General features: G+C 74.2%; 49 protein-coding genes (2 of these 49 cut by a window edge). 12 read left to right on the forward strand and 37 right to left on the reverse strand.

Annotation, left to right across the window (positions count from 1 at the left end; genetic code table 11):
• Together RF644_RS06700 and leuS are read right to left on the reverse strand one after the other, a co-directional pair.
• Positions 1 to 324: the start of a helix-hairpin-helix domain-containing protein gene (locus RF644_RS06700; RefSeq protein ID WP_368795931.1), read on the reverse strand. It extends 504 nt beyond the left edge of the window; 324 of the gene's 828 nt are visible here — the first part of the coding sequence; it begins with the start codon at positions 322 to 324; the stop codon falls past the left edge of the window.
• A 461-nt stretch (positions 325 to 785) separates the two neighbouring features.
• Positions 786 to 3278 carry a leucine--tRNA ligase gene (gene leuS / locus RF644_RS06705; RefSeq protein ID WP_368795932.1) on the reverse strand — a complete coding sequence of 831 codons (2493 nt, stop codon included), beginning with the start codon at positions 3276 to 3278 and terminating at the stop codon, positions 786 to 788.
• A gap of 221 nt (positions 3279 to 3499) precedes the next feature.
• Here leuS and RF644_RS06710 point away from each other — a divergent pair, with 221 nt between their 5' ends.
• The 4 genes from RF644_RS06710 to betT all read left to right on the forward strand — a co-directional run bounded on the left by RF644_RS06710 (position 3500) and on the right by betT (position 9490).
• Positions 3500 to 4669: an alpha/beta fold hydrolase gene (locus tag RF644_RS06710; protein ID WP_368795933.1), complete on the forward strand. Its 1170-nt coding sequence runs from the start codon at positions 3500 to 3502 to the stop codon at positions 4667 to 4669.
• Positions 4666 to 5787 (forward strand): glycosyltransferase family 4 protein, encoded by a 1122-nt coding sequence (locus RF644_RS06715; protein WP_368795934.1) that lies wholly within the window; start codon positions 4666 to 4668, stop codon positions 5785 to 5787. The genes RF644_RS06710 and RF644_RS06715 overlap by 4 nt, the downstream gene beginning before the upstream one ends.
• A gap of 65 nt (positions 5788 to 5852) precedes the next feature.
• A complete protein-coding gene (locus tag RF644_RS06720; protein ID WP_368795935.1) occupies positions 5853 to 6749 on the forward strand; it encodes a LysR family transcriptional regulator in 897 nt (298 codons plus the stop codon).
• Positions 6750 to 7243: 494 nt separating this feature from the next.
• The gene (gene betT, locus RF644_RS06725) at positions 7244 to 9490 is read left to right on the forward strand and encodes a choline BCCT transporter BetT (RefSeq protein ID WP_368795936.1); all 2247 of its coding nucleotides are present in this window, start codon (positions 7244 to 7246) and stop codon (positions 9488 to 9490) included.
• A gap of 47 nt (positions 9491 to 9537) precedes the next feature.
• Here betT and RF644_RS06730 read toward each other — a convergent pair whose 3' ends face one another.
• The 31 genes from RF644_RS06730 to RF644_RS06880 form a co-directional block, all read right to left on the reverse strand.
• Entirely contained in the window at positions 9538 to 11019 is a 1482-nt protein-coding gene (locus RF644_RS06730) for a glutamate--cysteine ligase (RefSeq protein ID WP_368795937.1), read from the reverse strand.
• Between the two features lie 128 nt (positions 11020 to 11147).
• Positions 11148 to 13262, reverse strand: coding sequence for a primosomal protein N' (locus RF644_RS06735; RefSeq protein WP_368795938.1), 2115 nt, complete (start codon positions 13260 to 13262; stop codon positions 11148 to 11150).
• Between the two features lie 2 nt (positions 13263 to 13264).
• The gene (gene metK, locus RF644_RS06740; RefSeq protein WP_035928490.1) at positions 13265 to 14470 is read right to left on the reverse strand and encodes a methionine adenosyltransferase; all 1206 of its coding nucleotides are present in this window, start codon (positions 14468 to 14470) and stop codon (positions 13265 to 13267) included.
• A gap of 70 nt (positions 14471 to 14540) precedes the next feature.
• Positions 14541 to 15773, reverse strand: coding sequence for a bifunctional phosphopantothenoylcysteine decarboxylase/phosphopantothenate--cysteine ligase CoaBC (coaBC, locus tag RF644_RS06745; RefSeq protein WP_368795939.1), 1233 nt, complete (start codon positions 15771 to 15773; stop codon positions 14541 to 14543).
• Between the two features lie 34 nt (positions 15774 to 15807).
• A complete protein-coding gene (gene rpoZ / locus RF644_RS06750; protein WP_017832309.1) occupies positions 15808 to 16365 on the reverse strand; it encodes a DNA-directed RNA polymerase subunit omega in 558 nt (185 codons plus the stop codon).
• Between the two features lie 29 nt (positions 16366 to 16394).
• Positions 16395 to 16994, reverse strand: coding sequence for a guanylate kinase (gmk, locus tag RF644_RS06755; protein WP_031282390.1), 600 nt, complete (start codon positions 16992 to 16994; stop codon positions 16395 to 16397).
• Between the two features lie 68 nt (positions 16995 to 17062).
• Positions 17063 to 17377, reverse strand: coding sequence for an integration host factor, actinobacterial type (gene mihF, locus RF644_RS06760; protein ID WP_017832307.1), 315 nt, complete (start codon positions 17375 to 17377; stop codon positions 17063 to 17065).
• Positions 17378 to 17553: 176 nt separating this feature from the next.
• Positions 17554 to 18483 carry an orotidine-5'-phosphate decarboxylase gene (gene pyrF / locus RF644_RS06765; RefSeq protein WP_368795940.1) on the reverse strand — a complete coding sequence of 310 codons (930 nt, stop codon included), beginning with the start codon at positions 18481 to 18483 and terminating at the stop codon, positions 17554 to 17556.
• Entirely contained in the window at positions 18476 to 21796 is a 3321-nt protein-coding gene (gene carB, locus RF644_RS06770) for a carbamoyl-phosphate synthase large subunit (RefSeq protein WP_368795941.1), read from the reverse strand. Before carB ends, pyrF begins: the two co-directional genes overlap by 8 nt.
• Position 21797: 1 nt before the next feature.
• Positions 21798 to 23054 (reverse strand): glutamine-hydrolyzing carbamoyl-phosphate synthase small subunit, encoded by a 1257-nt coding sequence (gene carA, locus RF644_RS06775; RefSeq protein ID WP_368795942.1) that lies wholly within the window; start codon positions 23052 to 23054, stop codon positions 21798 to 21800.
• 61 nt (positions 23055 to 23115) lie between these two features.
• Complete coding sequence (locus tag RF644_RS06780; protein WP_109269158.1) at positions 23116 to 23619, reverse strand: ABC transporter permease; 504 nt, start codon at positions 23617 to 23619, stop codon at positions 23116 to 23118.
• Positions 23620 to 23659: 40 nt separating this feature from the next.
• Positions 23660 to 24976 carry a dihydroorotase gene (locus tag RF644_RS06785; RefSeq protein WP_133410207.1) on the reverse strand — a complete coding sequence of 439 codons (1317 nt, stop codon included), beginning with the start codon at positions 24974 to 24976 and terminating at the stop codon, positions 23660 to 23662.
• A gap of 6 nt (positions 24977 to 24982) precedes the next feature.
• Positions 24983 to 25981 carry an aspartate carbamoyltransferase catalytic subunit gene (locus RF644_RS06790; RefSeq protein ID WP_017832301.1) on the reverse strand — a complete coding sequence of 333 codons (999 nt, stop codon included), beginning with the start codon at positions 25979 to 25981 and terminating at the stop codon, positions 24983 to 24985.
• Positions 25978 to 26601 (reverse strand): bifunctional pyr operon transcriptional regulator/uracil phosphoribosyltransferase PyrR, encoded by a 624-nt coding sequence (gene pyrR / locus RF644_RS06795; protein WP_017832300.1) that lies wholly within the window; start codon positions 26599 to 26601, stop codon positions 25978 to 25980. The genes RF644_RS06790 and pyrR overlap by 4 nt, the downstream gene beginning before the upstream one ends.
• A 127-nt stretch (positions 26602 to 26728) precedes the next feature.
• Positions 26729 to 27520, reverse strand: a complete 792-nt coding sequence (locus RF644_RS06800) for an ABC transporter permease (RefSeq protein ID WP_368795943.1) — start codon at positions 27518 to 27520, stop codon at positions 26729 to 26731.
• On the reverse strand, positions 27510 to 28442 hold the full coding sequence (locus RF644_RS06805) for an ABC transporter ATP-binding protein (protein WP_368795944.1): 933 nt from the start codon (positions 28440 to 28442) through the stop codon (positions 27510 to 27512). Before RF644_RS06805 ends, RF644_RS06800 begins: the two co-directional genes overlap by 11 nt.
• A gap of 71 nt (positions 28443 to 28513) precedes the next feature.
• A complete protein-coding gene (gene nusB / locus RF644_RS06810; RefSeq protein WP_368795945.1) occupies positions 28514 to 28924 on the reverse strand; it encodes a transcription antitermination factor NusB in 411 nt (136 codons plus the stop codon).
• Complete coding sequence (efp, locus tag RF644_RS06815) at positions 28921 to 29484, reverse strand: elongation factor P (protein WP_017832295.1); 564 nt, start codon at positions 29482 to 29484, stop codon at positions 28921 to 28923. The genes nusB and efp overlap by 4 nt, the downstream gene beginning before the upstream one ends.
• A gap of 76 nt (positions 29485 to 29560) precedes the next feature.
• Positions 29561 to 30676 (reverse strand): 3-dehydroquinate synthase, encoded by a 1116-nt coding sequence (gene aroB / locus RF644_RS06820; RefSeq protein WP_017832294.1) that lies wholly within the window; start codon positions 30674 to 30676, stop codon positions 29561 to 29563.
• On the reverse strand, positions 30673 to 31284 hold the full coding sequence (locus RF644_RS06825; RefSeq protein ID WP_017832293.1) for a shikimate kinase: 612 nt from the start codon (positions 31282 to 31284) through the stop codon (positions 30673 to 30675). Before RF644_RS06825 ends, aroB begins: the two co-directional genes overlap by 4 nt.
• Positions 31281 to 32609, reverse strand: a complete 1329-nt coding sequence (aroC, locus tag RF644_RS06830) for a chorismate synthase (RefSeq protein ID WP_368795946.1) — start codon at positions 32607 to 32609, stop codon at positions 31281 to 31283. Before aroC ends, RF644_RS06825 begins: the two co-directional genes overlap by 4 nt.
• Positions 32610 to 32672: 63 nt before the next feature.
• Entirely contained in the window at positions 32673 to 33560 is an 888-nt protein-coding gene (locus tag RF644_RS06835; protein WP_368795947.1) for a shikimate dehydrogenase, read from the reverse strand.
• Positions 33557 to 34780 (reverse strand): endolytic transglycosylase MltG, encoded by a 1224-nt coding sequence (gene mltG / locus RF644_RS06840; protein WP_368795948.1) that lies wholly within the window; start codon positions 34778 to 34780, stop codon positions 33557 to 33559. The genes RF644_RS06835 and mltG overlap by 4 nt, the downstream gene beginning before the upstream one ends.
• Entirely contained in the window at positions 34777 to 35463 is a 687-nt protein-coding gene (gene ruvX / locus RF644_RS06845) for a Holliday junction resolvase RuvX (RefSeq protein ID WP_368795949.1), read from the reverse strand. The genes mltG and ruvX overlap by 4 nt, the downstream gene beginning before the upstream one ends.
• Positions 35460 to 38156: an alanine--tRNA ligase gene (alaS, locus tag RF644_RS06850; protein ID WP_368795950.1), complete on the reverse strand. Its 2697-nt coding sequence runs from the start codon at positions 38154 to 38156 to the stop codon at positions 35460 to 35462. Before alaS ends, ruvX begins: the two co-directional genes overlap by 4 nt.
• Positions 38156 to 38527 (reverse strand): hypothetical protein, encoded by a 372-nt coding sequence (locus RF644_RS06855; protein WP_368795951.1) that lies wholly within the window; start codon positions 38525 to 38527, stop codon positions 38156 to 38158. Before RF644_RS06855 ends, alaS begins: the two co-directional genes overlap by 1 nt.
• Positions 38524 to 38952 carry a DUF948 domain-containing protein gene (locus RF644_RS06860; RefSeq protein ID WP_368795952.1) on the reverse strand — a complete coding sequence of 143 codons (429 nt, stop codon included), beginning with the start codon at positions 38950 to 38952 and terminating at the stop codon, positions 38524 to 38526. Before RF644_RS06860 ends, RF644_RS06855 begins: the two co-directional genes overlap by 4 nt.
• Before the next feature lie 193 nt (positions 38953 to 39145).
• Positions 39146 to 39778, reverse strand: a complete 633-nt coding sequence (gene rpsD / locus RF644_RS06865) for a 30S ribosomal protein S4 (RefSeq protein ID WP_017832285.1) — start codon at positions 39776 to 39778, stop codon at positions 39146 to 39148.
• A 364-nt stretch (positions 39779 to 40142) separates the two neighbouring features.
• Entirely contained in the window at positions 40143 to 41666 is a 1524-nt protein-coding gene (gene glpK / locus RF644_RS06870; RefSeq protein ID WP_368795953.1) for a glycerol kinase GlpK, read from the reverse strand.
• Between the two features lie 55 nt (positions 41667 to 41721).
• The gene (locus RF644_RS06875; protein ID WP_368795954.1) at positions 41722 to 42504 is read right to left on the reverse strand and encodes an MIP/aquaporin family protein; all 783 of its coding nucleotides are present in this window, start codon (positions 42502 to 42504) and stop codon (positions 41722 to 41724) included.
• Positions 42505 to 42616: 112 nt separating this feature from the next.
• On the reverse strand, positions 42617 to 44416 hold the full coding sequence (locus RF644_RS06880) for a glycerol-3-phosphate dehydrogenase/oxidase (protein ID WP_126350173.1): 1800 nt from the start codon (positions 44414 to 44416) through the stop codon (positions 42617 to 42619).
• 68 nt (positions 44417 to 44484) lie between these two features.
• Here RF644_RS06880 and RF644_RS06885 point away from each other — a divergent pair, with 68 nt between their 5' ends.
• Positions 44485 to 45441 (forward strand): sugar-binding transcriptional regulator, encoded by a 957-nt coding sequence (locus RF644_RS06885; protein ID WP_368795955.1) that lies wholly within the window; start codon positions 44485 to 44487, stop codon positions 45439 to 45441.
• Positions 45442 to 45450: 9 nt separating this feature from the next.
• Here RF644_RS06885 and RF644_RS06890 read toward each other — a convergent pair whose 3' ends face one another.
• Positions 45451 to 46947 carry a replication-associated recombination protein A gene (locus RF644_RS06890; protein ID WP_368795956.1) on the reverse strand — a complete coding sequence of 499 codons (1497 nt, stop codon included), beginning with the start codon at positions 46945 to 46947 and terminating at the stop codon, positions 45451 to 45453.
• A gap of 181 nt (positions 46948 to 47128) precedes the next feature.
• Between RF644_RS06890 and RF644_RS06895 the strand changes: the two genes are divergently transcribed.
• Positions 47129 to 48433: a cation:proton antiporter gene (locus RF644_RS06895; protein ID WP_368795957.1), complete on the forward strand. Its 1305-nt coding sequence runs from the start codon at positions 47129 to 47131 to the stop codon at positions 48431 to 48433.
• 21 nt (positions 48434 to 48454) lie between these two features.
• Here the strand turns inward: RF644_RS06895 and dtd are convergent, their stop codons facing one another.
• A complete protein-coding gene (gene dtd / locus RF644_RS06900; RefSeq protein WP_368795958.1) occupies positions 48455 to 48907 on the reverse strand; it encodes a D-aminoacyl-tRNA deacylase in 453 nt (150 codons plus the stop codon).
• 55 nt (positions 48908 to 48962) lie between these two features.
• Between dtd and RF644_RS06905 the strand changes: the two genes are divergently transcribed.
• On the forward strand, positions 48963 to 49562 hold the full coding sequence (locus tag RF644_RS06905) for a hypothetical protein (protein WP_368795959.1): 600 nt from the start codon (positions 48963 to 48965) through the stop codon (positions 49560 to 49562).
• A gap of 17 nt (positions 49563 to 49579) precedes the next feature.
• On the opposite strand, the gene RF644_RS06910 is transcribed toward RF644_RS06905, so the two are convergent.
• Positions 49580 to 50206 carry a maleylpyruvate isomerase N-terminal domain-containing protein gene (locus RF644_RS06910; RefSeq protein ID WP_368795960.1) on the reverse strand — a complete coding sequence of 209 codons (627 nt, stop codon included), beginning with the start codon at positions 50204 to 50206 and terminating at the stop codon, positions 49580 to 49582.
• A 342-nt stretch (positions 50207 to 50548) separates the two neighbouring features.
• Between RF644_RS06910 and RF644_RS06915 the strand changes: the two genes are divergently transcribed.
• The 4 genes from RF644_RS06915 to RF644_RS06930 all read left to right on the forward strand — a co-directional run bounded on the left by RF644_RS06915 (position 50549) and on the right by RF644_RS06930 (position 54956).
• The gene (locus tag RF644_RS06915; protein WP_126346302.1) at positions 50549 to 50977 is read left to right on the forward strand and encodes a hypothetical protein; all 429 of its coding nucleotides are present in this window, start codon (positions 50549 to 50551) and stop codon (positions 50975 to 50977) included.
• Complete coding sequence (locus RF644_RS06920) at positions 50977 to 52215, forward strand: glutathionylspermidine synthase family protein (RefSeq protein WP_368795961.1); 1239 nt, start codon at positions 50977 to 50979, stop codon at positions 52213 to 52215. Before RF644_RS06915 ends, RF644_RS06920 begins: the two co-directional genes overlap by 1 nt.
• On the forward strand, positions 52212 to 53507 hold the full coding sequence (locus RF644_RS06925; protein ID WP_368795962.1) for an amino acid permease: 1296 nt from the start codon (positions 52212 to 52214) through the stop codon (positions 53505 to 53507). The genes RF644_RS06920 and RF644_RS06925 overlap by 4 nt, the downstream gene beginning before the upstream one ends.
• A gap of 147 nt (positions 53508 to 53654) precedes the next feature.
• Complete coding sequence (locus RF644_RS06930; protein ID WP_368795963.1) at positions 53655 to 54956, forward strand: winged helix-turn-helix domain-containing protein; 1302 nt, start codon at positions 53655 to 53657, stop codon at positions 54954 to 54956.
• 166 nt (positions 54957 to 55122) lie between these two features.
• On the opposite strand, the gene aspS is transcribed toward RF644_RS06930, so the two are convergent.
• Positions 55123 to 56925 (reverse strand): aspartate--tRNA ligase, encoded by a 1803-nt coding sequence (aspS, locus tag RF644_RS06935; RefSeq protein ID WP_368795964.1) that lies wholly within the window; start codon positions 56923 to 56925, stop codon positions 55123 to 55125.
• Positions 56926 to 57069: 144 nt separating this feature from the next.
• On the opposite strand from aspS, the gene RF644_RS06940 reads away from it, so the two are divergent.
• Positions 57070 to 57671, forward strand: partial view of an APC family permease gene (locus tag RF644_RS06940; protein ID WP_368795965.1) — the 5' portion only. The gene runs 697 nt beyond the window's last position; 602 of the gene's 1299 nt are visible here — the first part of the coding sequence; its start codon is at positions 57070 to 57072; the stop codon falls past the right edge of the window.

Here is a 57671-nt window from a genome sequence, read left to right on the forward strand (position 1 = left end):
CACCGCAGGCGGCTGGGCCGCGGCGGACCCCGGCGGGCCCGTCCCGGGTCCGGTCGTCGTGCCCGCACCGGCCACGGCTCCGTCCCCGGCCCCTCGCCCGGTGTCGCCCCCGCCGTCCTGCCCGAGGTCCTGCCCGGGCTCGCCGCCCAGCTCCGCCTCGGCGAGGACGGGCCGCCCGGCGGTCTCCGGGACCTCCCCGCCGTCCCTCCCGGGCCCCAGCACCGTCCAGCTCAGCCATGCGAGCGCGGCCAGGACGATCAGCAGCAGCGAGGCCGGAACCCGGGTCCGGGCGGCGACCGGCCGGCGGTGGGCGGGAGCGGCCACCGGTGCCCCGTCCCGGGGCGACGGCGCCCGGCCGGAACCGGTGGCCTCGCCCCGGGCCTCGGCCAGCAGCGACGCCAGCCGTTCGGCGGGCGGCAGGGCACCGGGCGGCGGGGCACCGGGTGTGGGAGCACTGCCGGGCCCGGTCCCGGCAGCCGTCGCGCCGGGCGCGGAAGGCGCAGGCGGGACGACGGGCGCGGGCGGGGTGGGGTTCGCTCGCCGTCGGGCGCGCGGCACGGTACCGGTCATGGCCCCAGCCCACCCCGGCCGGCCGGTCCCGCGCGCCGAACGGGGCCCCGCTGGGGACGCGCGCGGGCCCGGAGCAGGACTGTGGGGCCCGGACACCGGCCTGAACACCGGCCCGGCCCCCGGTCCGGGCACCGGCCCCCGGGCGCGGGGCGGGGGCTCGGGCCGGGGGCCGGGAGCGGCGGGGCGTCGTCGTGCTCCCGTGCGGGAGCGGCGGCTCAGGCCACGATGTTGACGAGCTTGGGCGCGCGCACGATCACCTTGCGGATCTGGGCGTCGCCCAGCTGGCGGCGGATCGTCTCCGAGCCCAGGGCGAGCTCGCGCAGGGCGTCCTCGCCGATGTCGGCGGGCACCTCGAGCCGGTCCCGGACCTTGCCCTTGATCTGCACCACGGCGGTGACGGTGTCGTCCACCAGCAGCTCCGGGTCGACCGCGGGCCAGCCGGCGACGACGACGGAGCCCTCGTGGCCCAGCGCGTGCCACATGTCCTCGGCCGTGTACGGGGCGACCAGCGACAGCAGGACCGCGACCGCCTCGACGGCCTCGCGCACGGCGGGGTCAGCGGGCCCGCAGCCGGAGTCGATGGCCTTGCGGACCACGTTCACCAGCTCCATGGTCTTGGCGATCACCACGTTGAACTTCGCGGCGTCGAGCAGCTGGGCGGCGTCGTCGACGGCCCGGTGGGTGGCCCGGCGCACGGTCAGGTCCCCGTCGGCCGGGTCGGCCCCGGGGTCGCCGGTCACGTCCTGGGCCAGGCGCCAGGCCCGGGCCAGGAACTTCTGGGAGCCCTGCGGGGAGACGTCGGCCCAGTCCACGTCGTCCTCCGGCGGGGAGGCGAAGACCATGGTCAGGCGCACGGCGTCCACGCCGAACCGGTCGAGCTGCTCGCCCAGGTCCACGCCGTTGCCCAGGGACTTGGACATCGCCCGGCCCCCGTTGAGCACCTGGCCCTGGTTCAGCAGCGCCTTGAACGGCTCGGTGAAGTCCACGAGCCCCAGGTCGAAGAGCACCTTGGTGAAGAACCGGGAGTAGAGCAGGTGCAGGATCGCGTGCTCCACGCCGCCCACGTACTGGTCCACGGGCAGCCACTTGCGGGTCTGCTCGAGGTCGAACGCCGCGGTCTCGTCGTTCGGGGAGGCGAAGCGCAGGTAGTACCAGGAGGAGTCCACGAACGTGTCCATGGTGTCGGTGTCGCGCAGGGCGGGGCCGTCGCAGGAGGGGCAGTTCACGTGCACCCAGGACTCGGCCGCCGCGAGCGGGGACCGGCCCTTGGGCGCGAGCTGCTCCCCGCGCAGGTCGTCGGGCAGCCGCACCGGCAGCTGCTCCTCGGGCACCGGCACCTCGCCGCAGGCCCCGCAGTGCACGATCGGGATGGGCGCGCCCCAGAAGCGCTGGCGGGACAGCAGCCAGTCGCGCAGCCGGAAGTTGACCTGGCGGTTGCCCGTCCCGGCGGCCTCGACCAGGCCGATGGCGCGCTCGATGGCCTCGGTCTTCTCCAGCCCGGAGAGCTCGCCCGAGTTGATCAGGGTGCCCTCGCCCGTGGTGGCGGTCCCGGTGACGGCGGGGTCCTCCTCGCCGGTGTCGAGCACCGCGCGCACGGACAGGTCGAAGGTGCGGGCGAAGTCGAGGTCGCGCTGGTCGTGGGCGGGCACGGCCATGATCGCGCCCGTGCCGTAGTCGGCCAGCACGTAGTCCGCGGCCCACACGGGCAGCTTCTCGCCGTTGAGCGGGTTGACGGCGTGGCGGCCCAGGAACACCCCGGTCTTCTGCCGGTCGGTGGCCTGGCGCTCGATGTCGGACAGCGCCTTGACCTGCTCCCGGTAGGCGGCCAGCTCCGCCGCGTGCTCCGGGGCGACGATCTGCCCGGCCAGCTCCGCGTCGGCGGCGACCACGAAGAACGTGGCGCCGTAGAGGGTGTCGGGGCGGGTCGTGAACACGGTGACCTCGCGATCCGTGCCGCCCTCGCCGGCGCCCTCGATGGCGAAGCGCACGTGGGCTCCCTCGGAGCGCCCGATCCAGTTGCGCTGCATGGCCAGCACCCGCTCGGGCCAGTGGCCCTCGAGCGCCGTCATGTCGTCGAGCAGCCGGTCGGCGTAGTCGGTGATCTTGAAGTACCACTGGTTCAGGGCCTTCTTCGTCACCGGGGTGTGGCAGCGCTCGCACGCCCCGTTGACGACCTGCTCGTTGGCCAGCACCGTCTGGTCCTTGGGGCACCAGTTGACCGGCGAGTTCTTCCGGTACGCCAGGCCCTTGCGGTGGAACTGCAGGAACAGCCACTGCGTCCACCGGTAGTACTCGGGGTCGGAGGTGTGGATCTCCCGGGACCAGTCCGCGCTGATCGCGTAGCGCTGGAAGGAGGCCTTCTGCGTCTCGATGTTGGCGTAGGTCCACTCCGCCGGGTGGGCGTCGCGCTTGATCGCCGCATTCTCCGCCGGCAGCCCGAAGGAGTCCCAGCCGATCGGGTGCAGCACGTCGTAGCCGCGCTGGCGCCAGTACCGGGCCACCACGTCCCCCATCGCGAAGGCCTCCGCGTGCCCCATGTGCAGGTCGCCCGAGGGGTAGGGGAACATGTCCAGGACGTAGCGGCGCTCCCGCGAGCCGTCGTCGACGGGCGCGTAGACCCGCTGCTCCGCCCAGAACGACGGCCACGCCGCCTCGATGGCACGGAAGTCGTACCCGGTGGTCTCGGTCGTGTGCTGCTGTTCGGTCACGGTCCTCGCCTTCGCGGTCGTGGACCGCCGCCGGCCCCGGAACGGGCGGCGCGCGGTCGCGTGTGCGGCACCCGGGCATCACGGATGCCCGGCGGTGCGCCGACGGTGGTGGAATCCGTCCCATCCTAGCCCAGCGCCGCCCGGCCCCCCGGCCCGCAGGGGCTAGCATCGACAGCGGGCCGGGACGCACCGGGCGCCTGCCGGGCCCGCAGGGAGGAACCATGGCGGCAGCGGCCGGCGCACGGCACGGCGCGGCGGACGGCGGCGGGCCCACCGGCACGGGCCGCGACGCCGACGTCCCGGGCAGCGCGGTGCAGAACCCCTGGGCCGAGCGGCGCAGCATGGTCCTGGACGGGCACAAGGTGCGCTACTGGTTCTACGACGTCGACCGGGCCCCCAAGCCGCTGCTCGTGCTGGTCCACGGCTTCCGCGGCGACCACCACGGCCTGCAGCTGGTCGCCGACCGGCTCCGCGAGCGCTACCACGTGGTCGTCCCCGACCTGCCCGGCTTCGGCCGCTCCGAGCCCTTCCCCGACCGGGCCCACGACATCGCCGGGTACGCGGAGTTCCTGCGCGGCTTCGTGGAGACCCTCACCGACGGCGCGGTGCACGACGGCGCCCCGCACGGGGTCGCCGTGCTGGGCCACTCCTTCGGCTCGGTGGTCGCCGCGCACTTCGCCGCCGCCCACCCGGCGATGGTCGAGCGGCTGGTGCTCGTCAACCCGATCTGCGAGCCCGCGCTGGAGGGCGAGCAGGCGCTGCTGAGCCGCCTGACGGTGGGCTACTACCGGCTGGGCCGGGCCCTGCCCCGGCGGCTGGGCCGGCGGCTGCTCTCCAGCTGGCTCGTCACGGACGCGATGAGCGGGGTGATGACCAAGTCCCAGGACCCCCGGGTGCGCGGCTACGTGCGCCACCAGCACCGCGCCTACTTCTCGTCCTTCGCGAACCGGGACGTGCTGCTGGAGGCCTACGAGGCCTCCGTCTCGCACACCGTCGCGGAGGTCGCGATGCAGCTGAGCATGCCGACCCTGCTGGTCGTGGGCGCCCAGGACGAGCTGGGCTCGCTCGCCGCGCAGCGGACCATGGCCTCCTGGATCCCCCGGCACCGCCTCGAGGTCCTCGACGGCGTGGGCCACCTCATCCACTACGAGGCCCCCGGGCGCACCGCCGAGCTGGTCCACGACTTCCTCTCCTCCCCCGCCCCCGAGCCGGCCCCCGGCCCGCCCCCCGGACCGGACGGCGGGCCGCCCACGCTGCACACGCAGGCGCCCCCCGCCGACGCCCCCGCCCCCGACACCGCCCCCGACACCGCCCCGTTCACCGGTCTGCAGCGCATCGTGCGCCGCGGGCACCGGGCCCGCCGGGACCAGCCCGGAGGACGCCGCCGGTGAGACTGCTCCTGGACGCCCGCTACACCCGTCTCGACCGCCACGACGGGATCAGCCGCTACGGGGCGAGCCTGGCCGAGGCCGTGGCCGGTCTCGCCGGCGCGACCCCCGGCCTGGACGTGGCCCTGCTCGTCAGCGACCCCCGCCAGCTCGCCCTGCTGCCGGGACTCCCCCACGTCACCGGGCCCTCCCCCGTGTCGGCCGCCGAGGCCGCCACGGCGCTGGTGCTCAACCGGTACGCGCCCGACGTCGTGTTCTCCCCCATGCAGACCATGGGCTCCGCGGGCCGCCGGCACGGGCTGATCCTCACCCTGCACGACCTCATCTACTACGACCACCCCCAGCCGCCCGGGGACCTGCCCGCCGCCGTGCGCGCGGGCTGGCGGCTCTACCACCGGGCCTGGTGGCCCCAGCGGGTCCTGCTGGACCGCGCCGACGCCGTGGTGACCGTCTCGCACACCACCCGCGAGCTGATCGCCGCCCACCGGCTCACCCGCCGCCCCGTGCACGTGGTGCCCAACGCCCCCCAGCCCGGTTCAGTGCTCCCCACCGGGCAGGCCCTGGCACGGCTGCCCCGGCGCGGCCGGAAGCTGCTCTACATGGGCTCCTTCCTCCCGTACAAGAACGTGGAGACCCTGCTGCGCGCGGCCGGCCGGCTCCCGGACCACGAGCTGCACCTGCTCTCCCGGATCTCCCCCGCCCGCCGCGCCCAGCTGGAGGCCCTCGTCCCGGACGGGGCGCGGGTCGTCTTCCACGACGGGGTGGACGAGACCGAGTACGCCGCCCTGCTCGCCGAGGCGGCCGCCCTGGTGCACGCGTCCCGGGCCGAGGGCTACGGGCTGCCGCTCGTGGAGGCGCTCGCGGCGGGCACGCCCGTGGTGTGCAGCGACCTGCCGATCTTCCGGGAGGTCGCCGGGGACGCCGCCGGCTACGCCGCGCCCGGCGACGACGCGGGGTTCGCCGCCGCCGTGCGCGCCCTCGAGGACCCGGGCCGGGCCCGCGCCCGGGTGCTGGCCGGGCTCGAGCGGGCCCGGGCCTACTCGTGGGACGACTCGGCGCGCGAGCTGCTGGCGGTCGCCCGCGGCGTCCACGAGTCCCGCTCCCGGCACCGCTCTCCCTGACCGGACCGTCCTCACGGAGTCCACGAGCCCCCGCGGGTCCTCCGTCCCGCGGCTACGCTGGACCGGTGGAGACGAGACAGCTGGAGGCCTTCCTCGCGGTGGTGGGGACCGGCACCTTCGCCGGTGCGGCCGACGAGCTGGGCACGGTGCAGTCGAGCATCAGCACCAGGGTCCGGGCCCTGGAGCAGGATCTCGGCGTCCGGCTGTTCGACCGGTCCCGCCGCACCGCCCGGCTGACCACGGCCGGGCTGGTGCTCGCCGAGGAGGCGCCGGCCTGGCTGCACCTCGGACAGGACCTGCGCCAGCACGTGCTCGAGGCCGACGGCGGCCGGCGCGGCTCCTTGCGGATCGGCACGATCAACCCCATCAGCCATCTGGACCTGCCGGGGATGCTGGCCGGGTTCTCCGCCGAGCACCCGCACGTTCAGGTCTCGCTGAGAACCGATCCGGCCGGCTCCGAGGGGCTGCTGACGCGGCTGCGGGCCCACGAGCTGGACCTCGCCGTGGTGTCCCTGCCCGCCCGTGCCGTGGTGCACGACCTGGTGACCGCCCCGCTGGCCTCGGGCGCGCTCGTGCTCATCACGCCCTCCCGGCACCCCCTGGCCGCGGACGCCGCCTCCCCGCCCACCCTGGCCGAGCTGAGCGAGCACCCCTGGATCGACACTGCGGCGGGCCAGGCCGTGCGGCACATCGTCGACCGCGCCTTCTCCGCCGCGGGACTGGTCCGCCGGCGGGCGGTGGAGCTCTCGGACCTGACGGCCGTGCCGGACTTCGTGGCCTCCGGCAGCGGCATCGCCATGGTTCCCCGCTTCGTCGTGACCGGCCGATCGGACGTGCGGATCGTGGACTACACCGGTCCCCGCCTGGAGTGGAGCACGGTCCTGGTCCACCGCCGGGGCCGGATCTCCCAGGTCGCCCAGCGGTTCTGGGACCACAGCCTGCGGCACCCCGCTTCCGCCTGACCTTCCCTGGTCGCCGCTCGGCCCCAGGGGCCCGTCGTCGTTCCATCGCGGTTGCCGATGATGTCGATCGCCTCTGATCGTTGGACGCGCGGGGAACTCGGCAGGCATCCTGGAGGCACGCCCCATGCCGACCCGGAGGACCTCCCGGGCCCGCTCCCCTCGCCGTGCTCCGGCGTGCCGGCCCGACCGACCCCGGGCGGCCCCGGCGGACGGGAAGCGCCCCGTGGCCTCTGAGCGCACCTCCCGCGGTGACCCGGCACGACGACGGCGCCACGGCCCGCACCGTTGCCGGCCACGGCACCACGCCGGACCGGGCACCCACCGCAGCCGGCGGACCGGCACCCGGGGGCCTGCCACCGCCGCCGCACGAGCACGGCCACCAGCGGCAAGGAGCGCAGCAGGCCGGTCCGCCGTCTCCGAGAGGTCCTCGCCCGGTCGCCGGCGCGCCGTGCCGCGCCACCCGGACAGCCCCACCCCAGGAAAGGACCGATCGAGTGACGGAAGCAGACGACGACCAGAGGCCGGAGCCCGAGCCGTCGAGGGCGATGGTCGAGCGGGACCGGTTCGGCGCGGCCGTGCGCCGCCGTTCACGCCTTCCCCACGAGGAGCTCCCCCCGATCTCCAGCACCGAGCTGAGCAAGGGCCCGGCCGAGCTCGCCGAGGACCGCGAGCCCCGCGTCAACTGGCGGGTCTTCGTCACGTCCTCCCTGGTCATCCTCGCGTTTTCGGTCTGGGCGATGGCCGCCCCGCACCACGCCGCGAGCGCCATGCGGGACGTCGTCGGCTGGATCGCGACCAACCTCGGCTGGTTCTACGTCCTCACGGTGACCCTGGTGATCCTCTTCGTCCTCTGGGTCGCCTTCTCCAAGGAGGGCAGCGTCCGGCTGGGCCCGGACCACTCCCGCCCGCAGTACGGGCTCTTCACCTGGGTCGCGATGCTCTTCGCCGCCGGCGTGGGCATCGACATGCTCTTCTACTCGGTGACCGGACCGATCACCCAGTTCGTCGCTCCCCCCGCGGCCGACCCCCGCTCCGCCGAGGCCGCCCAGGACGCCGTGGTCTGGACGATGTTCCACTACGGCGTGGCCGGCTGGTCGATGTACGCCCTGCTGGGCATGGCCATGGGCTACTTCGCCTACCGCTGGGGCATGCCGCTCTCCATCCGGGCCGCCCTGTACCCGCTGCTCGGCCGGCGCGTCCGCGGGACCACCGGCGACGTCATCGACGTCTTCGCCCTGGTGGGCACCGTGTTCGGCGTGGCGACATCGATGGGCATCGGGGTCGTGCTCCTGAACGTCGGTTTTGCCTGGCTCTTCGGGCTACCGGAAGGCCTGGCGCTGCAGATCGCCCTCGTGCTGGTGGCCGTCGTCATGACGGTCGCGGCCTGCACCTCCGGGGTGGACCGGGGCATCCGGGTCATCTCCGAGCTCAACCTCTGGAGCGCGGGCGCGATGATGCTCTACATCCTCGTCACCGGCGAGACCGCCTTCCTGCTCAACGCCATGGTCGAGAACATCGGCCGCTTCGTCTTCACCCTGCCCGAGCGCACGGTGCAGACCTTCGCCTACGTGGAGGGCGGCTCGGAGTGGATGGGCGGCTGGACGCTGTTCTTCTGGGCCTTCTGGCTGGCGTGGGGACCGTTCGTCGGATTGTTCCTCGCCCGCATCTCACGGGGCAGGACGCTGAGGGAGTTCGTCGTCGCGGCCATCACCGCACCCGTGCTCTGCGACTTCTTCATCGTGACCGTCTTCGGCAACTCCGCCATGCACGAGGTGCTCAGCGGCAACACCGAGTTCGCCCGGCTGGCCGTGGAGAGCCCGGAGCAGGGCTGGTACGCGCTGCTCGAGATGTTCCCCGGCGCGGCCTTCCTCATCGGCCTGGCCACGCTCTCCGGGCTTCTCTTCTACCTGACGAGCGCCAACTCCGGCGCGATGGTGATGTCGAACTTCTCCTCGACCATCCCCGACCCGGCGCAGGACGGGGCGAAGTGGCTGCGGATCTTCTGGGCGCTGCTGACCGCGGTGCTCACCATCGCCATGCTCGTGGCCGGGGGCGTCACCACCATGGAGCACGCCACGCTGATCTTCGCGTTGCCGGTGACGGTCATCGCCTTCCTCGTCATGGCCTCCTTCTCGAAGGTGCTGCGGATGGAGCGGGCCGAGCGCGAGGGCCGGACCCTGCGCCGGCGCCTCGACGCGGTCCACGGCGGCCTGGTCCCCGAGAAGACGTGGCGGCAGCGCCTGGCCCGCCTGCGGTCCTATCCCTCGCAGAAGGCCGTCGCCCAGTTCGTCGGGCGCGTCGTGCGGCCCGCGCTCCAGGACGTCGCCGACGAGTTCCGCGACCTGGGCCACCAGGCGGAGCTGCGCACGACCCCGAACGCCGGGACCGGCATCGATGAGCACGCGCTCGTCGTGAACATGGCCGACCACCGGGACTTCCACTACCAGGTGGCAGCCGTCCGGGCGCCGGTGCCGATGATCGGGGCCCGCAGCATGTCCCGGGAGACGGACGTCTACTACCGGCTCGAGGTGTTCACGCAGACCGGCAGCGAGGGCTACGACCTGATGGGGCTGACCCAGCAGCAGCTGATCAACGACGTCCTGGACCGCTACGAGGCCCACCTGTCGTTCCTGCGGTACTCCACGGAGCACGCCTACGCCTCGGTCCTGACGCCCCCGCAGCCCGCCGCGGCCGATGCGGTCCCGGAGCGGGCCGAGGACGTGGAGCCCATCGGGACCTGAGCCCCGCACCGGCGCGGGGGGCCCACCCCGCGGCGCCCGCGCAGTGCCTAGGGTACGGACCAGGTGTGCACCGGCTCGTTGTCGTCCATGTGCTCGGCGTAGGCCTCCAGCATCCGGCGCAGGGCGGTGGGCCGGTCCGCGCCGTGGCGCTCGAAGTGCTCGACCGCCCGGGTCTGCCACACCGCGCCGTTGACTCCCGAGACGCACCGGCCCTCGATGATCCCCAGGTAGCGCTCGCGCACCTCCGGAGCCACCCCCCACTCCTCGAGACCCTGGTGGGCCAGCGGGAGGAGGTGGCGCAGCACGAGCTCGTCGGCGCTGACCTCCCCGAAGCCGGGCCAGTACAGCCGGGCGTCGATGCCGTCCCGGGCGGCGCGGGTGAAGTTCTCGGCGCAGGCCGGGAAGCTCATCCGGGTCCACACCGGCCGCTCCTGCCGGGCCAGCACGCGCGCGGCCCCGTAGTAGAACGCGGCGTTGGCCATCACGTCGGTGATCGTCGGGCCCGCGGGCAGCACCCGGTTCTCCACCCGCAGGTGCGGCCGGCCGCCCACGACGTCGTAGATCGGCCGGTTCCAGCGGTAGACCGTCCCGTTGTGCAGCCGCAGCTCCGAGAGGTCCGGGGCGATCCCGGCCCGCAGCTTCGCCGCCGGGTCCTCCTCGGAGCTCTCGGCCAGCAGCGCCGGGAACCAGCGGACGTTCTCCTCGAACAGGTCGAAGATCGAGGTGATCCACCGCTCGCCGAAGAACACCCGGGGGCGCACCCCCTGGTTCTTCAGCTCCACCGGGCGGGTGTCCGTGGCCTGGGTGAACAGCGCGATCCGGGTCTCGGCGTGCAGCCGCCGGCCGTAGAAGAACGGGCTGTTCGCGCCGAGGGCGATCTGCGGGGCGGACAGCGCCTGGGCGGCGTTCCAGTGCGCCGCGAACTGGGCGGGGGCGACCTGCAGGTGCAGCTGGACGCTGGTGCACGCCGACTCGGGGGCGATCGAGTCGCACCAGGTGTCGACCCGCTCGCCGGTGGGCCCCTCGATCTCGAGGCGGATGTCCTCCCCGCGCGCCACGAAGATGGAGTCGTTGAGCGCCGTGTAGCGGTTGTTGTCGCTGATCCACTCCTGCTCGTAGTGCTCGGGCCGCAGGGTGGGCAGGATGCCGATCGTCACGATCCGCGAGCCGACCCCGCGGGCCGCGGCGTCCGCGGCGTTGAGCGAGGCGCGCAGGTCCTCCTCGAGCTCGAGGGCGGCCCGTCCGGGCAGCGGGCGGGGAGGCACGTTGAGCTCGATGTTGTACCGCGCCAGCTCGGTCTGGTACCCGGGGTCGGCGATCGCGGCGAGCACCTCGTCGTTGTGGAAGTGCGGGTCGAACCGCCCGTCGACGAGGTTGAGCTCGATCTCCAGCCCCGTCATGGGCCGGTCGAACTCGAACGAGGCGCGGGCGAGCATCTGCTCGAACACGTCGAGGTCCTCGCGGACCTTCTCCCGGTAGCGCTGGCGCTGCTCGCGCGTGTAGCTGCGGGAACTGACCTCTTCGCCCACGGTGGCCTCCGACTCCCGGCCGCGGTGCGGCCCCAGGACACCAACCAACCACACCGCGGCCCGTGCGCCAACACCCGGGCGCACCCGCCGCTGCGCCGGCTGCGGGTGCGCCCGGGCCGGCGCGGTCCTCAGAGCAGGTCGGTGACGTCGCAGCGCACGTGCACCGGGGCGTGCTTGCGCAGCGCGGAGGCCTTCGACCGGGCGGCCCGCAGCCGGCGGGTGACCTCCCCGGCCACGCCGTAGCCGAAGAACAGCAGCGCCCGGTGCGGGGCCGGCTCCCCGTCGGGCCCGGGCTCGTGGTCCTCCAGGGGCGCGGGCCCGATGACCCGCACGGCGGGCGGCAGCTCGAGGTCGGCCAGGAACGCCGCGACCGCCGCGGCCGGGCCCGTCACGGCCGCCGAGCGCACGGCCGGGGGCAGGCCCAGGGCCTGGCGCTCCACCAGCTCGCGCTCGGCGTACCCGGCCGGGTCCCACCGCACGAGCGCGCCCACGGCGGCCTCGTGCTCCGCGGTGACCACCACGATCCCGCCGTCCCGGGCGCGGCGCACCAGCGCGGCGGCGTTGAACCACCGGCGCAGCGTCTGCTCCGCGGCGCGCAGGGCGGGTCGCATCAGCATCCGGTTGCCGTCCAGCAGGAGGGCGGCCGCGTAGCCGCCCTCCGCGACCGGCTCGGCGCCCGGGGTGGCCACGACGAGGGCGGGCGTGCCGGGGACCTCCGCGCGCACCGCGTCGCCCGAGGACGCCACGACGGGCACCTTGGGGAACGCCCGCCCCAGCTCCTCGGCGGTGCGCAGCGCCCCGACGGTGACCAGGCGCATCCGGGGGGACCCGCAGGCGGCGCAGGACCAGGCGTGCGCCGAGCGGCCGCACCAGCCGCACCGGGGCACCCCCCGCCGGGACACGACCCCGAGGGGCCCGTCGCAGGCGGTGCAGCGGGCGGGCTCCCGGCAGCGCTCGCAGGCGAGGTGCGGGGCGTAGCCGGCTCGGGCGACCTGGACCAGGACGGGGCCCCGTTCGAGGGCCTCGCGGGCCGCGCGGTAGGCGGCCTCGGGCAGCCGGGCCCGGGAGGCCAGCGGGTCCCGGGCGGTGTGGAAGGAGTCGGCGGTGGAGACGATCCGCGGGGTGTGGACGCGCAGCACGTCCCGCGCGGGGGCGATCCGGCGGGCCCACCCGGAGACGACGAGCCGCTGGGCCTCGGGGCTGACCGCGTGACCGGCGAACAGCGCCGCGCACCCGGTGCGCCCGGCGCGCAGCAGCAGCACGTCCCGGACGTGCTGGTAGGGGGCGCGCTGCTCCACGAGGTTCTCGTCGCCGTCGTCGAAGCACGCCACGAGGCCGAGGTCGTCCACGGGGGCGTACGCGGCGGAGCGGGTGCCGAGGACCACCCGGACCTGCCCGGTGGCCGCGGCGAGGAACGCCCGGTAGCGGGGCGTGGGCCCGTCCTCGGCGTGCAGGCGCACCAGGTGCTCCCCGCCGATCTCGTCCGCGACCGAGCGCTCGAGCCGCGCCAGCGCCTTCTGGTCCGCGACGACGGCGACCGCCCCGCGCCCGGCCCGCCACGCCGCGCCGATCGCGGCGGCCAGGACGTCCGTCCAGTCGTGGGCGGGGTGGGCGGGCAGCACCTCGACGACGGCCCGCGGGGAGGCCCCCGCCGCCAGCTCCGCCAGGAACTGCGCACCGCCGGCGTAGTCCGCCAGCGCGGCGTCGTGGGAGGGGCCCGGGGCGTGCGGGGACAGCCCGGTCGAGTGGCCGGGCACCTCGGCCAGCCGCTGCTCGACCTCCTTCTCCACGCGGGCGACGCGGGGCGGGACGGCCGCCCGGACGACGTCCGCGGCCGTGCCGGCCGAGCGGGCGGCGACGTCCTCGGCCAGCCGGGCGATCTCCGGGGCGAGCACGGGCAGCGGGGACAGCACCCGGCGCAGGGGCTGGATCCGGTGCATGACCTCGGACTCGCCCGTGCGCTCGAGCACGAAGCCCGTCAACTCCTGCCCGCCGAAGCCGACCTTGACGCGGGCGCCCGGCACCGCCGCCCCGGCCAGCTCGGCCGGCACGAGGTAGTCGAACGGGCGGTCCAGGTGCGGGACGTGGGTGTCCAGCAGCACCCGGGCCACGGGGTCGTGCGCGGCCGGCAGCACCGCGCCCACGCCCTTGGCGTCCTCGCGCGGGGGCCGGGGCGGGAAGCCCGAGAGGAGCGACAGCTGCCGCGGGCCCTCCGCGGCGTCCCCGGCGCCCTCCGGGTCCACGGTCAGACCCCGGCGGCCGACCGCAGGTCCGCGACGCGGTCGGTGCGCTCCCAGGTGAACTCGGGCTCGGAGCGGCCGAAGTGCCCGTGCGCGGCGGTGCGCGCGTAGATGGGGCGCTTGAGGTCCAGGTCCTCGATGATGGCCAGCGGCCGCAGGTCGAAGACCTCACGGATGGCGTGCTCGATCCGGGTGGGGGCGACCTTCTCGGTGCCGAAGGTCTCGACGTAGAGCCCGACGGGGGCGGCGCGCCCGATCGCGTACGCGACCTGGACCTCCACGCGGTCGGCGAGGCCGGCCGCCACCACGTTCTTGGCCACCCAGCGCATCGCGTAGGCGGCGGAGCGGTCCACCTTCGAGGGGTCCTTGCCGGAGAAGGCGCCCCCGCCGTGGCGGGCCATGCCGCCGTAGGTGTCCACGATGATCTTGCGGCCGGTCAGACCGGCGTCTCCCACGGGCCCGCCGCGCACGAAGTTGCCGGCCGGGTTGATGATCACCTGGGTCCCGGAGAGGTCCAGCCCGGACTCCTCGAGCACGGGGCTGATCACGCTGCGCCGCAGGTCGGAGGCGAGCTGGTCGAGGTCGTAGCCCTCGACGTGCTGGGCGGAGACCACCACGGTGTCCACGGCCACCGGGCGGTCGCCGTCGTAGCCGAGGGTGACCTGGGTCTTGCCGTCGGGGCGCAGACCCGGCAGCACGGCGGTCTTGCGCACGCGGGTGAGCTGCTCGGAGAGGCGGTGGGCGATGTGGATCGGCGCCGGCATCAGCACCTCGGTCTCGTTGGAGGCGTAGCCGAACATGATGCCCTGGTCCCCGGCGCCCTGGGCGTCGCGGGCGTCGCGGGCGGTGCCCTCGCGGACCTCGAGGGACTGGAACACGCCCTCGTAGATCTCCGGGGACTGCTCCCCGACGCTGATGGACACCCCGCAGAACTCGCCGTCGAAGCCGTGCACCGAGGAGTTGTAGCCGATGTCGAGCAGCGTCTTGCGCACCACGTTGGGGATCTCCACGTAGCCGCGGGTCTTCACCTCGCCGGCGACGTGCACCAGCCCGGTGGTCACCATGGTCTCGACCGCCACGGAGGACTCGGGGTCCTGGCGCAGGAGGTCGTCCAGGATGGAGTCGCTGATCTGGTCGCAGATCTTGTCGGGGTGTCCCTCCGTGACGGACTCGGAGGTGAACAGTCTCAGGTGCTGGGTCGTCTCGCTCACGGGAGACCACACTACCGGGCGCCCCGGACGGCGCAGCGCCGCACCGGTCGGCGCCGCCGGCCCGGGCGGGTCAGGCTCCGGTGCGGACGCCGGTCAGCTCCTGCGCGATCCGCGCCACGAGCCCGCGGGCCACGTCCGTCTTGGAGCCCTCGAGCACCTCCTCGGGGGCCCCGGCCGCGCTGAGCACGGTGAGGGTGGTGGTGTCCTGGCCGAAGACGAGGTTCTCGCCCACGTGGTTGACGGCCAGCAGGTCGCAGCCCTTGCGCACGAGCTTGCGGCGCCCGAACGTCAGGGGGTCGGTCTCGGCGTCCCCGGTCTCGGCGGCGAAGCCGACGAGGAGCTGGCGGCGCCGGGCGGTGTTGCGCAGGTCCACGAGCTCCTTGAGGACGTCGGGGTTGCGCACCAGCTCGAGCACGGGGTTGGACCCGTCCTCGGCCTTCTTCAGCTTGGCGTCGGCGATCCGGGCCGGGCGGTAGTCGGCCACCGCGGCGGCCATCACCACGACGTCGGCCCGCGCCGCGGCGCGCACGCAGGCGCGGCGCAGCTGCTCCGCGGTGCCGACGTGCACGACCTCGACGCCGGCGGGCACCGGCGTCTCGAGGTGGGCGGCCACGAGGGTGACCGCGGCGCCGGCGTCCCGGGCGGCGGCGGCGATCGCCACGCCCTGCTTGCCGGAGGAGCGGTTGCCCAGGAACCGGACGGGATCCAGCGGCTCGCGGGTGCCGCCCGCGCTCACGAGCACCCGCGTGCCGGCCAGCGGGCCGTCGGGGGCGCCGCCGTCCCCGGCCAGGCGCAGCGCGGCGTCGCGGACGACCTCGGGCTCGGGCAGCCGGCCGGGGCCCGAGTCGGGGCCGGTGAGCCGGCCGTCCGCGGGCTCCAGCACGGTGTGCCCGTGGGCGCGCAGCTGCGCCACGTTGGCCTGCACGGCCGGGTTGAGCCACATCTCGGTGTGCATCGCCGGGGCGAACAGCACCGGGGCGCGCGTGGCGAGCAGCGTGGTGGTCAGCAGGTCGTCGGCGTGCCCGTGGGCGGCGCGCGCCAGCAGGTCGGCGGTCGCCGGGGCGACGACGACGAGGTCGGCGGCCTGGCCCTGGTGGACGTGGTTGACCTCGTCCACGCGGTCGAAGACGTCCGTGCTGACCCGCTGGCCCGAGAGCGCCTCCCAGGTGGGGGCGCCGACGAAGCGCAGCGCGGCCTCGGTGGGGACGGGCACCACCGTGTGGCCGCTCTCGGTGAACAGGCGCAGGAGCAGCGCCGCCTTGTACGCGGCGATGCCCCCGCCGATGCCGAGGACGATCCTCACGCCGCCGCGCCCCGTCGTCGGGGTGCCGGCCGGCTCACAGGTCCTGGAGGTCCCCGGGCTCGCGCCCCGGCTCCTCCGGAGCGGCGTCCGCCGCGTCGCCGGCGCCGTCGGAGGCGTTGTCGGCGGCGATGGCCGCGCCGCTGCCGGGCAGGTCGCCCAGCGGCTCGGCCGGGCTGTCGTCGCCCGAGGAGAAGTCCACCGAGGTGCCGCCGGAGAAGGCGGCGTCCGCGGAGAAGTCAACGGCGCTCTCCTCGGTGCCCTGGGCGAAGAAGTCGGCGCCGAAGACGTCGGCGGCGAGGTCGGCCTCCGTGGTGAGCTGGCCGTTCTCGGCGAACCCGGCGTGCTCGACCGGGCGGCCCTCGATGAGGCCCTCGTCGATCTCGCGGAAGGCGATCGACAGCGGCTTCTCGTTGAGCTGGGTGTCCACGAGGGGACCGACGTACTCGAAGAGGCCCTCGTGCAGCTGCGAGTAGTAGGCATTGATCTGCCGGGCCCGCCGGGCGCCGAAGATCACGAGCCCGTATTTGGAGTCGGACTTCTTCAATAGGGCGTCGATCGGCGGGTTGATGATGCCTTCGGTGTGGGTAGACAAGCGATTGCTCCAGACGGGGTGGACGGGTCTCAGGATGCCGGCTCGGGGTCGACCCCCATGAGCTGCACGAGTTCGGCGGCGGCGCGCTCGACCCGGTCGTTGATTACGGTGTGGTCGAACTCCGGCTCTGCCGCGAGCTCCAGTTTAGCGGTTTCCAGCCGGACCCGCTGTTCGGCCGCCGTCTCGGTGCCCCGGCCGACGAGCCGGGCGACCATCTCGTCCCAGCTGGGCGGGGCGAGGAACACGAAGTTGGCCTCCGGCATGGTGTTGCGGATCTGGCGGGCGCCCTGCAGGTCGATCTCGAGCAGGACGCTGAGCCCGCGCTCGAGGGCCCGCTCCACGGTGGAGCGCAGCGTGCCGTAGCGGTGCGAGTTGTGCACCACGGCCCACTCCAGCAGCTGCCCGTCGCGGGCCATGGCGTCGAACTCCTCGTCGGAGACGAAGAAGTAGTGGGTGCCGTCGACCTCCCCCGGGCGGGGGTCCCGGGTGGTCGCGGACACGGACAGCCACACCTGCGGGTAGTGGTCCCGGACGTAGGTCGAGACCGTGCCCTTGCCCACGGCCGTGGGTCCGGCGAGCACGGTCAGGGACGGGCGCGCGGCGCGGGGCGCGTCGAGGCTCACGGGCATCCTCCTGGGACTGGGGTGTTTCCCCCAATCTAGCGGATCGCGCCCGGGGCCTCCGCGCCCCGCCCGGCTCAGCGGTCCAGGTGCTCGATGAGCGCCCTGCGCTGGTGCACGCCGAGCCCGCGCAGCCGCCGGGTGCGGGCGATGCCGATCTCGTCCATGATGGCCGCGGAGCGGACCTTGCCGATGCCGGGGGTGGCCTCGAGCAGGTCCGAGACCTTCAGCCGGCTCACGGCCTCGTCCCGGTCCGCGCGGTCGAGGATCTCGGCGACCGTCATGCGGCGCTCGCGCAGCCCCTTCTTCACGTCGGCGCGCGCCGTCCGTGCCCGGGTGGCCTTCTCCCTCGCGGCGGCTCGCTCCTCGTCGGTCAACGGACGCAGTGCCATGTGGTTCCTCCTCGTCGCCACGGACTGCAGCCCCCGTCCCACGAGAGGACGGACAGCCCGTTTGCTAAAGAAACTACATGAAGAACGATGCTTCGCAAGGCGACACGACCGTGGTGTGACCAGGGGTGTCGTCGCCGGGGAGCCGGCGGGAGGAGGCGCGGGACCACCGCGGGGGCTCAGTCCAGGGCTGCCGCCAGCTCCCCTGCCGAGCGCAGGACCGCCTCCCGCAGCGCCGGCACCTCCGGTCCACGGCGCAGGATCGCCCGGCTCGAGGCCGCGAGCACCTGCCCGGCCGCGGCGCCGAACACGGCCGGGAGCTCCTCGGCGCGGGCGCCCTGCGCGCCGTAGCCGGGGGCGAGCAGCGGTCCGCGCACCGCCGTCAGGTCGATGCCGAGCTCGGTCAGCGCGCTGCCGACCGTGGCGCCCACCACCAGCCCGCAGGAGCCGAGACCGGCCCGGGCGGCCGGCTCTCCCCCGGACCCGCGGAGCCGGTCGTTCTCGGCGGCCGCCGCGGCGCACACGGAGCCGGCGACCGACTCCCGGCCCCCGACGTGCTGGACGGAGCGCCCCTCGGGGTTGGAGGTCAGCGCCAGCACGAACGTGCCGCGGCCGGTGCGGGCCGCCAGGTCGAGGGCCGGGCGCAGCGACTCGAAGCCGAGGTAGGGGCTCAGGGTCACGGCGTCCGCCGCGAGCGGGGACCCCTCCCCCAGCCACGCGGCCGCGTAGGCCTCCATCGTGGAGCCGATGTCCCCGCGCTTGGCGTCGGCGACCGTCAGCAGCTCCGCCGAGCGCGCCTGCGCGAGCAGCTCCTCGAGCACGGCGAAGCCGGCGGCGCCGTAGGGCTCGAACAGCGCCACCTGGGGCTTGATCGCCGCGGCGTGCCCGGCGGCGGCCTCCAGGACCGTGAGCGCGAACCGGCGCAGGCCCTCGGCGGAGCGGGGCAGGCCCCACGCGTCCAGCAGGCCGGGGTGCGGGTCGATGCCCACGCACAGGGGCCCGTGCTCGTCCATCGCGGCGCCCAGCCGCGCGCCGAAGGGTGCCCGGCCGGGCGCCGGGGTCACCGGGTCGGTCACCGGGCCGGGCGCCGGGGCGGTGTCCTCAGGCACGCACGGCCTCGGGCTCGTCGGCGCGCAGGAGGGCCTCCAGGCGCTGCTCGTGCTCCTGCAGGCTCGTCACGTCCCACGAGTAGGAGCGCAGCGCGGTGACGGCCTGCAGGGCGGCGCCCAGCACGGAGACCGTGGTCATCAGGGGCACGCCCACGCTGGTGGCCGCGGCGCGGATCTCGTAGCCGTCGCCGCGGGCGGCGCCGCCGGCCGGGGTGTTGAAGATCAGGTCGATCTCCCCGTCGGCGATGAGGTCCACGATGGTCCGCTCCCCGGGGGCCGTCTCGCGGATCTTGCGGACCACGGTGGACTCGATGCCGTTGCGGCGCAGCACGTCCGCGGTGCCGCCGGTGGCGAGGATCTCGAAGCCGAGGTCGCGGAACATCCGCACGTAGGCGATCGAGGAGCGCTTGTCCTTGTTGGCCACGGACACGAACATCCGCCCGGACGTGGGCAGGGACACGTTCGCCGCCGCCTGCGCCTTGGCGAAGGCGGTGTCGAAGTACTTGTCCAGGCCCATGACCTCGCCGGTGGAGCGCATCTCCGGGCCGAGCAGGGAGTCGACCACGGCCCCCTCGGCGGTGCGGAAGCGCGCGAAGGGCAGGACGGCCTCCTTGACGGCCACGGGGGCGGAGGCGGGCAGCGTGGACCCGTCGATGCGCTGCGGCAGGTGGCCCTGGGCCCGCAGCTGGGCGATGGTGGTGCCGGTGCCGATGAGGGCGGCAGCCTTGGCCAGCTGCACGCCCGTGGCCTTGGAGACGAACGGCACGGTGCGGGAGGCCCGCGGGTTGGCCTCGATGACGTAGAGGATGTCGGAGGCCACGGCGAACTGGATGTTGATGAGCCCGCACACGCCCACGCCGCGGGCGATGGCCAGGGTGGCCTCGCGCACCCGCTCGACCACGTCCGGGCCGAGGGTGATGGACGGCAGGGTGCACGCGGAGTCCCCGGAGTGGATGCCGGCCTCCTCGAGGTGCTCCATGACGCCGCCCACGTAGAGGTCCGTCCCGTCGTAGAGGGCGTCCACGTCGATCTCGATGGCGTCCTCGAGGAACTTGTCGATCAGCGCGGGCCGCGAGGCGGAGACCTCGGTGGCGTTCTGCAGGTAGCGGGCCAGGGCCGGCTCGTCGTAGACGATCTCCATGCCGCGGCCGCCGAGCACGTACGAGGGGCGCACGAGCACCGGGTAGCCGATGTCGTCCGCGATCCGCTTGGCGGCCTCGAAGGTGGACGCCGTGCCGTTCTTCGGCTGGCGCAGCCCGGCCTCGGCGAGCACCCGGGCGAACTCCCCGCGGTCCTCGGCGAGGTCGATGGCCTCCGGGGTGGTGCCGAGGATCGGCACGCCCGCGGCCTTGAGCTGGGCGGCGAGCTTGAGCGGAGTCTGCCCACCGAGCTGCACGAACACCCCGAGCAGCCCGCCGGTGCGCCGCTCCGTCTCGACGACCTCCATGACGTCCTCGAAGGTCAGCGGTTCGAAGTACAGCCGCGTGGAGACGTCGTAGTCGGTGGAGACGGTCTCCGGGTTGCAGTTGACCATCACGGTCTCGTGCCCGGCCTCGCGCAGCGCCATGGAGGCGTGCACGCACGAGTAGTCGAACTCGATGCCCTGCCCGATCCGGTTCGGCCCGGAGCCGAGGATCATGATGGAGGGGCGCTCGTGCCGGCCGACCTCGCTCTCCTCGTCGTAGGAGGAGTAGTGGTACGGGGTGAACGCCTCGAACTCCGCCGCGCACGTGTCGACGGTCTTGAACACGGGGCGGATGCCCAGCGCGTGGCGCACGCCGCGGACCACGTCCTCGGCCAGGTGGGCGAGCTCGCCGATCTGGGCGTCGGAGAAGCCGTGCCGCTTGGCCAGGCGCAGGGTGCGCACCGTGAGGTCGGCGTCCTGGCGCACGACGTCCGCGACCTCGTTGAGCAGCACCAGCTGGTCGAGGAACCAGGGGTCGATGCCCGTGGCCTCGTAGAGCCGCTCCACGGACGCGCCGGCCAGCAGGGCCTGCTGGACCTGCTGGATCCGCTCGGTGGTGGGCGTGCGGGTGGCGTCGACGAGCCGCGCCAGGGCGTCGTCGTCGAGCTCAGGGCGCACGAAGGAGAAGCTGGAGCCCTTCTGCTCGAGGGAGCGCATGGCCTTCTGCAGCGCCTCGGTGAAGTTGCGCCCGATCGCCATGGCCTCGCCGACCGACTTCATGGTGGTGGTCAGCGTGGGGTCCGCGGCCGGGAACTTCTCGAACGCGAAGCGGGGGATCTTCACGACGACGTAGTCCAGCGTCGGCTCGAAGGACGCCGGGGTCTTGCGGGTGATGTCGTTGGGGATCTCGTCGAGGGTGTAGCCCAGCGACAGCTTCGTGGCGATCTTGGCGATCGGGAAGCCCGTGGCCTTGGAGGCGAGGGCCGAGGAGCGGGAGACGCGCGGGTTCATCTCGATGACGACGACGCGGCCGGTGTCCGGCTCGATCGCGAACTGGATGTTGCACCCGCCGGTGTCCACGCCGACCTCGCGGATCACGGCGATGGCGATGTCCCGCAGGTTCTGGTACTCGCGGTCGGTCAGCGTCATGGCCGGGGCCACGGTGATCGAGTCCCCGGTGTGCACGCCCACGGGGTCGAAGTTCTCGATGGAGCACACGACCACGACGTTGTCGTGCTTGTCGCGCATCATCTCCAGCTCGTACTCCTTCCAGCCGAGGATGGACTCCTCGAGGAGCACCTCGGAGGTGGGGCTGTACTGGATGCCGGCGCCGGCGATGCGGTGCAGGTCCTCCTCGTCGTAGGCCAGGCCCGAGCCGAGGCCGCCCATCGTGAAGGACGGGCGGACCACCATGGGGTAGCCCAGCTCCTGGGCGGCGGCGAGGGCCTCGTGCATGGAGTGCACGATGACGGAGCGGGCGGACTCGGCGCCGCAGCGCTCCACCACGCCCTTGAACTTCTCGCGGTCCTCGCCCAGGTTGATGGCCTCGACGTTGGCGCCGATCAGCTCCACCCCGTACTTGTCGAGCACGCCGTTGGCGTCGAGGGCGATCGCCGTGTTGAGCGCGGTCTGCCCGCCCAGGGTGGGCAGCAGGGCGTCGGGCCGCTCCTTGGCGATGATCTTCTCCACCACCTCGGGGGTGATGGGCTCCACGTAGGTGGCGTCGGCGAACTCGGGGTCGGTCATGATGGTCGCCGGGTTGGAGTTCACGAGGATGACCCGCAGGCCCTCCTCCTTGAGCACCCGGAGGGCCTGCGTGCCCGAGTAGTCGAACTCCGCGGCCTGTCCGATGACGATCGGCCCGGAGCCGATGACCAGAACGCTGGTGAGATCTGTCCTGCGCGGCATGTCAGTTCTGCCCTTCTTCCTGTGCGTTCGGGGTGTCCTCGGAGCTCTGGGCGCCCTGGGCGCCGCCGGGGACGGCGTTGTCGATGGTCGGGTCGGCGCGGCCGTCCCGGTGGCTGTCCATCAGCTCGATGAACCGGCCGAAGAGGTAGGAGGCGTCGTGCGGGCCGGCGGCGGCCTCCGGGTGGTACTGCACCGAGAACGCGGGCAGGTCGAGGCAGTTGAGGCCCTCCACCACGTCGTCGTTGAGGCACACGTGGCTGACCTCGACGCGGCCGAACTCGCCCAGGGGCGCCTCGACCGGGCCGTCCAGGGGCGCGTCCACGGCGAAGCCGTGGTTGTGGGCGGTGATCTCCACGCGCCCGGTCCGCCGGTCCAGGACCGGCTGGTTGATCCCGCGGTGACCGAAGACCAGCTTGTAGGTGCCGAAGCCCAGGGCCCGGCCGAGCAGCTGGTTGCCGAAGCAGATGCCGAAGAACGGGATCCCGGCGCGCAGCACCTCCCGCAGCGTCTCGATCTGCCGCTCGGCGGTGGCGGGGTCGCCGGGGCCGTTGGAGAAGAACACCCCGCGCGGGGCCAGGGCCCGGATCTGCTCGAAGCCGGTGTCGGCGGGCACCACGTGCACGCGCACCCCGCGCTCGGCGAAGCGGTGCGGGGTCATCGACTTGATGCCGAGGTCCACCGCCACCAGCTCGTGCAGGACCTCGCCGGTCCAGCCGTGCTCGGCGGGCTCCACGACGTAGGCCTCCGGGGCGGAGACGGTCTCCGCGAGCCGGCGCCCCTCCATCCGCTCGGCGGCGCCGACCTCGGCCACGAGCTCGGCGTCGGGGCGCAGCGCGGCGTCCCCGGAGAAGATCCCGCCGCGCATCGCGCCGCGGTCCCGCAGGTGGCGGGTGATGGCGCGGGTGTCGACGTCCTGGATGCCGACGACGCCCTGCGCCGCCAGCTGCTCGTCGAGGGACCCCTCGGAGCGCCAGTTGGACGGGCGGCGGGCGGCGTCGCGCACGACGTAGCCGGACACCCAGATCCGCCGCGACTCGGCGTCGGCGGCGTTGACGCCGGTGTTGCCGATGTGCGGGGCGGTCTGCACGACGAGCTGGCCGGCGTAGGACGGGTCGGTGATGGTCTCCTGGTAGCCGGTCATGCCGGTGGAGAACACGGCCTCGCCGAGGGCGGTGCCGAGGGCGCCGTAGGCGCGGCCGCGGAAGACGCGGCCGTCCTCCAGCACGAGCACGGCGGGGTCAGTGGTGATCGAGCTCAAGGTCGTCCTCACGTTCGGGTCTGTGGGTCGGGAAGGCGGGGCGGCGGGCGCCGCCGGCGGGTCAGGAGTGCGGTGCCGGGACGATCGCCTCCACGGCGTCGAGGAGACGCTGCTTGTCCTCGGCCCGCTGGGTGCGGAAGCCGGTGTCCACCACGGTGGAGCCCAGCCGCCAGGTCAGCACGGCGAGCCCGTCCCGCTCCACGAACTTGCCGACCATCCCGGAGCTGGTGCCCACGGACACGAGGTCGGCGGCGGGGACGAACAGGCCCGGGGCGCCCTGCCGGTCCAGGAGCACGCCGTCGTCGTGGACCAGGGCCGTCGCCCGGGCGCGCACGCCCAGTCCGTGGGCCGCGATCCGCTCGAGCGGGGCGCCGGTCTCCGTGGTGCTCACGTACATGCCCGGGACCACGAGCCGGGGCTCGCGCTCCTCGATCCCCTCCGGCGGCGCGGCCGGCGCCGCGATCCCCGACTGGCGTCGCACGCGCGTGCGCCAGCCCCGGCGGAGCAGGGCGAAGAGCACGGCGAGGACGATGACCGTGACGAGCACGGTGCTGAGCTGGTCCATGGGACGGGGGCCTCCGGGCGGTGGAAGGGGGTCGGCGCGGTCAGGCGGCGGGGGTCGGGGCGGGGGTGTTGAGGGCCCCGTCGAGGACGGTGGGGTGGCCGCGGAAGAAGGTGGCGCGCACCGCGCCGGGCAGCTCCATGCCGCGGTAGGGGCTGTTGCGGCCCTTGGACGCGTGCCGGGCGGGGTCCACCACGGTGGTCGCGGCCGGGTCCCACAGGGTGATGTTCGCGGGCTCGCCCTCCTCGAGCGGCCGGCCCTGGCCGGCGAGGCGCCCGATCCGGGCGGGGGTCGCCGAGGTGATCCGGGCGACGTCGCGCCAGGTCAGCAGGCCGGTGTCGACGAGGCTGAGCTGGACCACGGACAGCGCGGTCTCGAGCCCGGTCATCCCGTTGGCCGCGCAGGACCACTCGCACTCCTTGTCCTCGGCCGGGTGCGGGGCGTGGTCGGTGCCGATCACGTCGATGGTGCCGTCGGCCACGGCCTCGCGCAGGGCGTGCACGTCCTCGTCCGTGCGCAGCGGCGGGTTGACCTTGAACACCGGGTCGAAGCTGCGGACCCGCTCGTCGGTGAGCAGCAGGTGGTGCGGGGTGGCCTCGGCGGTGACGTCGATGCCGCGCTGCTTGGCCCAGCGGACGATGTCCACGGAGCCCCTGGTCGAGAGGTGGCAGATGTGCACGCGGGAGCCGACGTGCTCGGCGAGCAGCACGTCGCGGGCGATGATCGCCTCCTCCGCGACGGCGGGCCAGCCGGTGAGCCCGAGCTCGGCGGACACGGCGCCCTCGTTCATCTGGGCGCCCTCCGTCAGCCGCGGCTCCTGGGCGTGCTGGGCCACGACGCCGTCGAAGCCCTTGACGTACTCCAGGGCCCGGCGCATGAGCACCGGGTCGTGCACGCACATGCCGTCGTCGGAGAACATCCGCACGCCCGCGCGGGACTCGGCCATCGCCATGATCTCGGACAGCCGCTCGCCCTTCAGGCCCACGGTCACGGCCCCCACGGGACGGACCTCGACCCAGCCCGCGGAGCGGCCCAGCTCGTGCACCTGCTCCACCACACCGGCGGTGTCCGCCACGGGATCGGAGTTGGCCATCGCGAAGACCGCGGTGTAGCCGCCGAGCGCGGCCGCCCGGGTGCCGGTCTCGACGGTCTCGGCGTCCTCCCGGCCGGGCTCGCGCAGGTGCGTGTGGATGTCCACGAGCCCGGGCAGGGCCACGAGCCCGGCGGCGTCGAGGACCCGGGCGTCGCCCGCGTCCGCGGCGAGGTCGGGGCCGATGCGCCGGATCACGCCGTCCTCGACGAGGATGTCGGCGGTCTGCTCGCCGAGCAGCTGGGCGCCCTGGATGAGGTACGAGGTCACGAGAGGTCAGCGCTCCTGGGGGTGCGGGGTGGAGGTGGGGTCGAGGTCGTCGCCGGAGAGCAGCAGGTAGAGCACCGACATCCGCACGGAGACGCCGTTGCGCACCTGGTCCAGGACCGTGGAGCGGGGGGAGTCCGCCGCGGCGGAGGAGATCTCCAGCCCGCGGTTCATGGGCCCCGGGTGCATGATCGCCGTGGCGGCCCCGGCGGCGTCGAGGGCAGCGACCCGCTCGGGGGTCAGCCCCCACTCCCGGGCGTACTCCTGGGCGGTCGGGAAGAACGCGGCGTGCATCCGCTCCCGCTGCACGCGCAGCATCATCACGGCGTCCGGGGCGGGGTCCAGGGCCTCGTCGAGGGAGAAGACCACCCGGCACGGCCAGTCCGCGATGCCGACGGGCAGCAGGGTTGGCGGGGCCACGAACGTGACCCGGGCGCCGAGGGTGGTGAACAGCCACAGGTCGGAGCGGGCCACCCGGGAGTGCAGGACGTCGCCGACGATCACCACGTGCATGCCCTCGAGGTCGAGCCCGCGGGTGCTCTCGCGGCCCTCGGTGCGGGCACGGTGCTGGCGCAGGGTCATGGCGTCGAGCAGGGCCTGCGTGGGGTGCTCGTGGGTGCCGTCGCCGGCGTTGACCACCGCGGCGTCGATCCAGTCGGACTCCGCCAGCTGCTGCGGGGAGCCGGAGGCCGAGTGCCGGATCACCACGGCGTCGGCGCTCATCGCCGCGAGGGTCTGGGCGGTGTCCTTGAGGGACTCCCCCTTCGAGACCGAGGAGCCCTTGGCGGAGAAGTTGAGGACGTCCGCGGACAGGCGCTTGGCGGCCGTCTCGAAGGAGATCCGGGTGCGGGTCGAGTCCTCGAAGAAGAGGTTGACCACGGTGCGGCCCCGCAGCGCGGGGAGCTTCTTGACGGAGCGCTGGCCCACGGCGGCCATCTGGTCCGCGGTGTCCAGGAACGTCAGGGCGGCGTCGTAGGAGAGGTCCTTCGTGGACAGCAGGTGCCTCATGCGCCGGTTCCCGGCACGGTGGTCTCGATGACCACGCAGTCGGCGTTCTCCGCCGCCCGGGGCTCCGGGTCGGTCTCGGCCAGCCGGACCCGGACCTTCTCCTGGGAGGAGGTGGGCAGGTTCTTGCCCACGTGGTCGGCGCGGATGGGCAGCTCCCGGTGGCCGCGGTCCACCAGCACGGCGAGGCGGACCACGCGGGGCCGGCCGACGTCCACGAGGGCGTCGAGGGCGGCGCGCACGGTGCGCCCGGAGTACAGGACGTCGTCGACGAGGACCACGGTGCGCCCGTCGATGCCCTGCACGGGGATGCGCGTCGGCTGGGGGGCGCGGGCGGGGTTCTTGCGCAGGTCGTCGCGGAACATCGTGACGTCGAGCTGGCCGAGGCTCGCGGCGGCGTCGAAGCCGGTGTCGGAGGCGGCGATCTTGGCGGCGATCCGCTGGGCCAGCGGATAGCCGCGGCGCGGGATGCCGAGCAGGACGAGGTCCGAGCTGCCTCTGTTGGCCTCGAGGATCTCGTGGGCGATGCGCGTCAGGGCGCGGTCGATGTCGGCTGCCGAGAGGATGACGCGCGCGGCGGCGGGTCCCGTCGAGGGACCGGCCGCGGAGGTGTCGTCGTTCATGGGTGCCGCCTCCTTCCCCGCCTCACAGGACGGACTTAAAGGTTGCTTGCTCGCCCCAAACTAGCACAGCGGCCCTGACGCCCCGGGCCCGGTGTGACGCCCGCCTCCCTCGGCGACCCCGCCCGGGCTAGGCGCTGTGGTCGGCCCGCTCCCACCAGGCGGCGGTGGCCGCGGCCGAGCCGAGGGCGACGAGCGCGACGCCCAGGACGCCGCCCGGACCGGCGCCTGCGGCGTCCGGGCCGGCCGTCCCGGCGAGGAGGGCGGGCACGGCCCAGGGGAACCACGCGCCGTGGCCGACCGCGGCGAGCACCTGGGCCACGAGGACGGTGAGGAACAGGACCGCCACGGCGGGCAGGTAGCCCCGGCCCACGCTCGCGGCCAGCCCGTAGGACGCGGCCAGGCCCGCCGTGAGCAGCCCGGTGCCGAGGACACCGGCGGCCCCGCGCAGGGCGACGCCGGCCGACCAGCCGGGCAGTCCCAGGGCCGCGCCGAGCCCGAGCACGAGCACGAGGAGGAGCACGGTGAGCGCCGCGCACCAGGCCAGCAGCAGCATCAGCTTGGCCAGGACCACGGCGGTGCGGGAGGTGGGCAGGGCCAGCAGGTCGGTCGCGGTCCGATCGGAGAACTCCCGGCCGAAGAGCCAGATCGCGGCGGTCCCGAAGATGATCAGCCCGCCCACCGCGACGGTCTGCGCGGTGAGGGCGAAGTACCCCGGCCAGTCCGCGGTGCCGCCGGTGAGCTGCGCCTTGGCGCCGAGCAGCCCCAGCGCCCGGGCCCGGTCGACGTCCTGGAGCACGTACATGAAGAACGCCCCGACGGCGGCGGCGAGGGCCACGGCCCCGGCGGTGGCCCAGGGCACGCGGGAGCGGCGCAGCTTCAGCGCCTCCGCCCCGAGGGCGGCCGCCGGCTCACCGGTCACCGGGGCGCTCCTGCCCGTGCTGCGCGCCCACCAGGCGCAGGAAGTAGGCCTCGAGGTCCTCGCGGACCACCGCGAGGCCGGTGGGGGGCACGCCGCCGTGGACGAGGGCGGCGGCCACGGCGTCCGGGCGGTCCGCGGCGCCGGCGTCGCCGAGCACGACCGCGGGCCCCGCGCGGTGCGCGTCGTAGCCGGCGGCGGCCAGGACCCGCACGGCCCGGGCGTCGTCGCGGGTGCTGAGCTCCAGGTGGCGGCGGACCCGGTCGGGCAGGGCGGTGGTGGCGAACTCGTCGAGCAGCCCGCCCCGGTGCAGGACGCCGATCCGGGTGGCCAGGCGGGCGACCTCGCCCAGGATGTGGCTGGAGAGCAGCACGGCGGTGCCGTGCTCGCGGGCGAGGCGCTCGAGCAGGGTGCGGACCTCGACGACGCCGGCCGGGTCCAGTCCGTTGACGGGCTCGTCCAGGACCAGCAGGGACGGGCGGTGCAGCACGGCCCGGGCCAGGGCCAGGCGCTGCAGGTTGCCCCGGGACAGGACGCGGGCGCGGCGGTCGGCGTGCTCGCCCAGCCCGAAGAGTTCCACGGCCTCCTGCACCGCGCTCGGCGACCGCAGCCGGCGCAGCCGCCGGGCGACCTCCAGGTTCTCGCGCACGGTCAGCTCCGGGTAGGCGGAGGCGGTCTCCACGAGGTAGCCGACCTCCGCCCAGACCGACCGGTCGCCGCGCCCGCGGCCGAGGATCGTAACGGTCCCGGCCGAGGGCCGGACCATGCCGAGGACCGTCCGCAGGACGGTGGTCTTGCCGGCGCCGTTGAGGCCCAGCAGCGCGTAGACCTCCCCCGGGCGGACCTCGAGGGTGACGCGGTCGACCGCGCGCACGGTCCCGTAGTGCTTCGAGACGCCCTGCAGGCGCAGCGCGGGAGCTGTCATGCGGACCTCCCCGGGACGCACGGTCGTGGTCCCGGAAATGGTAGCGCCCCGGGCGGGGGCCGGCGGCCCCGTCAGCCGAGCAGGGTCGGCTTCATCTGCTGCAGCCGGCCCAGCAGGCCGTTGACGAAGCGCGGGGAGTCGTCGCCCGCGAGCTCCTTGGCGAGGCTCACGGCCTCGGCCACGGCGACCCCGTCCGGGACTTCGTCGTTGAACAGCAGCTCCCAGGCCCCCACGCGCAGCACGTTGCGGTCCACCGCGGGCATCCGCTCGAGGGTCCAGCCCTGGGAGTACGTCTCGAGGTACTCGTCGAGCTCACCGCGGCGCATCGTGACGCCGAGCACGAGCTCCTCGGCGTACGGGGAGACCTGCGAGTCGCTGTGCATCCGGCGCCGCTCCATGACCTCGCGGGCGTCCTCGGAACGCTGCTCGGCCTCGAAGAGGATCTCCACGGCGCGCCGGCGCGCCTTGCCCCGGGCGCTCACTCGTTGACGCGGCCCAGGTAGTCACCCGTGCGGGTGTCGACCTTGACCTTGGTGCCCTGCTCGAGGAACAGCGGCACCTGGATCTGGTAGCCGGTCTCCACGGTGGCGGGCTTGGTGCCGCCGGTGGAGCGGTCGCCCTGCAGGCCCGGCTCGGTGTAGGTGATCTCGAGGACCACGGACGCGGGCAGCTCGATGTAGAGCGGGGCCCCCTCGTGCAGCGCGATGGTCACGTTGAGGTTCTCGAGCATGAAGTTGGCGGCGTCGCCCACCACCTCACCGGGGACGGTGATCTGGTCGTAGGTCTTGTTGTCCATGAAGACGTAGTCGGCGCCGTCCTGGTACAGGTACTGGTACTCGCTGCGGTCCACCGTGGCGGTCTCGATCTTCGCGCCGGCGTTGAAGGTCTTGTCGACGACCTTCCCGGAGGTGATGTTGCGCATCTTGGTGCGCACGAACGCCCCGCCCTTGCCCGGCTTCACGTGCTGGAACTCGATCACGTTCCAGAGGTTGCCCTCCAGCTTCAGGACGGTGCCGTTCTTGATGTCGTTGGTCGTAGCCACAGGTTCTCTCTCTGGTTGTCTGCGAAGTCGGCAGGTCGGCGCGGACAGGGGGTGTCGTCCCGGACCGCGGACCAGTCTAGCTGGGCGCGCCCTCGGCGATCTCCTGGTAGCTCGCGAAGAGGATCGCGGGGTCGGGGACCTCGAGCACGCGGGGTCGGCCGACGGCGTCGAGGACGACGAAGCGCAGCAGGTTCCCGCGCGTCTTCTTGTCCCGCTTCATGACCTCGAGCAGCCGCGGCCACTGGTCCCACCGGTACGCGGTCGGCAGGCCGAGGGAGGCGAGGATGCTGCGGTGGCGCTCGACGACGTCGTCGGCCAGGTTCCCGGCGGTGCGGGCGAGCTCGGCGGCGAAGACCAGCCCCACCGAGACCGCGGCGCCGTGGCGCCACTGGTAGCGCTCGTTGTGCTCGATCGCGTGGCCGAGGGTGTGCCCGTAGTTGAGCATCTCCCGGCGGCCGGCCTCGCGCAGGTCGCCGGAGACGATCTCGGCCTTGACCCGGATGCTGCGCTCCACGAGCTCCCGGACCACCTCGGACTGCGAGTCGCGCACCGCCTCCGGGTGGGCCTCGATCAGCTCGAGGATCCGCTCGTCGGCGATGAAGCCGCACTTGACGACCTCCGCCATGCCGGTGAGCAGCTCGTTCTCGGGCAGCGTCCGCAGCGTGTCGAGGTCGCACAGCACGGCCGCGGGCGGGTGGAAGGCGCCCACGAGGTTCTTGCCCTCGGCGGTGTTGATCCCGGTCTTGCCGCCCACGGCGGCGTCGACCATGCCGAGCAGGGTGGTGGGCACGTGCACCACGCGCACGCCGCGCAGCCACGTGGCGGCCACGAACCCTGCGAGGTCGGAGACCGCTCCCCCGCCCACGGACACGATCGCGTCCGAGCGGGTGAAGTCGTTCTGCCCGAGGACCTGCCAGCAGAAGGACGCCACCTGGACGTGCTTGCCCTCCTCGGCGTCGGGGATCTCGGCGGTGAACGCCTGGTAGCCCTGTCCGCGCAGCTCCTCCATGACCACGTCGCCGGTGCTGCGCAGCGCCCGCGGGTGGATGACGAGCACGCGCTGGACCCGGTCGCCGAGCACGCGGGGGACCTCGCCGAGCAGCCCGTGGCCGACGAGGACGTCGTAGTTCTCGGCCGGGCGCTCCCCGGTGACGGGGATGGTCGTGACGGTGCGGGGAGCGGACTCGCTCATGCCTGGGCCTCCTGGGTGCTGTCGGTGGTGCCGCCGGCGCTCCGCGCGGAGCGCAGGCGGGTGAGCTCCGCCTCGAGGTCGGCGCCGATCTCGGCGACGGGCCGGTTGCCGCGGCCGTCGAGGGTGATGTCGGCGAGCTCCTCGTAGCAGGCGCGCCGGGACTCGTAGAGCTCCTGCCAGCGCCGCTCCGGGTCCGGCTGGAGCATGGGGCGGGTCCGGTTGCCGCTGATCCGGGGCAGCACGGTCTCGGTGTCCACCTCGAGGTAGGCGACGAGCTCGTGGCGCAGCAGCTCGCGGGTGGACGGGGTCATGGGGGCGCCGCCGCCCACGGAGAAGATGGCGTTGGCGTGGTCCGGGTCCCGCAGGATCTCGGCCACGGTGTCCGCCTCGAGGTCGCGGAAGTACTTCTCGCCGTGCTCCGCGAAGATCTTCGAGATCACCCCGTACCGGGAGACGATGACCTGGTCGGCGTCCACGAAGTCGTAGCCGTAGAACTTGGACATGTGCAGGGCCAGGAAGGACTTCCCGGCGGCCATGGGCCCGATCAGCACCACGGGCCGCTGCGGGGTCTCGGCGGCGTCGGCCGGGGCGGGGAACTGCGCGTTCACGCCTGGGCCTCCCCGGTCTCGGCGGGCGCCGCCGCATCGGCGGGGGCCACGGTCTCGGCGGGGGCCACGAGGGGGTCGCCCATGTGGTCGTCGCGCGCCGCGGCGGCGTCGTCCCCGAAGGCCCCGAGCTCGCCGGCGGAGTGCAGGGACTCCGGGATCGCGGCGAGGTAGGCGTCCTTGTTGCGGGCGGTCTCGGTGATCGAGTCCCCGCCGAACTTCTCCGTCACGGCGTCGGCGAGCACGAGGGCGACCATCGCCTCGGCGACCACCCCGGCGGCGGGCACGGCGCAGACGTCCGAGCGCTGGTGGTGGGCGCGGGCGGCCTCGCCGGTGGCGACGTCGACGGTGCGCAGCGCCTTCGGCACGGTGGCGATGGGCTTCATGGCCGCGCGCACGCGCAGGACGTCGCCGATGGACATGCCGCCCTCGATCCCGCCGGCGCGGTTGCTCACACGGCGCACCGCGCCGTCGGCGCCGCGGGAGATCTCGTCGTGGGCCTCGGAGCCGGGCCGGGCGGCGGTCAGGAAGCCGTCCCCGACCTCGACGCCCTTGATGGCCTGGATGCCCATCAGGGCCCCGGCCAGGCGCGAGTCGAGCCGCCGGTCCCAGTGCACGTACGAGCCGAGCCCCGGGGGCAGCCCGTAGGCGAGGACCTCGACGACGCCGCCGAGGGTCTCCCCGTCCTTGTGGGCGGCGTCCACCGCCGTCACCATGGCCTCCGCCGTGGCGGGGTCGAAGCAGCGCAGGGGGTCGGCGTCGAGGCCGGGGACGTCGGAGGGCAGCGGGCGCGGGGCGTCCACCGGGGCGCTGACGGCGCCCACGGCCGTGGTGTGGGAGACGAGCTGCACGCCCACGGCCTCGAGGATCTTCGCGGCGACGGCGCCGAGGGCCACGCGCGTGGCCGTCTCCCGGGCGCTGGCGCGCTCGAGCACGGGCCGCGCCTCGTCGAAGCCGTACTTCTGCATGCCGGTGAGGTCCGCGTGGCCGGGGCGGGGGCGGGTGAGGGGGGCGTTGCGGGCGCGGCCCGCGAGCACCTCCGGGTCCACGGGGTCCGCGGACATCACCTCGCGCCACTTGGGCCACTCGGTGTTCGCGATCTCGATCGCCACCGGTCCGCCCTGGGTCACGCCGTGGCGCACGCCCCCGAGCAGGCGCACCTGGTCCTGCTCGAACTTCATCCGCGCGCCGCGCCCGTAGCCGAGCCGGCGGCGGGCCAGGGCGTCGCGGACGTCCTGGCTGGTCAGGCTCACCCCTGCCGGGACGCCCTCGATGATCCCGACGAGCGCCTCGCCGTGCGACTCGCCGGCCGTGAGCCAACGCAACATAACAACTCTTTCCGTTCGGGGTCTCGGCGACAGGGCCCCGCGGGGCCCTGTCGCCGACAGGTCTCAGGTGCGGGGCAGGGACGGGGCGGCGAGGATGGGCCGCCCCACGGCCGCGCACATCGCGGCGACCACGTCCTGCTCGCGGGGCAGGGGTGTGCCCGGATCGCGGCCGGTGAACAGGCGGATCTGGTCCACCGCCTGGAAGATCAGCATATCGAGTCCGGGGGCCACCGCTCCCCCGGCCCGGGACCAGGCCGCGGCCACCGCCGACGGCCACGGGTCGTAGGCGGCGTCCAGGAGGACGCCCGTGGTGGTCGGGGCGGCGGCCTCCAGCTGCGCCGCCAGCTCGTCCGCGCCGTGCGGGGGGAGGGTGGAGACGACCACGTCGAACGCGGCCAGGCAGCCCGGCGCCTCGTCCCACGCCCGCAGGTGCACGGGGATCCCGAGCCGGCGCCCCGCCTCGACGGCGCGCCCGGCGCGGGTGGCGGAGCGCACGAAGACGTCCACGGAGGCGGCCCCGAGCCGCTGCGCGGCGGCGACGGCGGCCGTGGCCGTGCCGCCCCCGCCGAGGACGGCGGCCCGGGGGACGGCCGGCACGGTGCCCGCCGCGAGCACCGCGCCCACGATGCCGGTGACGTCGGTGTTGTGGCCGAGCACCGTCCCGTCCGGGCGGAAGAGCAGGGTGTTGACCGCGCCGACCGCCGCCCCGAGGACCGTGAGCTCGTCCGCGCAGGCGGCGGCCACCGACTTCAGGGGCATCGTCACCGACAGCCCGCGCCAGGCGGGGTCGGCCCGGCGGGCGTCGACGAACGGCGGGAGCTGCTCCTCGACCAGGTCGTGGGCGTCGTAGTGCACGTCCTCGCCCAGCACCGCGTACGCGGCGCGGTGCAGGTCCGGGGACCTCGAGTGGCCGATGGGGTGGCCCACCACGGCGGCGCGGGCGGGACTCACCCGCACCGGCCCTCGTTCTCGCTGCACCACTGGTTGTACTCCTCCACGTACCCCAGGTGCTCCGCGTAGGTCTCGGCGAACTTCGTCTCGCCCGTGTCCAGGTCCACGGTCACCCAGAAGTAGTAGTCGTTGTCCTGCGGGTCGGCGGCCGCCACGATGGCGGCGTCGCCCGGGGAGCCGATGGGGCCCACCGGCAGGCCGGGGTTGGCGAAGGTGTTGTACCGGTTGGACTCGTCGCGGCGCTCCTCCTCCGAGAAGTCGTAGCTGCGGCGGTCGAGGCCGTAGGTCACGGACGCGTCGGACTGGATGAACCCGGAGGTCTCGCCGTCGGGGTTCTCGAGCCGGTTCTCGATCGCGCCGGCCACCACGTCGTAGTGCTCGGGTTGGACCTCGAACTCGATGATCGAGCCGATGGTGAGCACCTCGAAGATCTGGTCCTCGTCGCTGATGCCGTTGTCGTCGAGGGTCGTGCGGGTGCGGTCCACCATCGTCTGCAGGATCTGCTCAGCCGTGGCGTCCAGCGGGAACCGGTACTCGCCCGGGTGCAGCCAGCCCTCGAGGGTGGGGAAGCGGTCCGGGATCCCGAACGTCGCCGTGTCCTCCCGATAGGCCTCGAACTCGGAGACGGGGATGCCGGTGGACTCGCTGAGGACCCCGAACACGTCGGTCATCCGCAGGGTCCGGTTGACCGCCGCGTAGTGGGTGGCCTCGTCCTCCTCCATGAGCGCGTCCACGGCGGCCTCCGAGCTCATCTCCGTGCGCAGCTCGTACTCGCCCGGCTGGATGAACTGCTCGGCGTGCTCCTCCTGGTAGGTCTCGACGAACGTCTCGGCGTCCGCCACGATCCCCTGCGCCTCGAGGGCCACGGCGATCTGGCCGGTGGTGGCGCCGTCGGCCACGGAGAAGGTCACGGGGTCCTTGCCGTCACCGCGGTAGTCGCGGACCTCGAACCACCGGAAGGTGGAGCCGAGCACGGACACCGTGATCAGCGCGGCGAGCAGGAACAGGGCGATGGCCGTGGTCAGAGAGACGCGGCCGCGGCGCCGGCGCCGCTTGACCTGCTCGGGGGTGAGCTCCTCGTGCTCGAAGACGCCGCGCAGGCCCGTGGAGGGCTCCCGCGAGGACGGGGCGTCCAGGAGGCTGCCCAGACCGCCGCCGGACGACTCCCGGGGCGCCTCGGGTCGGCGGGGCGCCGACTGGTCGTACGGATCGTCGCTCACGAATGCTCTCCGTCCGGATCGGTGGTCGTCAACGGTGCCGTGCGCGCCCGGTCGGGCGCTCCGGCGGTGTCCTCGGCGGTGTCCTCGGCCGTGTTCCCGGCTCCGGTGGACGACTCCCCGCGGCGGGCCGCGGCGGGACCCTGCCCGTCGCGGTCACCCCCATTATGCGGGACGGCGGGTGCCGCGGCGCCGGGGACCGGCGGGTCCACCGGCGCGCCGGGCTCCGCCCCGGTCGCCCTGGCCCGGTCCACGGCGCTCTGCAGGATGGTGGCCGCGGCCACCTGGTCGACCTTGTCCATGTGGTCGCGGCGGGCGACCCCGGCCTCCAGCAGCGCCCGGTGGGCGTCCACGGTGCTGAGGCGCTCGTCGACCAGCCGCACCGGCACGTCGCGGCCCTTCACGCGCAGCCGCCGTACGAGGGCCTCCGCGTAGTCGCGCGCCATCGCGGTCGAGGCGTTCTCCCCGCCGTCGAGGCTGCGGGGCAGCCCCACGTAGACGGCGACGACGTCGTGCTCCTGGACCAGACCGGCCAGCAGCTTCACGTCGAAGCCCTTCCGGGGGTCGCGCCGCAGCGTGGTGAGCGGCGTGGCGAGGATGCCGTCGGGGTCGCACAGGGCGACCCCGACGCGGACGAGGCCGACGTCGACCCCCATCCGCCGTCCCCGGGCGTAGGCGTCGCTCACGCGGCGGCGCCGCCCGTCGCCCGGGCGATGTCGGCCAGCACCGCGTCCAGGGCGGCCCCCGTCTGGGCTGGGTCCTGCCCGCCGCCCTGGGCGATGTCGTCCTTGCCACCGCCGCCGCCGCCGAGGACCTTGGCGGCCGTGCGCACGAGCCGGCCGGCCTGCACCCCGGCCGTGCGGGCGCCCTCGGTGGTCGCCACGAGGACCAGGGGACGGCCCTTGGCCGTGCCCGTGACGGCGACGACGAACGGCTCCGCCGTCATCCGGCCGCGCAGGTCGAGGGCGAGCGAGCGGACGTCGTCGGCCCCGGAGACCTCGCCCATGTCGTGGGTCAGGACCTTCACGGCGCCGACCTCCCGCACCCCGTCGAGCAGGGAGCCCGCCTGCGCCTGGAGCTTCTCCCGGCGCAGGACCGCGAGCTCCTTCTCGGCCGACTTCAGCTTCTCGAGGGTGCCCGCCAGGCGCTCGGGCAGCTCCGCGGAGGACTGCACCTTGAGCATGCCGGTGAGCTGGTGCACGAGGGTCCGCTCGGCCGCGAGGTGGCGGAACGAGTCCAGGCCCACGAGCGCCTCGACGCGGCGGTTGCCCGAGCCCACGGACTGCTCGGTGAGCAGGGTGAGGGAGCCGATCTGGGCGGTGCCGCCCACGTGCGTGCCGCCGCACAGCTCCCGGGACCAGGGTCCGTTCAGCTCGACCACGCGCACCCGGTCCCCGTACTTCTCGCCGAACAGGGACATGGCGCCCATGGCCTTGGCCTCGTCGAGGGCCATCTCCTGCGTGACGACCTCGTGGTTGGCGTGGATCGCCGCGTTGGAGACCTCCTCGATCTCCCGGCGCTGGGCCTCGGCGAGCCCCTCGCCCCACGCGAAGTCGAAGCGCAGGTACCCCTCCTTGTTGAAGGAGCCGCGCTGGACGGCCTCGGGGCCGAGGATGTCGTGCAGAGCCGCGTGGACGATGTGGGTGCCGGTGTGGGCGGCCTCGGCGGCGCGCCGGCGGGCGACGTCCACCTGGGCTAGCACCGTGGCCCCGGAGAGGGCCTCGCCCTCGCGCACGACCGCCTGGTGCACGGACAGCCCCTTGACGGGCTGCTGGACGTCGGTGACCTCGAGCACGAAGCCGTCGCCGCTGATGGTGCCCCGGTCGGCGGCCTGGCCGCCGGCCTCGGCGTAGAACGGCGTCTCGTCGAGGACGACCTCGACGTGCTCCCCGGCCGAGGCTGCGGGGACGGTCACGCCGTCCTGCAGCAGGGCGCGCAGCACGGTCTCGTGGCCGAGCCGGGTGTAGCCGGTGAACACCGAGCCGCCCTCGTCGACGAGCCGGCGGAACACCGAGAGGTCGGCGTGGGCGCCCTTCTTGGCGCGGGCATCCTGCTGCGCGCGGTGGCGCTGCTCCTCCATGAGACCGCGGAACGCCGTCTCGTCGACCGCGACCCCGGCCTCCGCGGCCATCTCGAGGGTCAGGTCGATGGGGAAGCCGTAGGTGTCGTGCAGGGCGAAGGCCTCCGCGCCGGAGACGGCCTGGCCCTGGCGCCGGGCGCCGGCCACGGCCTCGTTGAGCCGGGTGGTGCCGGACTCGATGGTCTTCAGGAACGCCCGCTCCTCGGCGTAGGCGATCCGGGAGATCCGCTCGAAGTCCTCGGCCACGTAGGGGTAGACGCCGCGCATGGCGTCCCGGGAGGCGGGCAGCAGCACGGGCAGGCAGGGCTCGGTGACGCCCATCAGGCGCATCGCGCGGATCGCGCGGCGCAGCAGGCGGCGCAGGATGTACCCGCGGCCCTCGTTGGACGGGCTCACGCCGTCCGCGATGAGCATCAGCGAGGAGCGGACGTGGTCGGCGACCACGCGCATCCGCACGTCGTCGTCGTAGCCCTTCTCCCCCGGCTTCTCGGAGCCGTGGTACCGCTTCCCCGAGAGCTCGGACGCCCGGTCCAGGACGGGGCGGACCTGGTCGGTCTCGTAGAAGTTCTCGACGCCCTGGAGCAGCATGGCCAGGCGCTCGACGCCCAGGCCGGTGTCGATGTTCTGCTCGGGGAGGTCGCCCAGGATCTCGTAGTCCTTGCCCGAGCCCTCACCGCGCTGGTACTGCATGAAGACGAGGTTCCAGATCTCGATGTACCGGTCGTCGTCGACGGCCGGCCCGCCCTCCCGGCCGTACCGGGGGCCGCGGTCGTAGAAGATCTCGGAGTCGGGGCCCGCGGGGCCGGGCTGGCCGGTGTCCCAGTAGTTCTCGTCCCGGCCCAGCCGCTGGATCCGCTCGGCGGGCACCCCCACGGTGTCCTTCCAGAGCGTGTAGGACTCCTCGTCGCCCTCGTAGACGGTCACCCACAGCCGGTCCGGGTCCAGGCCGAAGCCGCCCTTCTCGAGCGGGCTGGTGAGCAGCTCCCACGCCATGGGGATGGCCCGCTCCTTGAAGTAGTCGCCGAAGGAGAAGTTGCCGGCCATCTGGAAGAACGTGCCGTGCCGGGCGGTCTTGCCCACCTCGTCGATGTCCAGGGTGCGGATGCACTTCTGGATGGACGTGGCGCGCCGGTAGGGGGCGGTCTCCTGGCCGAGGAAGTACGGGATGAACGGGACCATGCCCGCGATCGTGAACATGGCACCCGGCTGGGAGGAGATCAGCGAGGCGGAGGGCACCACGGTGTGGCCCTGGCCTTCGAAGTAGTCCAGCCAGCGCTTGGTGATTTCCTGAGAGAGCATTACCGGTGCTTTCCTTCGCGTTCGGTCGAGGGGTCGGTGGGCTCCGCGGCGGCCCCGGCCGCGCGGGGGGCGGCGGTGCCGTCGAGCACCGGCGGGGCGGTGCGGCCGGCGGCGAGACGGCCGGTCTGCGGCCGGGGGGCGGCGACGCCGAAGGACTCGCGCAGCTCGGCCTCGCGCTCGTCCATGCCCGTGCGCACGGTGGCGGCGAAGCGGTAGAGCCGGGAGCGCCAGTCCCCGGGGCGGGGCGCGCGCGCGGCGCCGGTGCCGCCCGGCACGGAGAGGTCCTGGCCGGGTGACCGGGCGAGGCGGGTGGCGGCGGCGCCGAGCACGCCGCCGGCGGCCACGAGGGCGAGCCGGCCCCAGAAGCTCATGGCCGGTCCTCCCCCGGGGCGCCGGGGACCTGCTCGTCGGCGGCCCCGAAGCGGTCGGCCCGGTGGGAGCCGTGCGGGGCGGTGTCGCCCGTGAACGCCCGGCGGACGCCGTGCGAGAACGCGGCGACCTTGATCAGCGGCTGGCCCACGGTGGAGGCCACCAGGGAGGACAGCGCGGAGACGTTCGCGGAGGCGTCGGAGACGTTGGTCGTGATCCCGTCCACCTTCTCGAGCTGCGAGTTGGTGGTCGAGACGGTGCGGGTGACCTCGTCGATGAGGGGGACGGTCTCGTTGTTGAGCGAGCGGATCGTCAGCCGCAGCTCGTCGAAGACCTTGCCGAGCTTGAGGATCGGCACCGCGAGCAGGAGCACCAGCACGGCGAACACCCCCGCGGCGAGCAGTCCTGCGATTTCTCCACCGGTCATGGGGCGGCGCGCTCCTTGCTGGTCGGGTCGGGGGGCCGGGGCGGCGGGACCGCCCGGGCGTGCGGGGACGGGCACCGGCGCGGTGCCCGGGGATCAACTGTACCGAACGGAAGAGCCCGCGGCGCAGGCGCCGCGGGCTCTCCGCAGGGAAGGCCCTGCCCCCGGGGGGTCCCGGCGGCAGGAGCCCGCAGGATCAGGCCATGCGGGCGTAGTACTCCACCACGAGCTGCTCCTCGCAGGTCACGGGGACCTCGGCGCGCTTGGGCTTGCGGACCAGCTTGGCCTGCAGCTTCTCGATCTGCACGTCGAGGTAGCCCGGGGTGTCGGGCAGCACGGCCTGGTGCGCGCCGGCGGCGGCGACCTGGAAGGGCACCATCTTCTCCGACTTGGCGTGCACGTGGATCAGCTGACCCTCCTTGACCTGGTAGGAGGGGCGGTCCACCCGCTCGCCGTCCACCAGGATGTGGCGGTGCACGACCATCTGGCGGGCCTGGGCCATGGTCCGGGCGAAGCCGGAGCGCAGGACCAGGGCGTCCAGGCGGGACTCCAGCAGGGCGACCAGGTTCTCACCGGTCTGCCCCTCCTGGCGCTTGGCCTCGACGTAGGCGATGTGCATCTGCTTCTCGCGGATGTTGTACTGCGCCCGGAGACGCTGCTTCTCGCGCAGCCGGACGGCGTAGTCCGAGTCGGCCTTCCGGCGGGCACGGCCGTGCTCACCGGGGCCGTAGGGACGGCGCTCGAAGTACTTCTCGGCCTTCGGGGTCAGGGCGATCCCGAGGGCGCGGGACTTGCGCACCTGGCGGCGCGCACGCGTGTTGTTAGCCACGTTTACCTTTCACAATGCGGTGCCCTCCCCCGTCCGGCGGGCGGTGCGGGGGGAGCGTGTTCTGTTCGGTCCGGCCTCCGAGGACGGGATCGGTCCCGCCGGAGAGGTGAGGATCAGCCGCAATCCTCCTGTCCTGCAAGCGCCGTGGCCGCGCGCCGCGCACCGTGGTTGAGGCGGTGCGCCGGGCGTGAGGGAGCACGGGCCTTGCCGGCCGACGTCCCACTATAGCGTGTGCGGGGCCGTGGCGCGCCCCCGGGTGCTCGCGCCGGGACCGGGCCGGGCCCCGTCCCGGTCCTGGCGCGCCGGAGCGCCGCCCGGGGGTCCCGGACGGCGCTCCGGCGGTGAGCGCTCGGCGCGGATGCGGTCAGTCGACGTCCTCGTCCACCCAGTCGAAGGTCTTGGTGACGGCCTTCTGCCAGTTGCGGAACAGCCGGCCGCGCTCGGCGTCCTCCATCTGCGGCTCCCAGCGCTTGTTCTCGGCCCAGTTCGCGGTGACCTCCTCCGTCCCGGACCAGAAGCCGACGGCGATGCCCGCGGCGTAGGCGGCGCCGAGGGCCGTGGTCTCGGTGACCTCCGGGCGGATCACCGGGACCCCGAGCTGGTCCGCCTGGAACTGCATGAGCAGCTCGTTGGCGGTCATCCCGCCGTCCACCTTGAGCTCGGTGATGTCCACCCCGGCGTCGGCGTTCATCGCCTCGACCACCTCGCGTGACTGGTAGGCCGTGGCCTCCAGGGCGGCCCGGGCGATGTGGCCCTTGTTGACGTAGCGGGTCAGGCCCACCAGGGCGCCGCGGGCGTCCGAGCGCCAGTACGGGGCGAACAGGCCGCTGAAGGCCGGGACGAAGTAGGCCCCGCCGTTGTCCTCGACCGACGCGGCCAGGGACTCGACCTGCGGCGCCGAGGAGATGATGCCCAGGTTGTCGCGCAGCCACTGGACCAGGGAGCCGGTCACGGCGATGGAGCCCTCGAGGGCGTACACGGCGTCCTGGTCGCCGATCTTGTAGCACACGGTGCTCAGCAGCCCGTTCTCCGAGTGCACCACCTCGGTGCCCACGTTCATCAGCACGAAGCTGCCCGTGCCGTAGGTGTTCTTGCCCATGCCCTTCTCGAAGCACGCCTGCCCGAACATCGCGGCCTGCTGGTCGCCGAGGATGCCGGCGATCGGCACGTCCTTGAGGAAGCCGCGGGTGCGGCCCTTGCCGTAGACCTCGGAGGAGGAGCGGATCTCGGGCAGCATCGACGTGGGGATGCCCATGTCGGCGCAGATCTCCTCGTTCCAGTCGAGGGTGGCCAGGTTCATCAGCATGGTGCGCGAGGCGTTGGTGACGTCGGTGACGTGCACCCCGCCGTCCACGCCGCCCGTCATGTTCCACACCAGCCAGGAGTCGGTGTTGCCCATGAGCAGATCGCCGCGCTCGGCCCGCTCCCGGGCGCCGTCCACGTTGTCCAGGATCCACTTGACCTTCGGGCCCGAGAAGTAGCTGGCCAGGGGCAGGCCCACCCGGTCCTTGTACCGGTCCGCGCCGACCTCCCCGCCGAGCTCCTCGGCGATCTTCTGGGTGCGGGTGTCCTGCCAGACGATGGCGTTGTAGACGGGCTCCCCGGTGGTGCGGTCCCAGACCACGGTCGTCTCGCGCTGGTTGGTGATGCCCACGGCGGCCAGGTCCCGGGCGTTGATCTCGGCGGAGGCCTCGGCGTCGGCGACGACCTTGCGGACGTTGCGCCAGATCTCCATGGGGTCGTGCTCCACCCAGCCGGCGCGCGGGAAGATCTGTTCGTGCTCGAGCTGGCCGGTGCTGACGATCGTGCCCCGGTGGTCGAAGATGATCGCGCGGGAGCTCGTGGTGCCCTGGTCGATGGCCATGACGTACTTGGTGTCGGTGCTCATGGGTGGTCCCTCACTTCGTTGTGGTGTCGTGGACGGGTCGGTGGTGGTGCGGGCGTCAGGCGGGCACGTTGGCGTACAGCTGGTAGAAGCCGCCGGCGAGCACGGCGCCGATGAGCGGACCCACGACCGGGACCCAGGCGTAGGCCCAGTCGCTGGAGCCCTTCCCGCGGATGGGCAGCACGGCGTGGGCGATGCGCGGACCGAGGTCACGGGCGGGGTTGATGGCGTAGCCCGTGGGCCCGCCGAGGCTCGCGCCGATGCCGACCACGAGCAGCGCCACGGCCAGCGGCCCGATCTCCGAGGGCGTGTTGCCGAAGAGCAGGATCACGATGACGAGGACGAACGTGCCGATCACCTCGGTGACCACGTTCCAGCCGTAGGAGCGCACGGCGGGTCCGGTGGAGAACACGGCCAGCTTGGTCTCCGCGTCGATGTCCTCGTCGAAGTGCTTCTTGTAGGCGAGGAAGGCCAGCACGGCGCCCAGGAAGGCGCCGACCAGCTCTCCGGCGAAGTAGACGAGCGTGCTGACGAGGGTGACGGCCACCCCGGGGGCGTACTCCTCGGCGCCGCTGGCCCACAGGCCCACGGTCACGGCGGGGTTGATGTGCGCGCCGGACTGCCAGGCGACGTAGACGCCGGCGAACACCGCCAGGCCCCACCCGAAGTTGATCATCAGGAACCCGCCGCCGAGTCCCTTGGTCCTCGGCAGCACGGCGTTGGCGACCACGCCGGCGCCGAGCAGGATCAGCATCGCGGTGCCCGCGACCTCGGACCAGAAGACGGTGGACAGGGAGATGGGCACGGTGGGCGCGACGGCCTGTACCACTGCGTTCGACATCGACAGCACTGCGACTCCTCAGGTGGTGCGGATTGGGTGGACCGGCCGTCCGTCGGGGACGGCCGGTGGGGGGTGGGGTCGGGGGACGGGGCTCGGTGGGACGGGTGGGCGCTCAGGCCTCGGAGGGGCGCACGAGCTCCAGGACGTCGGGGGCCGCTGCCCGTGCGGCGGCGGCGGCGGTGTCGTCCGGGGTTCTCGCGGCCTCGTCCTCCGCCGCGCAGCGGAGCCGGTAGGCCTCGACCTCGGCCCCCCGCCGCCGGTCGTCCCAGCCGAGGGCCTCGGCCGCGAGGTCCGCGATCTCCTCGACCGCGTCGAGGCCGTGGCGGGCCTGCTCCCACGTGAGCCGGGTGCGCGTGTCGAAGATGTCCTCGAGGTGCAGCGCGCCCTCGTGGGTGCAGGCGTGCACGATCTCCGCCCGCAGGTAGGCCGGGGCCCCCTCCAGGGGGCGGCCCAGGTCGGGGCGGTCCTCCACGAGCTCGGCGATCTCGGTGATCGCCGACCCGTAGCGGCCGAGCAGGTGCTGCACCCGCTCCTCGTTCCAGTCGTGCCGGGCGCCGAGGCTGCCGGCCTGGTGGCGGAGCGCGAGATAGCCCTCCGCGCCCAGCAGCGGAGTGCGGTCGGTGACCGAGGGCACGGCCTTGGCCCGCTCCTCCCCCAGGGCGAGGTCCACGGCGTCCTCGGCCATCACCCGGTAGGTGGTGAGCTTGCCCCCGGCGATCGTGATCAGCCCGGGGGCGACCTCGGTCACGGTGTGCTCGCGGGAGATCTTCGTGGACTGCGCGTCCCCGCCGCCCTTCTTCGTCCCGGGCTGCAGCAGCGGCCGCAGCCCGGCGTACGTGCCGATCACGTCCTCGCGGGTGAGCGGCCGGTCGAGGACCACGTTGGCGTGGTCGATGACGTAGTCGATGTCCTCCGCGGTGGCCACCGGGTTGACGAGGTCCTGGTGGTAGGGGGTGTCGGTGGTGCCGATGATCCAGTACCGCGCCCACGGGATGATGAAGAGCACGGACTTCTCGGTCTGCAGGATCAGCCCGCTCTCGCCGCGGATCCGCTCGCGGGGCACGATGATGTGGATGCCCTTGGAGGCGAGCACCTTCAGCCCGCCCTCGGCGTGGGCCAGGTCCTGGGTCTGCTCGGTCCAGACCCCGGTGGCGGCAATGACGGTCTTCGCCCGCACCGTGTGCTCCGCCCCCGTCTCGAGGTCGCGCACGGTGGCGCCGACCACCCGGCCGGTCTCGTCCGTGGGGAAGGACACGGCCCGCGTGCGGTTGGCCGCGAGCGCGCCGTAGCGCACGGCGGTGCGCACGATGGTGACGACGAGGCGGGCGTCGTCGACCTGGCCGTCCCAGTACTTGACGGCGCCGACCATGGAGCCGGGCTTGATGTCGGGGAAGACCCGCTGGACGCCCTTGAAGCTGTAGTGCCGCTGGTAGGGCAGGGTCGCGACCTTGGCGCCGATGTGGGCCAGGGCGTCGTAGAGACCGATGCCGGCGGTGACGTAGGGCCGCTCCCAGAAGCGGTGGGTCAGCGGGTAGAGGAAGGGCACGGGCTTGACGAGATGGGGGGCGAGGAAGTCCAGGAGCAGCTCGCGCTCGCGCAGCGCCTCGGAGACGAGCTTGAAGTCGAGCTGCTGGAGGTAGCGCAGGCCGCCGTGGACGAGCTTGGAGGACCACTGCGAGGTGCCGCCGGCCCAGTCCTGGGCCTCGACGATGCCGGTGCGCAGTCCGCGGGTCACGGCGTCCAGGGCGATGCCGGCGCCGGTGATGCCGCCGCCGACCACGAGGACGTCGAGCTCGGGGCCGTCGGAGAACTCGGCGAGTGCGCGGTCCCGTTCGGCGCTGGAGAGGGTGGGGTGGGCCATGGTGGGGAACTCCTCGGGGCGGGTGGTTGCGGACGGGAAGGTGCTCTGCATCACACTCTGTCCTGGGTTGCACCTATGCTCAAAGCAAATGAACGGACGTGCAGGGAAGGGTGGGTCACATGCACGGTGATGCCGAGCTCCACCACGCGGCGGAGCTGTACTACGTGCAGGGCATGACGATGGAGGCGGTGGCGGACCGCTTCGGGGTCTCCCGCCCCACGGTCTCGCGGATGCTGCAGGCCGCCAGGGAGCGGGGCATCGTGCGGATCAGCCTCGCGGCTCCCCCGCACGCGGGACACGACCTGTCCCACCGGCTGCGGGAGGCCTTCGGGGTGACGGTGCATGTGGCGGGCACCCCGCGCACGGCCACGGAGCCCCAGCGGCTGGAGTCCGTGGCCCGGGCCGCGGCGGGGCTGCTGGGCGACTGGTTCGGGGACGGGATGACGCTGGCGGTCGCCTGGGGGATCACGACCTCGGCGATCGGGGGCCACCTGCAGCCGAAGGCCACGCGGGACGCTGTGGTCGTGCAGATGAACGGCGCGGTCAGTGCCCGCTCCACGGGGGCGGCACAGTCCTCGGCGCTGCTCGGGCAGATGTCGGCGGCCTTCGGGGCCGCGCTGCTGCCCTTCCCCACCCCCGCGTTCTTCGACCAGGAGGAGACGCGGCGGCTGATGTGGCAGGAGTCCTCGGTGCGGCGGGTGCTGGCGGTGCGCAACGCGGCGGACCTGGCGGTGTTCAGCGTGGGGGCCTTCCGCGGTCCGATGATCTCCCAGGTGTACACCAGCGGCTACCTGCCGGAGGACGCGCTCCGGGAGCTGTCCGCGCACCGGGTGGTCGGCGACGTGTGCACGGTCTTCCTGCGGGAGGACGGGACCTACGCCGACATCGACTACAACCGGCGGGCGAGCGGGCCCACGCCGATGGAGCTGCGGCGGATCCCGCGACGGCTGTGCGTGGTGGCGGGGGACCACAAGGTGCCGGGCGTGGTGGGCGCCCTGCGGGCGGGCGTGGTCACGGACCTGCTCATCGACGAGCGCACGGCCGCGTCGGTGGTGCGCCACCTGTTCGGCCGCTGAGCCCGGCGGTCACCGGCCCCGGACGATGCCCCGCAGGATCTCCAGGCGGTGGGCGATCTCGCGCTCGCGGCCGTGCTCGGTGGGCCGGTAGTAGTCGGTGCCCACGAGTTCGTCGGGAGGGTACTGCTGGGCGGCCACGCCGTTGGGCTCGTCGTGGGAGTAGACGTAGCCCCGGCCGTGGCCGAGCTGGCCCGCGCCGGGGTAGTGGGCGTCGCGCAGGTGGAGCGGGACGGGTCCGGCCCGGCCGGCGCGGACGTCGGCGATCGCCTCGTTGATCGCGGTGTAGGCGGCGTTGGACTTCGGGGCGGTCGCCAGGTGCGCCACGGCCTGGGCCAGCGGGATCCGCCCCTCGGGCATGCCGATGAGCTGCACGGCGTCGGCCGCCGCCACCGCGGTCTGCAGGGCGGTCGGGTCGGCGGTGCCGATGTCCTCGGAGGCGGAGATGATGAGCCGGCGGGCGATGAACCGCGGGTCCTCCCCCGCCTCGATCATCCGGGCCAGGTAGTGCATCGCGGCGTCGACGTCGGAGCCGCGGATCGACTTGATGAACGCGCTGACCACGTCGTAGTGCTGGTCGCCGTTCTTGTCGTAGCGCACCGCCGCCCGGTCGAGAGCCTCCTCGGCGTGCTCCCGGGTGATCAGCGGCACCGGCCGCGCATGGTCCCCGCCGTCGTCCCCGCCGTCGTCCCCGTCGATGCCCTCGTCCCCGTCCGCGCCCGCGACCGCGTCGTGGCCGTCCGGCTGCTCCGAGAACGCGACCCCGGCGGCGGCCTCGAGAGAGGTCAGGGCCTTGCGGGCGTCCCCGCCGCACAGGTCCAGGAGGTGCTCGCGGGCCTCCGCGGAGAGCTCCACCTCGCCGTTCAGCCCCCGGGGGTCGGCGACGGCCCGGTCCAGCAGCGCCCCGATGTCGGCGCGCTCCAGCGGCTGCAGCGTGAGCAGCAGCGAGCGCGAGAGCAGCGGCGAGATCACCGAGAAGGACGGGTTCTCCGTGGTGGCCGCGACCAGCACCACCCACTGGTTCTCCACCCCGGGCAGCAGCGCGTCCTGCTGGGCCTTGGTGAAGCGGTGGATCTCGTCGAGGAACAGCACCGTGGTGCGCCCGTGCAGGTCCCGGTCCGTGAGCGCCTCGTCCATCACCTTCCGCACGTCCTTGACGCCGGCGGTGATCGCGGAGAGCTCCACGAACTTCCGGGACACGCCCCGGGCGATCACGTGGGCCAGGGTGGTCTTGCCCGTGCCCGGGGGGCCCCACAGGATGATCGACGACGGTCCCGCCGGGCCGCGGTCCTCCCCCGCCAGCACCTGCAGCGGGGAGCCGGGCTTGAGCAGGTGCTGCTGGCCCACGATCTCGTCGAGGCGGCGCGGGCGCATCCGCACCGCCAGCGGCGCCCGGGAGCGGGAGCGCCGCGCACGGCCGGCGGGGCGGGCGGTGCGGTCCGCCCCGTCCCCGTCGGTGAGGGGACCGGGGTCGGGGGCGTCGAGGTCGTCGAAGAGGGAGCCGGTCACCCCCTCAGGCTAGCGGCTGCGCCCGTCGCGGCCTGTCGGAAGCGGGGAGGATGGGCGTACGATCAGCACGCTGATCACGTCGGTGCCGTCGGCGGGCGCGCTCCGCCCGGCGACGGCCACGGCCGCTGCGGCGCGGGGTCCACCGGGGATCCCGCCCGGCCCTTCCAGGAATGAGGTACCGGTGTTCGAGGCCCCGAGTCTGCTCTTCGCCGCCGCCGGGCTCGCCGTGTTCGCGGCCGCCCTGCTGCCCCGCCTGCTCGTGCGGGCCCCCGTGTCGATGCCCATGGTGTTCCTGGCCGCCGGGGCGGTGGTCTTCGCCGTGGCCGACACCCTGCCCGACCCGGACCCGGTGGCCCACAGCGCCGTCACCCTGCACCTGAGCGAGATCTGCGTGATCGTCTCGCTGATGGGCGCCGGGCTGGCCCTGGACCGCCCGCTGGGCTTCCGGCGCTGGGCCACGACCTGGCGGCTGCTGGGGATCGCCATGCCCCTGAGCCTGCTCGGGGCGGCCCTGCTCGGGTGGTCGGTGCTGGGGCTGAGCGCGGCCGGGGCCGTGCTCGTGGCCGCGGCGCTGGCCCCCACCGACCCGGTCCTGGCCTCCGAGGTGCAGGTCGGGGAGCCCTCCGAGTCGCAGGAGGACCTCGAGGGCGAGGACGAGGTCCGTTTCGGGCTCACCTCGGAGGCGGGGCTCAACGACGGCCTGGCCTTCCCGTTCGTCTACCTCGCCATCGCCCTGAGCATCGTGGGCACCGCTCCCGGCGCGTGGCTGCCGCACTTCCTGAGCGTGGACGTGGCCTGGCGGATCGCGGTCGGCTGTCTCGCCGGGGTCCTGGTGGGCCTGCTCCTGCGGCGGCTCTTCTTCCGCTCCCCGCTCGACAGCGTCCGCACGACTGCGCAGACCGAAGGGTTCGTGGCCCTGGCCGCCACCTTCCTCACCTACGGTGTGACCGAGATGGTCGAGGGCTACGGCTTCGTCGCCGTGTTCGTGTGCGCGGTGACCATCCGGGCGGGCGAGCGGGTGCACGGCGCCCACGGCGTGCTGCACAGCTACATCGAGCAGCTCGAGCGGCTGCTCACCGTGGTGGTGCTCGTGCTCCTGGGCGGCGCCGTGGCCCGGGGGCTGCTCGCCGGGCTCAGCTGGCGGGAGGTGCTCGTCGCGGCGGCCTTCCTGCTGCTGGTGCGCCCCCTCGCCGGCTGGATCAGTCTGCTCGGCGGCCGGACGGGACCGTGGGAGCGCGGCGTGCTCGCCTTCTTCGGCGTGCGCGGCATCGGCTCGATCTACTACCTCGCCTACGCCCTGTCCGAGGGCGAGTTCGCCGCCGAGGACCAGGCCCTGTGGCGCATCGTGGGGCTGGTGGTCGTCGGCTCGGTCCTGCTGCACGGGGTCACCGCGGGGCCCGTCATCGCGGCCCTCGACCGCGCCCGGGAGCGGAAGGCCCGCGAGGAGACGGGCTCCGAGGAGGCCGCTCCCCGCACGGCGATCTGACGGCCCGCGCCGGCCCCGGTCTCAGCCCCGCCGGGGCCGTTCCAGCTCGGCGCTGTCCAGGACCAGGGTGAACGGGCCGTCGTTGACGAGCTCCACCTGCATCGCCGCCCCGAAGCGGCCGGTCGGTACGCGCGCGCCGAGCTCCCGCAGCGCGGCGACGTACGCCTCGAACACGGGCTCCGAGACGGGGCCGGGGGCGGCGGCCGACCACGAGGGGCGCCGGCCCCGGCGGGCGTCGCCGTAGAGGGTGAACTGGCTGACGGCGAGCACCGGGGCGCCGAGGTCGGCGCAGGACCGCTCGCCCTCCAGCAGCCGCAGCGTCCAGGTCTTCTCGGCGAGCTTCGCGGCCGTCGCGGCGTCGTCGTCGTGGGTCACGCCCACCAGGGCCAGCAGCCCCGGCTCCTCGACGGCCCCCACGACCTCTCCTCCGACGGTCACGGCGGCCCGGGACACTCTCTGCAGAACGATGCGCATGGGCCCCAGTCCACCACAGGACCGGGCGCACCCGGGGCCCCGCTAGCCTCGTCCCATGACCACCGCGCGCAGCACGCCCCGACCGAGCACCCTGGTGGCCGAGGTGTTCGCGCCCGCCCCGCTGGTGCTGTCCCTGCTGGTGCTCGCCGGCTGGTCGGGGGCCGGGTGGTCCGGGGCCCTGTGGGGTCTGGGGACGGCGGTGGTCGTGGCGTCGCTGCCGATGCTCGTGCTGCGGGTGCTGGCCCGGCGCGGGCGGGTGGACGGGCACTTCGTGCGCGCCCGGGCCCAGCGGCTGCCGGTCTACGCCGCCACGGGGGTGCTCACGGCGCTCGTGGTGGTCGCCGAGCTCGCGCTGGGCGCCCCTCCGGTGGTGCCGGTGACCACGGCGTTCGTGCTGCTGGGCCTGCTGGTGCTGCTGGTCGTGACCCTGTGGTGGAAGGTCTCCGCCCACGTGGCGATGGCCGCGTGCTGGGCCGTGGGGCTCGGCGTCCTCAGCGCCCCGTGGGCGGCGCTGGCCGCGGCGCCGGTGCCGGTCGCGGTGGCCGTCTCGCGGGTGCGCACCGGGGACCACACCCCGGCGCAGACGGTCGTCGGGGCCCTGATCGGCGTGCTCGTCGCGCTGGTCTGGGCGTCGGCCGCGCTCACGGTGCTCTGACCGGCGCCCGGGCCGGTTCAGCCCAGGACCGAGAAGCCCGGGGGCAGCGGCCGCCGGCCCGTGAGCGCCAGCAGGACCCCGGGCAGGTGCCCACCGTGGGCGGCGAGCTCCAGCGCCGTCCGTCCGGCGTCGGCCAGGACGTGCTCGGGGGGTCTCCGGTCCAGCCCGCAGGCCTGGGCGACGTCCAGGCCGTGGACCGCCAGCTCGAACGTGCGGGTGGGCACGTAGGCGCGCAGCCGGGTGCCGCCCACCAGGGTGCGGATCAGCGGGTCCTCGTCGACGGGCACCTGCGCCAGGGCGTCCCGGGCCCGCTCCAGCGAGGCCCGGACGGTGGCGGCCGGGTGCCGGCCGAGCTCGCGGCCGGCGGCGACGCCCCGGGACTCGACCTCGGCGGGGTCCGTGGCCGCGGCGGAGAGCGCGTAGTACTGGGCCGTGCCGGTGCAGGTCTCGTCGTCGGCGGGGACGGTGAGATAGGTGCCGAGCGTGACGAGCGCGCGGTGGGTGTGCCCCACGAGCGCCCGGACGTCCCAGGCGCCCAGGCCCGGCCGGGTCCAGTGGTGCGGGCGGATCTCCCCGACGAGATCGGCGAACCAGGCCCCGGCGTCGAGGAGGGCGGTGCGGGCGGCGGCGGGATCACGGCTCATGGGCTCCCCTGGGTGCTCGGCGCGGGGGCGGGTCCGGTCGGCGGGCTCCGGCCCCGGAGGTGCCCGAAGCCTACTGCGCGGCGACGGCGGGAGGGCCGATGTTGCGCCTGGTTGCGCCCGCACCTCCGGCGGCCGGGCGCCGGCGGCGCCCGGGGTCCGGGACACGGGCCGGGGCGGGGCGCCCGGACGGGGCCGGGACGTCGTACGCTCGGAGGACCCCGCACGGGCGGGCCCGGTGCGCCGGCGCCGCCGTGCGGACCGTGCCGGGCCGGCCCCGCGCCCGGCCCGGCGCCACCGCAGCCCTCGACCGCCCCGTCCCGTCCTCGTCCCGGAAGGCCCCGCATGCCGCCCCGCCCCTCCTCACGGACCATGGCCGCCGCCTCGATCGGCGCCCTGACGATCGCCCTGACCGGCTGCGGGCAGGAGGCCCAGGACGTGCAGGAGGTGGACTCGGACTACGCCCAGATCTGCGTCGAGGACCCGGACGGGGAGGGCGGCGCCGAGCCCGTGCGGGTCGACGACGACGAGTGCGACGACGACCGCGGGCCGCGGGTGGGCGGCTTCTTTCCGATGTGGGTGCTCATGAGCTCCGCCCGGGCCACGGCCGTCCCCGCCGTGGGCTCACCGGTGTCGTCCGCGGCGGGCTGGAGCACCGGCCGGCCGCCGGGCTCGGCCACCGTGGCCCGCGGTCTGCCCCGTGACGGGGCCGCCGTGGGCAAGAGCGGCGTCTCGCGCGGCTTCGGCGGGTCGAAGAGCGGCTGGGGCTCCTGATGCGGCGCATCGACGGCCTGGCGCCGCGCCCCGGCTGGGAGCGCACCGTCCGCGCCGAGGGGCTCACCTACGCCCGCACCGAGCGGCCCGACGGCCGGTCCTTCTCGTACTGGAACGAGACGGCCGCCTACGTCTTCTCCCCCGACGAGGTGGACGAGCTGGAGTCCGTCACCGACGAGCTGCACCGGATGTGCGCCGAGGCAGCCCGGTACCTGGCCACCGGCGCCCTGGGCACCCTCGGGCTCTCGGACGCGGCCTTCGAGCTGGCCCAGCACTCCCTGCGGCTGCGGGAGCCCTCGATCTACGGCCGCTTCGACCTGGCCTGGGACGGGACCGGCCCGCCGAAGATGCTCGAGCTCAACGGCGACACCCCCACCGGCCTGGTCGAGGGGGCGATCTGCCAGTGGAGCCGCATGGAGGCGCTGTTCCCGGGCCTGGGCGAGGACCACCCGGAGTTCGACCAGCTCAACGGGCTGTGGCCCATGCTCGTGGACCGGTGGCGGCAGCGGCTGCCGTACTCGGCCACGAAGACCCTGCACGTGGCCTACACCCGGGAGGAGGAGTCCGGGGAGGACGCGGCCAACGCCGCCGTCATCGCGAACACCGCGGTCGAGGCCGGCTACCGGGCCGTCCTGCTGCCCGTCGAGGACGTCCGCTACGACACCCGGTCCGGCGGCTGGGTGCACGCGACCGGGGACGTGGACGACCCCGTGGTGGTCGGCCCGATCGAGGAGATCTTCGCCCTGCACCCGTGGGAGCACATGGTCGACGACGGCCCCGGGGCGTTCGTGCTCGACGACCCCACCCGGATGCACCACTGGTACGAGCCGGCGTGGAAGATGTTCCAGTCCAACAAGCTCCTGCTCGTGGCCCTGTGGCGGTGCTTCCCCGGGCACGAGAACCTGCTGGCCGCCCACCCGGACGGGCCCGGCGAGCTGCGGGAGTGGGTGCGCAAGCCCGTGTTCGGCCGCGAGGGGGACGGCATCGAGATGCACGCCCGCGACGTGCGGATCCGCGCCGAGCACCCCCACCCGTCCCCGCTGGACGTGTGGCAGGCCTACACGCCCATCCGGAACTTCCCGGGCTCCGACGGCGCCCCCAACCACCCGGTCATCGGCTCGTGGGTGGTGGGCGAGGCGGGCGCGGCCGGCATCGGCATCCGCGAGTCGGACGGCCCATTGACCGACTACTACTGCCGGTTCGTGCCCAACGTCATCGACAAGAAGGGTCTGCTGTGACCGCCCACCTGCTCCCCCGGTCGATCTCCACCACGACCTCCGCGGTCATCGGGTCCACCTCGATCGCCCCGCTGTACTCGGCCGTGGTCACGGTGGGCCTCATCCACGCCCTGGTCGGCGCCTGGACCCCCGTGGTGCTGGTCGGCGCCGTGCTCCCCATGGTGGTCGTCTCGGTCTGCTTCGCCCGCCTGGACGCCCTCTACGAGGACCAGGGCACCGTCTACCGGTGGGCCCGGGAGGCCTACGGCGCGTTCGCCGGGTTCCTGGGCGGGTGGGGGCTGTGGCTCTCGGCGACCCTCGTGCTCGCCTCCCTCGCCTGGGTCACGGCCGACTCCGCCCTGTTCTCCCTCGGGATCGGCGCCGGGCCCTGGACCACCACCGCCGTGGCCGCCCTGCTCATGGCGGCCTTCGCGGCGGTGTCCGCCACGGGGATCAGGGTCTCGGCCGCCGTGCAGTGGGTCCTGGCCGTCCTGCAGCTGATCGGGGTGGGCGTGCTGGTGTGGGCGGTGCGCACCGCACCGGCCCTCCCGCCCGGCACGGGCGCCGAGGACGGGGAGTGGACCGGCTTCTACGGCGCCGCGGAGCTCGCCACCGGCACCGGGGTCTCGGCCGGGGACGTGGCGGCCGCCCTGCTGCTGGCCCTGTTCCTGTACTGGGGGTGGGACTCCACGTTCTCGCTCACCGAGGAGTCCACCACGCAGCGGGCCCCGCGGGTCTCGGCGTGGGTCGCGCTGGGCGTGGTGGCGGCCGCCTACGCCGCCATCGGCTGGGCCTACGCCCCGGGGTCCTCGGTGGCCTCCCCGCTGCTGGCCGCGCTCGTGGCGGTCTCGGCGGGGGCGTCCATCGGCACCACGATGATCCCCACCTCCCGCGGCCTGATGTCCATGGCCCGCGGCGGGCACCTGCCGCGCCGCTTCCGGTCCCTGTCCTTCGCCACGTGGACCACCGCCGCCGTCGCCGCCGCCTGGATGGCGTTCTCCGGGCCGCTCTTCGACGACTCGATCGGCATCATCTCGGTGCTCGTGGCCCTCTACTACGGCCTGGCTTGCGCCGCGGTGGCGAAGCTCGGGCGCACCGCCGGGGCGCGGGCGCTCGGCGTGCTGGGCGCCGCGCTCATGGCCGTCGCCCTCGTGCTGACGGGGGCGGAGTACACGCTGACCGCCTCGTGGATGTGGGTGGGCCTGGTGCTCGCGCTGCTCGTGGTCCCGCTGTGGTTCCTCCTGGGCCGGGGCCGCGAGCCGCTGCCGGGCGCCCACGAGCGCACGCCGCACCTGGAGAGCCTGCTCGACTGACCCCCCGCCGGCTGCTGCCCTGCCGGACCGCTGGTGCCCGGACCGCCATGCCCCGGCTGCGGGTGTGCGGGGGCGCGGCGTGGCACAGCGGCGCCGCCGGCGGCGCTTGAGCCGCCGCGCCGGCCGCGCGCACGACTGCGGCCGCTCATGCCGTCGACTCCGCACGCCGGTCTCGGTATCGTCGTCCGGGTGACCCGCACGATCAGCACGGCCCAGGCGCGCCGCGTCGCGATCGCCGCCCAGGGGCTGGACCGCGCCCGGCCCCCGGTGGTGACGATGCGGCACGTCACGAGCACCGTGGAGCGCATCGGGCTGCTGCAGATCGACTCGGTCAACGTCCTCGCCCGGGCGCACCTGCTGCCGCTGCTCGCCCGGCTCGGGCCCTACGACACCGCCCTGCTCGATCGGGCGGCGGGCCGGGCGCCGCGCCGCCTCGTCGAGGCCTGGGCGCACGAGGCCTGCTACCTGCCCGTCGCCACCTCCCCGCTCGTCGCCTGGACCCGCCGGCGCTGGGCCGGCATGGACCCCGACGCGCTGGAGGCGCGCCACCCGGGCGTGCTCGAGCTCGTCCGTGCCGTCGTCGCCGAACGCGGCCCGCTCACGGCCCGGGAGGTCGAGGCGTTCGTCGACGCCCGCCACGCGCAGCGCGCCGAGGAGGGCTGGGGCTGGCGGTGGAGCGCCGCCAGGACCGCCCTGGAGATCCTCTTCGACGCCGGGCAGCTCGGCGCCGCGCGCCGCAACGCACAGTTCGAGCGGGTCTACGACCTCGCCGAGCGCGTCCTGCCCCCGCACGTCCGTGGGCAGCCGCCGCCGGACCCGGACGACGCCGTCCGCGAGCTCGTCCGCATCTCCGCCCGCGCCCACGGCATCGGGACCGTCCGGTGCTTCGCCGACTACTTCCGCCTCGGGCAGCGCGTCACCCGCCGCGCTGTCGACGAGCTCGTCGACAGCGGCGAGCTGCTGCCCGTCACGGTCGCCGGCTGGGACCGCCCGGCGTGGCTGCACGCCGACGCCGGCGTGCCGCGCCGCACGGGCGCCCGTGCCCTGCTGGCCCCCTTCGATCCGCTCGTCTTCGAGCGTCGTCGGCTCCTGGAGCTGTTCGGGATGCACTACCGCATCGGGATCTACACCCCGGCCTCCCGGCGCACCCACGGCTACTACGTGCTGCCGTTCCTGCTCGGCGAGTCCCTCGTCGCCCGGGTCGACCTCAAGTACGACCGGGACCGCGGCGTCCTCCTGGTCCGCTCCGCCTTCGCCGAGGAGCCGGGTCCCGACGCCGCCGCGGCAACGAGGTGGCCGACGCGCTCCGTCGTCGTCGGGGAGCTGGCGGCCGAGCTGGCGACGACCGCGACGTGGCTGGGCGCGGACACCGTCGCCGTGGACGAGGACGCGAGAGGGGAACTGATCGGTCCGCTGCGGGGAGAGCTCCGCCGACCGTGTCCGCGCTGAGGCCCGAGGATCCGTCCCGACGACGATCGCGGTGGGCGCAGGCTGGATCGGCCTGCGGCGGGGCTCGGCACCGCCGTGCTGCTGCCGGACCGAGCACCGGCGCACCGAAAGCACATCGGGCCGGGTCCGCCCGGAGCGGGCGGACCCGGCCCGATGGGGCCCTGGCCTAGTGCGCGGCCGCCTTCTCGGCCTTCAGGTCCTCGTCCTGCTTCGCCCCCGGCCTGGCGTCCACCCCGGCCTCCCGGCGCTGCTGAGCGGTGATCGGCGCCGGGGCGGCGGTCAGCGGGTCGAAGCCGTTGCCGGTCTTCGGGAACGCGATGACCTCGCGGATGGAGTCGGTCCCGGCCAGCAGGGCGACCACGCGGTCCCAGCCGAAGGCGATGCCGCCGTGCGGGGGCGCGCCGTACTTGAAGCCCTCGAGCAGGAACCCGAACTTCTCGTCGGCCTCCTCCCGGCCGATGCCCATGACCTCGAAGACCCGCCGCTGCACGTCCTGCTGGTGGATGCGGATCGAGCCGCCGCCGATCTCGTTGCCGTTGCACACGATGTCGTAGGCGTAGGCCAGGGCGTGCTCGGGGTCCTGGTCGAAGGTGTCCAGGAACTCGGGCTTGGGCGAGGTGAACGCGTGGTGCACCGCGGTCCACTGGCCCGCGCCCACGGCGACGTCCCCGGACTCGACGGCCTCGGCCGCGGACTCGAACAGGGGCGCGTCCACGATCCACACGAACGCCCAGGCGTCCTCGTCGATCAGCCCGGTGCGGTGGCCGATCTCCACGCGGGCCGCGCCGAGCAGCGCGCGGGAGGACTTCTTCTCGCCGGCGGCGAAGAAGATGCAGTCCCCGGGCTGCGCGCCGGTCGCGGCGGCGAGGCCCTCGCGCTCGGCCTCGGTGATGTTCTTGGCCACCGGTCCCGTCAGGGTGCCGTCCTCGCCGACGAGCACGTAGGCCAGGCCCTTGGCCCCGCGCTGCTTGGCCCACTCCTGCCACGCGTCCAGGGTGCGGCGAGGCTGGGACGCCCCGCCGGGCATGACCACGGCGCCCACGTAGGGGGCCTTGAACACGCGGAAGGTGGTGTCCTGGAAGTACTCGGTCAGCTCGGTGAGCTCGAGGCCGAAGCGCAGGTCCGGCTTGTCGGAGCCGTACTTGGCCATCGCCTCGGCGTAGGTCATCCGGCGGATGGGCGTGGGGATCTCCACGTCGATGAGCTTCCACAGCGCGGCCACGATCCGCTCGCCGAGGGCGATGACGTCGTCCTGCTCCACGAAGGAGGCTTCGATGTCGAGCTGGGTGAACTCGGGCTGGCGGTCGGCGCGGAAGTCCTCGTCCCGGTAGCAGCGGGCGATCTGGTAGTACTTCTCGATCCCGCCGACCTGCAGCAGCTGCTTGAACAGCTGCGGGGACTGCGGCAGGGCGTACCAGGAGCCCGGGGCCAGGCGGGCCGGGACCACGAAGTCGCGGGCGCCCTCGGGGGTGGAGCGGGTCAGCGTGGGCGTCTCCACCTCGGTGAACCCGTCCTGGTGGAGCATCTCGCGGGCCACCCGGTTGGCGTCGGAGCGCAGGCGCATGATGCGGGCCGGCTCCGGACGGCGCAGGTCCAGGTAGCGGTGCCGCAGGCGGGCGTCCTCGCCGACCTCCACGTGCTCGTCGATCTGGAAGGGCAGCGCGGCGGCGGTGTTGAGCACGGTCACGGTCTCGGACATGACCTCGACCTCGCCGGTGGCCAGCGCCGGGTTCTCGTTGCCCTCGGGGCGGCGCTCCACGGTGCCGGTGACCTGCAGGACGAACTCGTTGCGCAGGTGGTGGAAGTCCGCCTCGTCGCGCACCACGATCTGGGCGACCCCCGAGGCGTCGCGCAGGTCCAGGAAGGCCACCCCTCCGTGGTCGCGGCGCCGGCCGACCCAGCCGGCCAGCGTGACGGTCTCTCCGATGTGCTCGGCGCGCAGGGCGCCGAGGTTGTGGGTGCGCAGCACTGAAAAACCCTTCGTTGTTCGGGAGGTGCGGACGGGGCCGCGCCCGCGGCGCGTTTCCCCAGGATTCACCGGGGACCCCTACTCTCGTTCCGTGCACGAGTTTACAGCCCGGGCCTCCGCCGCCGGGACGACAACAGGACGACCATGAGCACCTCCCCCGGCCACCCGGCCCTCGCCCGCCGCCTGGGCACCCTCGACGCGACGGTGATCGGGGTGGGCTCGATGGTCGGCGCCGGGGTGTTCGTGGCCTTCGCCCCGGCCGCGGGGTTCGCCGGCCCGTGGCTGCCGCTGGCGCTGCTGCTGGCCGCGGTGGTCGCCTGGTGCAACGCCACCTCCACCGCCCAGCTGGCCGCCGTCCACCCCGCCTCCGGCGGCACCTACGTGTACGCGAACCGGCAGCTGGGCCCGTGGCCGGGCTTCGTGGCCGGCTGGGGCTTCGTGACCGGCAAGACCGCCTCCGCAGCGGCGATGGCGCTGACGTTCGGGCTCTACGCCGCGGAGCTCACGGGGGCCGACGACGCCGGGGCTCGGCTGCTCGCCGTGGCCGCCGTCCTCGGTCTCACGGCGGTGAACTTGGGCGGAGTCACCCGCACCGCCCGGCTGACGAGGCTGCTGGTCGCCCCGGTGCTGGTGATCCTGCTGGCCGTGGTCGTGCTGCTGTTCTCGGGCAGCGGCCCCGCCGCGGGCGGGGCCCCTGCGGGGGTCGGCCCCGGGTGGGACGGGACCGGCTGGGGCGTGCTGCCGGC

The sequence above is a fragment of the Kocuria sp. CPCC 205258 genome, from assembly GCF_040981005.1.
Taxonomy (GTDB): domain Bacteria; phylum Actinomycetota; class Actinomycetes; order Actinomycetales; family Micrococcaceae; genus Kocuria; species Kocuria rosea.

Bases quoted from the DNA above. Each gene is read 5' to 3' on its own strand.
- RF644_RS06710 (WP_368795933.1), top strand. From the start codon at position 3,500: ATGGCGGCAGCGGCCGGCGCACGGCACGGCGCGGCGGACGGCGGCGGG.
- gmk (WP_031282390.1), bottom strand. From the start codon at position 16,994: ATGCCCGTGAGCCTCGACGCGCCCCGCGCCGCGCGCCCGTCCCTGACC.
- mihF (WP_017832307.1), bottom strand. From the start codon at position 17,377: ATGGCACTGCGTCCGTTGACCGACGAGGAGCGAGCCGCCGCGAGGGAG.
- carB (WP_368795941.1), bottom strand. From the start codon at position 21,796: ATGCCGCGCAGGACAGATCTCACCAGCGTTCTGGTCATCGGCTCCGGG.
- RF644_RS06780 (WP_109269158.1), bottom strand. From the start codon at position 23,619: ATGGACCAGCTCAGCACCGTGCTCGTCACGGTCATCGTCCTCGCCGTG.
- RF644_RS06790 (WP_017832301.1), bottom strand. From the start codon at position 25,981: ATGAGGCACCTGCTGTCCACGAAGGACCTCTCCTACGACGCCGCCCTG.
- pyrR (WP_017832300.1), bottom strand. From the start codon at position 26,601: ATGAACGACGACACCTCCGCGGCCGGTCCCTCGACGGGACCCGCCGCC.
- RF644_RS06805 (WP_368795944.1), bottom strand. From the start codon at position 28,442: ATGACAGCTCCCGCGCTGCGCCTGCAGGGCGTCTCGAAGCACTACGGG.
- aroB (WP_017832294.1), bottom strand. From the start codon at position 30,676: ATGAGCGAGTCCGCTCCCCGCACCGTCACGACCATCCCCGTCACCGGG.
- aroC (WP_368795946.1), bottom strand. From the start codon at position 32,609: ATGTTGCGTTGGCTCACGGCCGGCGAGTCGCACGGCGAGGCGCTCGTC.
- alaS (WP_368795950.1), bottom strand. From the start codon at position 38,156: ATGCTCTCTCAGGAAATCACCAAGCGCTGGCTGGACTACTTCGAAGGC.
- RF644_RS06855 (WP_368795951.1), bottom strand. From the start codon at position 38,527: ATGAGCTTCTGGGGCCGGCTCGCCCTCGTGGCCGCCGGCGGCGTGCTC.
- RF644_RS06860 (WP_368795952.1), bottom strand. From the start codon at position 38,952: ATGACCGGTGGAGAAATCGCAGGACTGCTCGCCGCGGGGGTGTTCGCC.
- glpK (WP_368795953.1), bottom strand. From the start codon at position 41,666: ATGAGCACCGACACCAAGTACGTCATGGCCATCGACCAGGGCACCACG.
- RF644_RS06875 (WP_368795954.1), bottom strand. From the start codon at position 42,504: ATGTCGAACGCAGTGGTACAGGCCGTCGCGCCCACCGTGCCCATCTCC.
- RF644_RS06880 (WP_126350173.1), bottom strand. From the start codon at position 44,416: ATGCAGAGCACCTTCCCGTCCGCAACCACCCGCCCCGAGGAGTTCCCC.
- RF644_RS06885 (WP_368795955.1), top strand. From the start codon at position 44,485: ATGCACGGTGATGCCGAGCTCCACCACGCGGCGGAGCTGTACTACGTG.
- dtd (WP_368795958.1), bottom strand. From the start codon at position 48,907: ATGCGCATCGTTCTGCAGAGAGTGTCCCGGGCCGCCGTGACCGTCGGA.
- RF644_RS06905 (WP_368795959.1), top strand. From the start codon at position 48,963: ATGACCACCGCGCGCAGCACGCCCCGACCGAGCACCCTGGTGGCCGAG.
- RF644_RS06910 (WP_368795960.1), bottom strand. From the start codon at position 50,206: ATGAGCCGTGATCCCGCCGCCGCCCGCACCGCCCTCCTCGACGCCGGG.
- RF644_RS06915 (WP_126346302.1), top strand. From the start codon at position 50,549: ATGCCGCCCCGCCCCTCCTCACGGACCATGGCCGCCGCCTCGATCGGC.
- RF644_RS06920 (WP_368795961.1), top strand. From the start codon at position 50,977: ATGCGGCGCATCGACGGCCTGGCGCCGCGCCCCGGCTGGGAGCGCACC.
- RF644_RS06930 (WP_368795963.1), top strand. From the start codon at position 53,655: ATGCCGTCGACTCCGCACGCCGGTCTCGGTATCGTCGTCCGGGTGACC.